Annotated in this window: 50 protein-coding genes and 3 pseudogenes (2 of these 53 running past the window's edge); 27 read left to right on the top strand and 26 right to left on the bottom strand. The window is 33.4% G+C overall.

The genetic code is table 11. The features are described 5' to 3' along the window. The 9 genes from FLAPXU55_RS21935 to FLAPXU55_RS21895 all read left to right on the top strand — a co-directional run. On the top strand, positions 1-2,029 hold the 3' portion of the coding sequence (locus FLAPXU55_RS21935; protein WP_180861355.1) for a triple tyrosine motif-containing protein. 773 nt of this gene lie to the left of the window's left edge; 2,029 of the gene's 2,802 nt are visible here — the last part of the coding sequence; its start codon lies beyond the left edge, outside the window; its stop codon occupies positions 2,027-2,029. Positions 2,030-2,270: 241 nt separating this feature from the next. Next, complete coding sequence (locus tag FLAPXU55_RS21930) at positions 2,271-5,306, top strand: SusC/RagA family TonB-linked outer membrane protein (RefSeq protein WP_180861353.1); 3,036 nt, start codon at positions 2,271-2,273, stop codon at positions 5,304-5,306. 11 nt (positions 5,307-5,317) lie between these two features. After that, on the top strand, positions 5,318-6,817 hold the full coding sequence (locus FLAPXU55_RS21925) for a RagB/SusD family nutrient uptake outer membrane protein (RefSeq protein WP_053473707.1): 1,500 nt from the start codon (positions 5,318-5,320) through the stop codon (positions 6,815-6,817). Between the two features lie 11 nt (positions 6,818-6,828). After that, on the top strand, positions 6,829-8,436 hold the full coding sequence (locus FLAPXU55_RS21920) for a hypothetical protein (RefSeq protein ID WP_235992136.1): 1,608 nt from the start codon (positions 6,829-6,831) through the stop codon (positions 8,434-8,436). A gap of 56 nt (positions 8,437-8,492) precedes the next feature. After that, positions 8,493-10,151 carry a family 16 glycosylhydrolase gene (locus FLAPXU55_RS21915; protein WP_053473772.1) on the top strand — a complete coding sequence of 553 codons (1,659 nt, stop codon included), beginning with the start codon at positions 8,493-8,495 and terminating at the stop codon, positions 10,149-10,151. Positions 10,152-10,222: 71 nt separating this feature from the next. Further along, entirely contained in the window at positions 10,223-10,981 is a 759-nt protein-coding gene (locus FLAPXU55_RS21910; RefSeq protein WP_180861351.1) for a glycoside hydrolase family 16 protein, read from the top strand. A gap of 312 nt (positions 10,982-11,293) precedes the next feature. Continuing rightward, positions 11,294-11,878 (top strand): RNA polymerase sigma factor, encoded by a 585-nt coding sequence (locus tag FLAPXU55_RS21905; protein ID WP_053473705.1) that lies wholly within the window; start codon positions 11,294-11,296, stop codon positions 11,876-11,878. A 50-nt stretch (positions 11,879-11,928) separates the two neighbouring features. After that, positions 11,929-12,072, top strand: coding sequence for a hypothetical protein (locus FLAPXU55_RS21900; RefSeq protein ID WP_165590706.1), 144 nt, complete (start codon positions 11,929-11,931; stop codon positions 12,070-12,072). Positions 12,073-12,692: 620 nt separating this feature from the next. Then, positions 12,693-13,757: a tetratricopeptide repeat protein gene (locus tag FLAPXU55_RS21895; protein WP_053473704.1), complete on the top strand. Its 1,065-nt coding sequence runs from the start codon at positions 12,693-12,695 to the stop codon at positions 13,755-13,757. A 16-nt stretch (positions 13,758-13,773) separates the two neighbouring features. Here the strand turns inward: FLAPXU55_RS21895 and FLAPXU55_RS21890 are convergent, their stop codons facing one another. Next, positions 13,774-14,430: an endonuclease III domain-containing protein gene (locus FLAPXU55_RS21890; RefSeq protein ID WP_053473703.1), complete on the bottom strand. Its 657-nt coding sequence runs from the start codon at positions 14,428-14,430 to the stop codon at positions 13,774-13,776. Positions 14,431-14,529: 99 nt separating this feature from the next. Between FLAPXU55_RS21890 and bcp the strand changes: the two genes are divergently transcribed. After that, positions 14,530-14,982 (top strand): thioredoxin-dependent thiol peroxidase, encoded by a 453-nt coding sequence (bcp, locus tag FLAPXU55_RS21885; RefSeq protein ID WP_180861349.1) that lies wholly within the window; start codon positions 14,530-14,532, stop codon positions 14,980-14,982. Between the two features lie 433 nt (positions 14,983-15,415). Here the strand turns inward: bcp and FLAPXU55_RS21880 are convergent, their stop codons facing one another. After that, a complete protein-coding gene (locus FLAPXU55_RS21880; protein WP_053473701.1) occupies positions 15,416-16,876 on the bottom strand; it encodes a nicotinate-nucleotide adenylyltransferase in 1,461 nt (486 codons plus the stop codon). 90 nt (positions 16,877-16,966) lie between these two features. Here FLAPXU55_RS21880 and FLAPXU55_RS21875 point away from each other — a divergent pair, with 90 nt between their 5' ends. The 3 genes from FLAPXU55_RS21875 to FLAPXU55_RS21865 are packed head-to-tail and all read left to right on the top strand — an operon-like array spanning position 16,967 to position 18,721. Beyond that, complete coding sequence (locus tag FLAPXU55_RS21875) at positions 16,967-17,731, top strand: MBL fold metallo-hydrolase (protein WP_180861347.1); 765 nt, start codon at positions 16,967-16,969, stop codon at positions 17,729-17,731. Positions 17,732-17,743: 12 nt separating this feature from the next. Continuing rightward, positions 17,744-18,247, top strand: coding sequence for a hypothetical protein (locus FLAPXU55_RS21870; RefSeq protein ID WP_053473699.1), 504 nt, complete (start codon positions 17,744-17,746; stop codon positions 18,245-18,247). Between the two features lie 48 nt (positions 18,248-18,295). Beyond that, positions 18,296-18,721, top strand: coding sequence for a hypothetical protein (locus tag FLAPXU55_RS21865; protein WP_235992135.1), 426 nt, complete (start codon positions 18,296-18,298; stop codon positions 18,719-18,721). A 103-nt stretch (positions 18,722-18,824) separates the two neighbouring features. On the opposite strand, the gene FLAPXU55_RS21860 is transcribed toward FLAPXU55_RS21865, so the two are convergent. The 4 genes from FLAPXU55_RS21860 to FLAPXU55_RS21845 all read right to left on the bottom strand — a co-directional run bounded on the left by FLAPXU55_RS21860 (position 18,825) and on the right by FLAPXU55_RS21845 (position 23,278). Continuing rightward, positions 18,825-19,469 carry an alpha/beta hydrolase gene (locus FLAPXU55_RS21860; protein WP_180861345.1) on the bottom strand — a complete coding sequence of 215 codons (645 nt, stop codon included), beginning with the start codon at positions 19,467-19,469 and terminating at the stop codon, positions 18,825-18,827. Positions 19,470-19,589: 120 nt separating this feature from the next. Further along, the gene (locus FLAPXU55_RS21855) at positions 19,590-19,916 is read right to left on the bottom strand and encodes a hypothetical protein (RefSeq protein ID WP_053473771.1); all 327 of its coding nucleotides are present in this window, start codon (positions 19,914-19,916) and stop codon (positions 19,590-19,592) included. Between the two features lie 4 nt (positions 19,917-19,920). Then, entirely contained in the window at positions 19,921-21,171 is a 1,251-nt protein-coding gene (locus FLAPXU55_RS21850) for a dihydroorotase (RefSeq protein ID WP_180861343.1), read from the bottom strand. Positions 21,172-21,349: 178 nt separating this feature from the next. After that, a complete protein-coding gene (locus FLAPXU55_RS21845) occupies positions 21,350-23,278 on the bottom strand; it encodes a vWA domain-containing protein (protein WP_180861341.1) in 1,929 nt (642 codons plus the stop codon). A gap of 268 nt (positions 23,279-23,546) precedes the next feature. Here FLAPXU55_RS21845 and FLAPXU55_RS21840 point away from each other — a divergent pair, with 268 nt between their 5' ends. After that, positions 23,547-24,659: a lactonase family protein gene (locus tag FLAPXU55_RS21840; RefSeq protein ID WP_180861339.1), complete on the top strand. Its 1,113-nt coding sequence runs from the start codon at positions 23,547-23,549 to the stop codon at positions 24,657-24,659. 75 nt (positions 24,660-24,734) lie between these two features. Here FLAPXU55_RS21840 and FLAPXU55_RS21835 read toward each other — a convergent pair whose 3' ends face one another. The 4 genes and pseudogenes from FLAPXU55_RS21835 to FLAPXU55_RS24255 all read right to left on the bottom strand — a co-directional run. After that, a complete protein-coding gene (locus tag FLAPXU55_RS21835; RefSeq protein WP_180861337.1) occupies positions 24,735-26,087 on the bottom strand; it encodes a DEAD/DEAH box helicase in 1,353 nt (450 codons plus the stop codon). A gap of 189 nt (positions 26,088-26,276) precedes the next feature. After that, positions 26,277-27,041, bottom strand: a complete 765-nt coding sequence (locus FLAPXU55_RS21830) for a TIGR02757 family protein (protein WP_180861335.1) — start codon at positions 27,039-27,041, stop codon at positions 26,277-26,279. Between the two features lie 140 nt (positions 27,042-27,181). Further along, positions 27,182-27,631, bottom strand: a pseudogene (locus tag FLAPXU55_RS24260) (ABC transporter ATP-binding protein); the annotation flags it as partial. Positions 27,632-27,835: 204 nt separating this feature from the next. Continuing rightward, a pseudogene (locus tag FLAPXU55_RS24255) lies at positions 27,836-28,060 on the bottom strand (ATP-binding cassette domain-containing protein); the annotation flags it as partial. A gap of 224 nt (positions 28,061-28,284) precedes the next feature. Here FLAPXU55_RS24255 and FLAPXU55_RS21820 point away from each other — a divergent pair. After that, the gene (locus tag FLAPXU55_RS21820; RefSeq protein ID WP_053473692.1) at positions 28,285-28,581 is read left to right on the top strand and encodes a hypothetical protein; all 297 of its coding nucleotides are present in this window, start codon (positions 28,285-28,287) and stop codon (positions 28,579-28,581) included. Between the two features lie 2 nt (positions 28,582-28,583). Here FLAPXU55_RS21820 and FLAPXU55_RS21815 read toward each other — a convergent pair whose 3' ends face one another. The 6 genes from FLAPXU55_RS21815 to FLAPXU55_RS21790 form a co-directional block, all read right to left on the bottom strand. Next, positions 28,584-28,886 carry a DUF6787 family protein gene (locus FLAPXU55_RS21815; RefSeq protein WP_180861331.1) on the bottom strand — a complete coding sequence of 101 codons (303 nt, stop codon included), beginning with the start codon at positions 28,884-28,886 and terminating at the stop codon, positions 28,584-28,586. Between the two features lie 30 nt (positions 28,887-28,916). After that, positions 28,917-29,354 carry a DUF6146 family protein gene (locus FLAPXU55_RS21810; protein ID WP_180861330.1) on the bottom strand — a complete coding sequence of 146 codons (438 nt, stop codon included), beginning with the start codon at positions 29,352-29,354 and terminating at the stop codon, positions 28,917-28,919. Between the two features lie 169 nt (positions 29,355-29,523). After that, on the bottom strand, positions 29,524-30,087 hold the full coding sequence (locus FLAPXU55_RS21805; RefSeq protein ID WP_180861329.1) for a DUF937 domain-containing protein: 564 nt from the start codon (positions 30,085-30,087) through the stop codon (positions 29,524-29,526). A gap of 101 nt (positions 30,088-30,188) precedes the next feature. After that, entirely contained in the window at positions 30,189-31,139 is a 951-nt protein-coding gene (locus FLAPXU55_RS21800; RefSeq protein WP_180861328.1) for a D-2-hydroxyacid dehydrogenase, read from the bottom strand. 98 nt (positions 31,140-31,237) lie between these two features. Then, on the bottom strand, positions 31,238-32,308 hold the full coding sequence (gene serC, locus FLAPXU55_RS21795; protein ID WP_180861327.1) for a 3-phosphoserine/phosphohydroxythreonine transaminase: 1,071 nt from the start codon (positions 32,306-32,308) through the stop codon (positions 31,238-31,240). 92 nt (positions 32,309-32,400) lie between these two features. Further along, complete coding sequence (locus FLAPXU55_RS21790; RefSeq protein ID WP_180861326.1) at positions 32,401-33,474, bottom strand: acyl-CoA reductase; 1,074 nt, start codon at positions 33,472-33,474, stop codon at positions 32,401-32,403. Between the two features lie 158 nt (positions 33,475-33,632). On the opposite strand from FLAPXU55_RS21790, the gene FLAPXU55_RS21785 reads away from it, so the two are divergent. The 3 genes from FLAPXU55_RS21785 (at position 33,633) to FLAPXU55_RS21775 (ending at position 35,708) form a co-directional block, all read left to right on the top strand. Beyond that, entirely contained in the window at positions 33,633-33,983 is a 351-nt protein-coding gene (locus FLAPXU55_RS21785) for a 4Fe-4S dicluster domain-containing protein (protein ID WP_053473686.1), read from the top strand. Then, positions 33,973-34,407 carry a hypothetical protein gene (locus FLAPXU55_RS21780; protein ID WP_180861324.1) on the top strand — a complete coding sequence of 145 codons (435 nt, stop codon included), beginning with the start codon at positions 33,973-33,975 and terminating at the stop codon, positions 34,405-34,407. Before FLAPXU55_RS21785 ends, FLAPXU55_RS21780 begins: the two co-directional genes overlap by 11 nt. Before the next feature lie 143 nt (positions 34,408-34,550). Then, a complete protein-coding gene (locus tag FLAPXU55_RS21775; protein ID WP_180861322.1) occupies positions 34,551-35,708 on the top strand; it encodes a peptidase associated/transthyretin-like domain-containing protein in 1,158 nt (385 codons plus the stop codon). A 129-nt stretch (positions 35,709-35,837) separates the two neighbouring features. Here FLAPXU55_RS21775 and FLAPXU55_RS21770 read toward each other — a convergent pair whose 3' ends face one another. Beyond that, positions 35,838-38,471: a TonB-dependent receptor gene (locus tag FLAPXU55_RS21770; RefSeq protein WP_180861320.1), complete on the bottom strand. Its 2,634-nt coding sequence runs from the start codon at positions 38,469-38,471 to the stop codon at positions 35,838-35,840. Between the two features lie 294 nt (positions 38,472-38,765). Here FLAPXU55_RS21770 and ychF point away from each other — a divergent pair, with 294 nt between their 5' ends. The 9 genes from ychF to FLAPXU55_RS21725 all read left to right on the top strand — a co-directional run bounded on the left by ychF (position 38,766) and on the right by FLAPXU55_RS21725 (position 50,876). Beyond that, positions 38,766-39,860 (top strand): redox-regulated ATPase YchF, encoded by a 1,095-nt coding sequence (ychF, locus tag FLAPXU55_RS21765; RefSeq protein WP_180861318.1) that lies wholly within the window; start codon positions 38,766-38,768, stop codon positions 39,858-39,860. 348 nt (positions 39,861-40,208) lie between these two features. Next, positions 40,209-40,886, top strand: a complete 678-nt coding sequence (locus FLAPXU55_RS21760; protein WP_180861316.1) for a TIGR02117 family protein — start codon at positions 40,209-40,211, stop codon at positions 40,884-40,886. Positions 40,887-41,261: 375 nt separating this feature from the next. Next, positions 41,262-42,221, top strand: coding sequence for a YihY/virulence factor BrkB family protein (locus tag FLAPXU55_RS21755; protein ID WP_180861314.1), 960 nt, complete (start codon positions 41,262-41,264; stop codon positions 42,219-42,221). Continuing rightward, on the top strand, positions 42,218-42,742 hold the full coding sequence (locus tag FLAPXU55_RS21750; RefSeq protein ID WP_180861312.1) for an NADPH-dependent FMN reductase: 525 nt from the start codon (positions 42,218-42,220) through the stop codon (positions 42,740-42,742). Before FLAPXU55_RS21755 ends, FLAPXU55_RS21750 begins: the two co-directional genes overlap by 4 nt. Continuing rightward, complete coding sequence (locus FLAPXU55_RS21745; protein WP_180861310.1) at positions 42,743-43,723, top strand: transglutaminase domain-containing protein; 981 nt, start codon at positions 42,743-42,745, stop codon at positions 43,721-43,723. An 81-nt stretch (positions 43,724-43,804) separates the two neighbouring features. Continuing rightward, positions 43,805-44,980: a nicotinate phosphoribosyltransferase gene (gene pncB / locus FLAPXU55_RS21740; protein WP_180861308.1), complete on the top strand. Its 1,176-nt coding sequence runs from the start codon at positions 43,805-43,807 to the stop codon at positions 44,978-44,980. A gap of 162 nt (positions 44,981-45,142) precedes the next feature. Further along, positions 45,143-47,011, top strand: coding sequence for a DNA topoisomerase IV subunit B (locus FLAPXU55_RS21735; protein ID WP_053473766.1), 1,869 nt, complete (start codon positions 45,143-45,145; stop codon positions 47,009-47,011). 18 nt (positions 47,012-47,029) lie between these two features. Continuing rightward, positions 47,030-48,133: a PDDEXK nuclease domain-containing protein gene (locus tag FLAPXU55_RS21730; RefSeq protein ID WP_180861306.1), complete on the top strand. Its 1,104-nt coding sequence runs from the start codon at positions 47,030-47,032 to the stop codon at positions 48,131-48,133. Positions 48,134-48,155: 22 nt separating this feature from the next. Beyond that, positions 48,156-50,876 (top strand): DNA gyrase/topoisomerase IV subunit A, encoded by a 2,721-nt coding sequence (locus FLAPXU55_RS21725; protein ID WP_180861304.1) that lies wholly within the window; start codon positions 48,156-48,158, stop codon positions 50,874-50,876. A 59-nt stretch (positions 50,877-50,935) separates the two neighbouring features. On the opposite strand, the pseudogene FLAPXU55_RS21720 reads toward FLAPXU55_RS21725, so the two are convergent. The 9 genes and pseudogenes from FLAPXU55_RS21720 to murQ all read right to left on the bottom strand — a co-directional run. After that, positions 50,936-51,592: pseudogene (locus tag FLAPXU55_RS21720) on the bottom strand (AAA family ATPase); the annotation flags it as partial. A gap of 122 nt (positions 51,593-51,714) precedes the next feature. Continuing rightward, complete coding sequence (locus tag FLAPXU55_RS21715) at positions 51,715-52,341, bottom strand: 3'-5' exonuclease (protein ID WP_180861302.1); 627 nt, start codon at positions 52,339-52,341, stop codon at positions 51,715-51,717. 2 nt (positions 52,342-52,343) lie between these two features. Continuing rightward, entirely contained in the window at positions 52,344-54,266 is a 1,923-nt protein-coding gene (locus FLAPXU55_RS21710) for a DUF294 nucleotidyltransferase-like domain-containing protein (RefSeq protein WP_180861301.1), read from the bottom strand. Between the two features lie 183 nt (positions 54,267-54,449). Beyond that, a complete protein-coding gene (locus FLAPXU55_RS21705) occupies positions 54,450-54,821 on the bottom strand; it encodes a hypothetical protein (RefSeq protein WP_053473662.1) in 372 nt (123 codons plus the stop codon). Positions 54,822-54,866: 45 nt separating this feature from the next. Next, the gene (locus FLAPXU55_RS21700; RefSeq protein ID WP_053473661.1) at positions 54,867-55,301 is read right to left on the bottom strand and encodes a hypothetical protein; all 435 of its coding nucleotides are present in this window, start codon (positions 55,299-55,301) and stop codon (positions 54,867-54,869) included. A gap of 53 nt (positions 55,302-55,354) precedes the next feature. After that, positions 55,355-55,930, bottom strand: coding sequence for a DUF1572 family protein (locus tag FLAPXU55_RS21695; RefSeq protein ID WP_053473660.1), 576 nt, complete (start codon positions 55,928-55,930; stop codon positions 55,355-55,357). Positions 55,931-56,032: 102 nt separating this feature from the next. Then, complete coding sequence (locus tag FLAPXU55_RS21690; protein ID WP_073482523.1) at positions 56,033-56,605, bottom strand: pentapeptide repeat-containing protein; 573 nt, start codon at positions 56,603-56,605, stop codon at positions 56,033-56,035. 84 nt (positions 56,606-56,689) lie between these two features. Next, positions 56,690-56,911, bottom strand: coding sequence for a DUF6095 family protein (locus tag FLAPXU55_RS21685; protein WP_053473765.1), 222 nt, complete (start codon positions 56,909-56,911; stop codon positions 56,690-56,692). Between the two features lie 171 nt (positions 56,912-57,082). After that, on the bottom strand, positions 57,083-57,671 hold the 3' portion of the coding sequence (gene murQ, locus FLAPXU55_RS21680) for an N-acetylmuramic acid 6-phosphate etherase (protein ID WP_053473658.1). The gene runs 224 nt beyond the window's last position; 589 of the gene's 813 nt are visible here — the last part of the coding sequence; its start codon lies off the right edge, out of view; the stop codon is at positions 57,083-57,085.

Raw genomic sequence — 57,671 nt, 5'->3', positions numbered from 1 at the left:
AGGAACGGTTTCAAACGGAGTTTTTATTTTATCAAATAACGGAAAATTAAAATATCACCTCACACAGAGTAAAGGTTTAAGCAATAATACGGCTTTGTCACTTTTTGAAGATAAAGACCAAAATTTATGGGTTGGACTGGATAACGGAATTAATTGTATTAATATTCAGTCGCCGGTACACAGTTTTACTGATGACACTGGGGTTTTAGGAACCGTTTATGCATCGGCTGCTTTTAACGGAATGCTTTACATTGGAACAAATCAGGGATTGTTTTGCAAACCAACGCAGAGTAATGCTGAATTTAAATTTATAAACGGAACAAAAGGTCAGGTTTGGTCTTTGTTTACGTATGATAATACACTTTTTTGCGGACACGATTCGGGGACTTTTATAATTGCAAATGACTCGGCGAGAAGTATATTTTCCGGTTCCGGAACCTGGAAGTTTGAGCCTTCTCCAGCAAATAAAAACCAATTAATTCAGGGAAATTATTACGGACTTTCGGTTTTAGAGAAAGTAAATAATCAGTGGATTTTTAAAAACAAAATTCAGGGATTTGATTATTCATCCAGATATTTTGAAATTACAAAGAATCTTGATGTTTATGTTAGCCATGAATACAAAGGGATTTTTAGATTAAAACTTGGTAAATCTCTTTTGCAAACGCATGACTTTTATACTTACAAGTCTCCGCAGAAAGGAATAAATGCGAGTTTAACGACTTTTAATAATTCAATTTATTACGCTTACAAAGGCGGAATTTTTAAATTAAATCCTAAAACAAGACAATTCGAGAAAGATACCGTTTTAAGTTCGATTTTTGAAAAAGATGAATACACATCGGGTAAATTAATTGTAGACCATTCGAATAAAATCTGGTTATTTTCTAAAAACTACATTCATTATTTCTCTGCAAGTAAATTGAGCAGCCAATTAAAGCAGAATATAATACCTATTCCGTCCTCTTTAACGAATTCGATGCTGGGTTATGAAAATATTACACAAATTTCAAAATCAACGTATTTAATAGGCACAACAGACGGTTATTATACTTTAAATATCGAAGATTTAAGTTTTAAAAACTATGATGTTTTTATTACCGATATATTGATAAACAAACAAAACGAAACCTTTAAAAATGTTGGTATTCAAAGTGAAGGCAGTTTTGATTCTGATGAAAATAATATTACACTTAATTATACCGTTCCGGAATACAATAAATACATCAATTCTGAATATCAATATTTATTAGAAGGTTTTCAGGATGATTGGAGCGAGTGGAGTACAAAGGCAACGGTGAATTTTAAAAACCTTTCACCAGGGAAGTATACTTTTAGAGTTAGGGCAAAATATGCCAATACAATTCTGCAAAATACTGCCGTATACACATTTGTAGTTTTAAAACCGTGGTATTTGACCAATTTAGCCTGTTTTGTCTATTTTCTTCTGATTTTGGCTATGGCCTATTTTATCAATAAAGCATACCGAAATTATTATCAAAAGCAAAAAGAAAAGCTTATTGAAGAAAATAACCTTTTATTAGAGATTCAGGAGCTTGAAAACGAACAACAATTAATGAAGCTTCGAAACGAACAGCTTTCGCAGGATGTTGATAATAAAAACCGTGAACTGGCGGTTTCGACGATGAGTTTAAACAGTAAAAATGAATTGCTGGCTTTTATTAAAGAAGATTTAAAGAAAACATCTCAAAATGACAGTTCAAATATCAAATCTGTAATTAGTACGATAAACAAAAACATTACAGAGGAAGATTCGTGGAAAATTTTTAAAGAAGCCTTTGATAGTGCCGATAAAGATTTCCTAAAAAGGATAAAACAAATGCATCCGGCCTTAACACCAAACGACCTTCGTTTATGTGCTTATCTTCGATTGAATCTTTCCTCAAAAGAAATAGCTCCAATGTTTAATATTTCGGTTCGAAGTGTTGAAATAAAAAGGTATCGTTTGCGAAAGAAAATGGATTTGCAGCACGAAATCGGTTTAGTTGAATATATTCTGGCTGTATAGGAATTCAAAAATCGGCTTAAAAAAACTATACATTACCACAACATTATGCTTTTGTTAGGAAATTGCAGTGCAAATGTTAAAGAAATTAACATTCACAAATTATAGCTACAGAGCGGTTTATTTTGTGATATCCTGAATTAAGACTAGATTTTTTTATGATGTATGTTTTTTGTTGAGGTTAATTTTATCGTTTTCATAAAGGGAACAGATAAATTTAGCTTTCAATAAAAACTAACTAATTATGAAATCTAAATTATTACTAATTGTACTATCACTGTGTACATCATTTGCGTTTGCGCAATCTATTGATGTAACCGGAACGGTAGTAGATGGCTCAGGTTTGTCATTGCCTGGCGTTAATGTAAAAGTTAAAAGTTCGTCTCAAAGCACAACCACTGATTTTGACGGATCTTTTAAATTAACCGGAGTTCCAAAAGGATCTGCAGTTATTTTCAGTTATATAGGTTACAAAACGCAAGAAGTTGCAGTTTCTGGAACTAAAATAACTGTAAAATTAATTGAGGATGCAAAATCACTTGATGAAGTAGTTGTCATTGGTTATGGTACTCAAAAGAAGAGAGAGGTTACGGGATCAGTTTCTGTAGTAGACAGTAAAACAATTGATCTTATTCGACCAACGAGAATTGAACAAGCGCTGCAAGGTACCGTTACGGGTGTGAATGTAACAACTCAGTCTGGAGCACCAGGAGCGCCATTGGATATTCGTATTCGTGGTATTGCTACAAACGGACAAAATGCGCCAACTGCTATTATTGACGGATATGTTGGGGATTTTGGTCTGTTAAATCCTAACGATATTGAATCCATAACAGTTTTAAAAGATGCTCAAGCAGCTATTTATGGAACAATTGGCGCAAACGGGATTATTTTAATTACAACCAAAACAGGTAAAAAGAATACTCAAACAAAAGTATCTTTTAACAGCTCAGTTGGATTTCAGGAAACATCAAGAAAACTTCCAACTTTAAATGCTACGGAGTATGCACTTTTATTAAATGAAAGTTATGCTAACGGAGGTAAACCGCTTCCTTATCCAAACGTAAGCGGATTAGGAAAAGGTACTGACTGGCAGGATGAAGTTTTTCAAATGGCTCCAATTGTCAATAATGATTTGAGTATTTCCGGAGGTTCAGATAAAATCACTTATTCTATTAGTGGATCACATTTAGATCAGGAAGGAATCGTAGGAGGAGACAAATCTGGTTTCTTGAAAAATACGGCAAGACTTGCTTTAGGAGCAGATCTTAGCAGTAAAATTAAACTTAAGTCAAACGTTATATATACTTATTTTACCAGAAAAACATTAAATGAAAACGGTCTTGGTTCTGTATTATTTAATGCACTGAATGTTCCTGCAACATTAACTCCTAAAGATGCAAACGGCAATTTTACTCTTGTGCCAAATACAACAGGATTGGGTAATGAAATTATCAACCCGCTTGCACAAATTGCAAATACATACAACGATTATAATTATAAAAAATTAAACGGAAATTTTGGATTAGATTACAAAATTTTTAAAGGATTTACATTGACAGGTTCAATTGGTTTTAATACTTCAAACAGCGAATCAAAAACATTTGCTCCGCTAATAAGTTATGGAGGAAAAGTTTTTGATGTACAAAGAAGCTCTGTAACTCAAGGTGCTGTTAATGACAACGATTACTCTTTTGACCTTTTTGGTACTTATGTTACAAAAATCGCAGATGCTCATAATATAACAGGAACAATTGGTACAACAATTTTCAAAACATGGGGAAATGGTCTTTCTGCCACTGGTTTTGATGTTCCTAATAATTCTTGGGAATTTGCCGATATTTCTTTAACAAAAGGAGTTTCAGCGACTTTAACAAACAGCTCTTATGTTTATGATCAACGCAGATTATCTTATTTTGCAAGGCTGCAGTATGATTATAAAGAGAAATACTTAGTATCTGGTATGATTAGACGTGATGCTTCTACCAAATTTGGACCAGGGAATAAAGTAGGTTATTTTCCATCAGTTACAGGAGGTTGGATTGTTTCTAAAGAAGATTTCTTTGGGACTCCTAAATTCATTAATTTCTTGAAATTAAGAGGAAGCTACGGAACATTAGGAAATGACCAAATTGGAGATTATAGATATTTAGGTACTTTGAGTGGAGAAGCAACTTATGTTTTTGATGGTACTCTTGTAAACGGTGTAGCCACAGGGGCAGTTCCAAATCCGGATGTAAAATGGGAAGAAGCTAGAAAGCTTGATGTTGGTTTGGATATGAGAATATTAAATGACAAAGTTTCTATTGTAGCAGATTATTTTAGTGATACAAGAAAAGATTTATTAATTGGAAATATTCCTGTTTCAGGTATTAATGGTACAGGTGCTCCGGGATCTGGTTCTCCAACTATAAACGCAGGATCAGTAAAAAATTCAGGTTTCGAATTTGCTATTGATTACAAAGAAAATTTCTCAGATTCTTTTTCAATGAATGTAGCTTATAACGTTACGTTTATTAAAAATAAAGTTCTGGAAGTAAATAACGGAACTGGCTTTTTGGAAGCCGGAGGATTTGGTGTTGGACAGCCTGCACCTGCACGAATGGAAATAGGAAAACCAATGGGATATTTCTATGGATATAAAACCGATGGTATTTTTCAAAATCAGGCAGAAGTTGATGCTCACCCATCACAATTAGCTTTAGGAGCAAATGCAGCGCCGGGAGATCTTCGCTTTGTTGATGTAAATGGAGACGGTGTAATTGATACAAAAGATAAAACCAATATTGGTGATCCAATTCCTGCTGCAACAATGGGATTCAATCTTCAATTAAACTATAAAAACGTTGATTTTGCAGTTTACACTTTTGCATCTGTAGGAAATGATATGGTTCGTAACTATGAAAGAACACTTTCTGATGCAAATCGTATAGATTATGTTTTAGACAGATGGACAGGTGAAGGATCTACAAATTCAACACCAAGAGTTACAACAGGTGCAACATCAAACAATGTTTTTTCTAATTATTTTGTAGAAGATGCTTCATACCTTAGAATTCAAAATGTTCAGTTAGGATATTCTCTTAATCCAAGTGTTGCTCAAAAAGTAGGAATCACAAAATTAAGACTTTATGCAGGAGTAAATAATTTATACACATTTACTAAATACCAAGGTTACGATCCGGGAGCTTCAAATGGTGCGCCAATTGGAGGTGGAATTGATTATGGATTTTATCCTACTCCAAGAACCTATTTAATGGGTTTAAACATTAATTTTTAATTTCAATTAAAATGAAAAAATATTTATTTACAACCGTTATATCTCTTACTCTGTTTTCGACCTTGTGTATTTCTTGTTCGGATGAGTTTGTAGACCCTAAACCAGAATATTCTATCGATTCTGAAAACTATTTTAATTCAAAATCAGATTACGATCAGGCTTTGGTTGCTGCTTACGATTTGCTTCAATCTTCATATGCAAATGTTATATTGGGAGAAATTGCTTCAGATAATACATTAGCAGGAGGAGAAAGTCCAACAGATGTTATTGGATGGCAGCAAATTGATGATATGATTCATACGCCGGTAAACAGTAACTTAAGAGATATCTGGAACTGGATGTTTGCAGGAGTTCAAAGAGCTAATTATATTCTTGAATTTCAAGATAAAACCGATTTTCCCGAGAAAACCCAAGTTATTGCCGAAGCGCGTTTTCTTAGAGCATATTACCAGTTTGAATTAGTGAAATGGTTTGGCGGTATACCAATGAAGGGCGATGCGAGATTTAAACTTGGAGATGAAAAAAAGATACCGCGTTCATCAGTTCAGGAAGTGTATGCTTCGATTGAAGCTGATTTAATTTTCGCATCGGCTAATTTAGCACCAAATGCTTCTCAAAAAGGGCGTGCCACTAAAACTGCTGCTCAGGCATTATTAGGAAAAGCTTATTTATATCAAAATAAATTTACGCAGGCAGCAACGGTACTTGAATCTGTAATTACTTCAGGAAAATATTCTTTAGTAACAGATTATAATTCAATATTTGAAATGGACGGAGAAAACGGAGCAGAATCTGTTTTTGAAGTACAATATACAGACATTGAAGGAGCTGGATTTGGATGTTTACAATGTAGTGAAGGTAACGTAGCTGTAGGTTTTAGCGGTGTAAGAAATTTTTCAGGACCACTTTTCTCTTCAGGATTTAGTTTTAATATACCAACTCAGGAAAGCGCTGATGCATTTGAAGTTGGAGACAGACGTAAAGATGTAGCTATTTTAGACATCGCTGCTTTTGCTGCTGCAAATGCTAATTATGATAACGGAAAAGGAGTTAGCTATGGAAAAGGAAATGAAGATACAGGTTTCTTCAACAGAAAATATATTCCAAGAAAAAGAAGCTCAAATGCACAGGGAGATTTGAATTTAACAAATCCAAATAATTACAGATCAATTCGTTATGCAGACGTTCTTTTAATGGCTGCAGAAGCTTACAACAGAGGTGCAATTGATGACGCAAAAGCAAGAACATATTTAAACCTTGTTAGAGCGCGTGCATTTGGAGATAATAACCATAACGTAACGGCTTCTGGAGCTGCTCTTACAGATTTTATCTGGGCAGAAAGAAGAGTAGAACTTTTTGGAGAAGGACATCGTTTCTTTGATTTAGTAAGAACTGGCAAAGCTGTTGGAACAATTCCTGGATTTAAAGCTAATAAGAATGAATTATTTCCACTTCCAATCGAAGAAATTCAATTCGCAAACGGTAACTGGTCGCAAAATCCTGGATATTAAAAAATACTATTATGAAAAAATTACATTATATATTAAGTCTTGTCGTTTTAGCGCTATTCTTTAGCTGTTCAAGCGATGACAGCAATATTGATTTAGAAGGTGTAAGCGCACCCTCAAACATATCTGCTTTGACCACTGTAACTCAGGATAACTCCGGTAAAGTAACTTTTTTACCAAAAGGAGAAGGAGTAACACAATACAAAATAAATTACGGAGACGGATCGCCAGAATCTGATTATTTTCCTTCTGGAGGAACCGTAACACACGTTTATAAAGAAGGAACTTACCAAAGCAAAATTATTGCAATGGGAATTACAGGAAAAAAGACTGAAGTAACACAAGAGGTTTTAGTTTCGTTTAAAGCTCCGGAAAATTTAGTAGTGGTAATAACAAATGATTTATCAGTTTCTAAAAAAGTAACCGTAAAAGCAACAGCAGATTTTGCCTTGTTTTATGATGTTTATTTTGGAGAAGCAGGAAAACCAGATCCAATTTCGGCTAATAACGGAGAATCAGTTTCATATACGTATCAGCAAGCTGGAGTTTACACAATTCGTGTAGTTTCAAAAAGTGCTGCAATTAAAACAACTGAAAAATCTCAGGAATTTGAAGCAAAATTAGTTCTTAATCCAACAACTTCGGCACCAACGCCGCCAAACAGAGCAGCAGGAAATGTAATTTCTATTTACGGTTCTAAATACACTAATGTTGCCGGAACAAACTATTTCCCAGATTGGGGACAAGCAGGACAAGGAAGCAGCTGGACAGAATTTGATTTGAATGGCGACAAAATGTTGAACTATATCAAATTAAGCTACCAGGGAATTGCTTTAGCAGATAATGTTACAGTTGATGTTTCTGGAATGGATTACATTCACATGGATGTTTGGACAGCAGATTTACAAAAAATCGAAACTTCATTAATTAGTAAAACAAATGGAGAAAAACCAGTTGTAAAAGATCTTACTGCAAATCAGTGGACAAGTATTGATATTCCAATTTCGGCATTTACAAGTCAGGGATTAACAGTAGCAGATATTTTCCAATTGAAATTTGTGGGAACCCCTTGGGCTGGAGGAACTGTATTTATAGATAATATTTATTTCTATAAAGACGTCGAAACATTAAGCACAGCAGCACCAACGCCAGCTGTACCGGCAGCAAATGTTATTTCATTATTTAGTGATGCATATTCAAATATTGCCATTCAAACATGGCGTACAGATTGGTCTGCAGCAACATTAGAAGAAACAGCTGTTGCAGGAAATGCAGTTAAAAAATACTCAGATTTAAATTTTGTGGGTATCGAGCCAGTTACAACAATTGATGCAACCGGAATGACACATTTCCACGTAGATGTTTGGTCTTCAGATTTTACAGAATTCAGAATCAAATTAGTTGATTTTGGAGCTAATGGAGTTTACAATGGAGGAGGAGATGATAAAGAACACGAACTTAAATTTACCGCTCCGGCACAAGGACAATGGGTAAGTCTGGATATTCCTTTAAGTGATTTTACAGGATTAACAACCAGAGCTCATATTGCACAGCTTATTTATTCTGGAACACCAACCGGAAGTCATACCATATATATTGATAACGTTTATTTTCATAAATAAAAAATGAACCTTATTAATCGATTAAAATGAATTTACATTTTATAAAAAATAACAAAATGAAAAAATATAATAAATACTTCGTATTACTTTTTGCTCTGCTGTTAGCAATAAGTTGTCAAAAAGATGATTTTGCTTTTGGCGATTTGGCGGCGCCCTCTAATATTCAGGTAACAGCTGAAATTATAGGAAAAACTGCTGATGCTCCAAACGGAGACGGATCAGGAACGGTAAAATTGACTGCAAAAGCAGATAATGCTGTTTCGTTTAAATATGTTTTTAGCGATGGAACATCTGAAACTTCTCCAAGTGGTATTTTTACAAAACGTTTTACAAAAACAGGCGTAAATACCTATACTGTTACAGTAATTGCAAACGGAAGAGGCGGTGTAGCATCAAACACAACACTAGATGTTACAGTATTAAGTAACTTTAGTGATGATGAAGCCGTAGCGTTCTTAACAGGTGGTTCATCTAAAAAATGGTACTGGTCAGCTTCAGAAGCAGGACACTTAGGAGTTGGTCAAAACGATGCCGATGCGACTAAAAACTACTATGCAAACTACTATATGGCAGGACCATTTGAAAAAGCAGCATCGCCGGCAAGCAGCTGTTTATACGAAAACGAATTGACTTTTTCAAAAGACGGAGATCAATTGAAATTTGAATTAAACAACGGCGGAGCAACATTCTTTAACGCAGCTTTTGCAAGCGTAGGAGGAGGAAGTGGACCAGATGATGCTTGTTTAACTTATAATACAAGTGGTGTTAAAACAGTTTCATTAAGCCCATCAGAATCTGTAGTTACCAAAAATCCAAACCATGCAACACAAACAAGAGGAACAATGTTGAACTTCTCTGACGGTGGATTTATGGGGTATTATATTGGTCAGAGTTCTTACGAAATCTTGTCGATCACAGCAAACAGAATGGTAGTAAGAGCCGTAATGGGAGGAAACCCAGCATTAGCATGGTATCATATTTTCACTACTACAAAACCTACTCAAAATCCAACAACAGATTATACAAATCTGGTTTGGTCTGACGAGTTCAATACTGATGGAGCGCCAGATGCAACAAAATGGAATTATGATTTAGGAAGAGGAGATAACGGCTGGGGAAATAATGAAAAACAAAATTATACCAACGCAGCAACAAACGTAAAAGTACAAGGAGGTAATTTAGTTATTACAGCTAAAAAAGAAGCTTCGGGAGGTGCAGATTATTCATCGGCAAGATTAAAATCAGATGCTAAATTTGCTTTTACATATGGAAAAGTTGAGGTTAAAGCTAAACTTCCAAGCGGAGCAGGAACATGGCCTGCAATCTGGATGCTTGGACAAAATTATGCTACAAAACCTTGGCCGGCCTGTGGGGAAATAGACATCATGGAACACGTGGGTAACAATCAAAATGTGATTTTGAGTACGCTTCATTATCCTGGACATTCAGGTGGAAATGGTAATACAGCATCAAAAACATACACCAACGTTTCAACAGAATTCCATGTTTATAAATTAGTATGGAGCCCTGCATCAGTAAAAACTTATGTAGACGATGATTTACTTCATTCAGTTCCAAATGATGGTTCTTTACCTTTTAACAGCGATTTTTTCTTAATATTAAACGTAGCAATGGGAGGTAATCTAGGCGGTAATATTGATGGAGCTTTCACTCAGTCTTCTATGGAGATTGATTACGTGAGAATTTATCAATAGAATATGAGTTAATTAATTAGTAATTCTAGAAGGTCAGCTTCGGCTGGCCTTCTTAATTTTAAAATTATACTATGAATAAAATAATTGTACTATTGTTAATCTGCAGTTTTTCATACGCGCAGGAAACAAAGAGGAAACTGGTCTGGGAAGAAAATTTCAATGCTAAAAAATTAAATGAAAAAGTCTGGAATTTCGAACTTGGGGACGGCTGTCCAAATTTGTGCGGTTACGGAAACAATGAAAGGCAAATCTATACTAAAACCAACCACGAATTTAAAGATGGAAATTTAGTTATTGAAGCCAGAAAAGAAGGAGAAAAATATACCTCGACAAAAATTACAACCAAAGGAAAAAAACAATTTAAATACGGCAGAATCGAAGCAAGGGCAAAACTTCCTGTTGGACACGGTTTGTGGCCTGCTTTCTGGATGTTAGGCGCCAATATTGATGAAGTTAAATGGCCTAAAACAGGAGAAATTGATATTTTAGAATATATAGGAAGAGATCCGCATATGGTTTATACAACCCTTCATACGCAGGACAGCCACGGAAATACGATTAATACCAAAAGAACCGAATTTCCAAATATTGAAGAAGGTTATCATGTATATGCCATTGAATGGGACAAAGATAAAATCGCCTTTTTTGTGGATTCGACTTTAGTTTATACTTTCAATCCTGAAGTTAAAAATGAAGATACATGGCCCTTTGATAAACCATTTTATATTATCGTAAATTTAGCCATTGGAGGTAATTTTGGAGGTCCTGAAGTAGATGATTCTGTACTTCCTCAAAAATATTACGTCGATTACGTACGTGTTTATCAATAAAAAAATATAGAATTAAATTTTACTCAAAAAGCAGGTGTAAATAGCTTAAATATTTAATTGTAAGTTATTTACATTTGTTTTTCAAATCGTTTCAAACCACATTTTTTTAACTTTTTTTATCAAAAATAGCCTCTGCAGCAAAAAACTTAACGTTTTAATGTTAATTATTATTGTTTTTGTTTGCTTTTTAAAATAAATATTTGTTAAATTTGGTCACAATAATTAACATAACTCAAAAAAGATCACGCCTATAAAATAAAATTACTTTTTAGAAAAATTACTCCAAATTATTAAAACTAAAAAAGTAGTATTATGGCTGATCTGCAAATTCCAGACGCTCTATTAGTAAAAAATTATGTTGAAGGCAGTGAAGCTGCTCTTGCAACATTAATAAAAAGGCACGAATCTAAGATATATGGATTTATATATTCTAAGATTGCTGATAGAGACATTTCAAATGATATTTTTCAAGATACTTTTATTAAAGTAATCAAAACCTTAAAAAGTAATTCCTATAACGAAGAAGGTAAATTTCTTCCATGGGTAATGCGTATTTCTCATAATTTAATTGTGGACCACTTTCGCAAAACCAAAAAAATGCCAATGTACAGAGAAACCGAAGAGTTTTCAATCTTCTCTATCATGTCTGACGATTCATTAAATGTTGAAAGCAGAATGATTGTAGATCAGGTTGAGGTTGACTTAAAAAGGTTAATTGAAGAACTTCCTGAAGATCAGAAAGAAGTACTGGTAATGAGAATGTATCAGGATATGAGTTTCAAAGAAATATCAGAATTAACAGACGTAAGTATCAATACAGCATTAGGAAGAATGCGTTATGCGCTTATGAATTTGAGAAAAATAATTGACAAACATCAAATTATTTTAACCAACTAATACTATTTTGAATATTAGCCCGTTATACTATTATAAAACATTTACACAGTATGGCGAAAATTTACTCAAAAAAAGCGTTAGCTTCTAAAGATTTGAAACCTAAAAAAGAAGTAATTTCTTTTTTACTAAGTTATTCACAAGCCTTAACGGTTGTGAAAATTGAAGATAAAAATTTTGAGATTATAGCTAATTAAACAGCCCGCTGCTTTGGTCGGATGTTTATTTCGAAAGAAAAACCAAATGGTCGTTTTGGTTGAAAGCTCACTATTTGTATGCAAATACAGATAGTGAGTTTTTTTTTTGTCTTAAATCCTGAATTTTACTTTATTATAACAAATTCAACTGCGTGTTTTCCAGAACAGATTTTTCCAATCACTTATTAATTCTTCATTTTTACCCTTAAATATGATTTTGATTTAAAATTATGTTTTTGTTAAAATTTAATATTTTCAGTCAAAATATTTCTTTATTCAATAATTAATTTTATTTTAGTTAAAAAATAATTATTATTTCATAAAAACATAAGAATTTTTCGTATTAAAACATTTCAATCACCCTAATTTGTCCAACCAATAACCAAAAACCTATGAAAAAAAACTACTCTGCCTTATTTCATTTTGTTTGTTATACGCCTTAGTTCTTTACTAAGAAGTTTGATTTTTTTGAGAAATTAAATTTAGAGACTTATGGCAATTTTGGTCTCTAAATCTTATTTTTTCATTTAAACGCAGGCTGAAGTGCTCTACTATCAGTTTTGCAGCAAAATTCATTCAAAAAACTAAATCTATTTTAACAACCAAAACCCAACCGAAATATGAAAACGAACCTAAAGATGTTATCAATCCTGTTATTGATAAATGTCGCAGCATTTGCTCAAAATGATCAAATAAAAGAAGCGCAGTCTTTATACGATAAAGGAAAAAGCGAGGAAGCATTGGCCATTTTAAACAAAACAGAATATCTTATTCTTAACGCATCAGATGAAGCCAAATCTGATTATTATTTTTTAAAAGGAAATGTATATAAGGATTTAGCTGGAAAAAATATAGATGCAGCTAATAATTTTACATTGGCCTCACAAGCTTATCAGGATGTGTTTTTGTATGAAAACGAATCAGGAAAGTTTAAATTTACAGTTAAAGCAAATGCAGCTTTAAAAGCTATGAAATCTACGCTTGTTAATGGTGCAATGACGGATTTTAATGCTGGAAAATTTAAAGAAAGTGCTGAGAAAAGTTATAAAGTTTATTTGTTTGATAAAAAAGACACATTGAACTTATTTAACGCTGCAGCATCTTCTATAAATGCTAAAGATTACGAGTCGGCAGTAAAATATTATGAAATCTTAAAGAAGATAAATTTTTCCGGAAAGAGAATGATGTATTATGCTACCAACAAGAAAACAAAAGAAGAAGATTTTTTTGTTTCTACAAAAGCCAGAGAATCGGCTATAGAACAAGGGTTTTATGAAAAACCAAGAAACGAGTTAGTTCCTTCAAAAAAAATAGAGGTTAACAGTAATTTAGCTTACGCTTATTTAGAGAAAAAAGATTATCCTAAAGCCGAAGCAGTTTATAATTATGTTTTGGAACTTAACCCTAATTACCTGGATGCCTATATAAATATGGCGTATTTGAAACTGCAGGTCAAAAAAGATTTAGCCGATGAAATAGCTTCTTTAGGAACTTCACCATCCGAAATGCAAAAATATGACAAACTAAATGCTAAAAAAGATGATATTGCCCGCAGTGCAATCCCGTATCTAAAACAAGCGCTTATTATTGAACCAAAGAATCCAGAAGCTACAAAAACACTTTTGGGAGTATATCGATCGCTTGATATGACAAATGAATACAATGCCTTAAAAAGCAGTATGTAAAATAAAAAAGAAGCTGCTAAACTTTCTTTTTAGCAGCTTCTTCTATAATAGATTTTTTACCAATTGTTCTCGTAATAATATCTTTCTCTAAACTCCAGCCTCTAGCGGGCGAATATTCACGTCCGTACCAAATAATCTGTAAATGCAGATCATTCCATGTATCTCTCGGAAATAATCTTTTAGCATCCTTTTCAGTTTGAGCAACATTTTTTCCATTCGAAAGATTCCATCTGTACATTAGTCTGTGAATATGTGTGTCAACCGGAAAAGCCGGAACTCCAAAAGCCTGAGACATAACAACACTTGCCGTTTTATGCCCAACAGCGGGCAAAGATTCAAGAGCTTCAAAACTCTGCGGAACTTCACCATTATACTTTTCAATTAAAATTTCAGACAAACCATGAATTCCCTTAGATTTCATTGGCGATAAACCACACGGACGAATGATTTCCTTAATTTCTTCCACAGACATCTTCACCATGTCATACGGATTATCTGCTTTTGCAAACAAAAGCGGCGTAATCTGATTCACCCGAACATCTGTACATTGTGCAGAAAGTAAAACAGCGATTAATAAAGTATAAGGGTCTTTGTGATCAAGCGGGACTGGTATAGTAGGGTAGAGTTCTTTTAACGTATTTATAACAAATTGTACTCGAGCTTCTTTATTCATTTCCGTAATTTTAAAGTGTAAAAATAGCGATTTATAACTTATAAGCTATCTTTGTTTTAAAATCTAAAATCAACAATCTGAAATCTAAAATAAAAAGATATGACAACATTAAAAGCCGGAGATAAAGCACCAAATTTTTCAGGAACAGATCAAGAAGGAAAAACACATAAACTGGCAGATTATGCCGGAAAAAAATTAGTAGTTTTCTTTTATCCAAAAGCAAGTACGCCGGGTTGTACAGCCGAAGCTTGTGATTTAAGAGATAATTTTCATCGTTTCCAAGCTAGTAATTACGAACTTCTTGGCGTAAGTGCTGATAGTCAAAAGGCGCAAACCAAATTCAAAGAAAAATACGAATTACCATTTCCATTATTAGCCGATGAAGACAAATCAGTAATAAACGCTTTCGGTGTTTGGGGACCAAAAAAGTTCATGGGAAGAGAATATGACGGAATCCACAGAACCACTTTCGTAATCAACGAAAAAGGAATCATCGAAGAAGTAATCGAAAATGTAAAAACAAAAGAACACGCAACGCAGATTTTGAAATAGTTTTTTGTTTCAGGTTTGAGGTTTCAAGTTTCATGTTGTAATCGTGGCGTGTGATTTTAACGCAAAGCACGCTAAGGTTTTACGCAAAATACGCTAAGGTTTTATATGTAAGTTTTTTATAAAAAAAAGTAAAGTTCGCAAAGCTTAATCGACACAAAGCTTTGCGAACTTTATGCATTGTAAATGCCATCTATATAAAAAACCTTAGCGTGCTTTGCGTTAAAATTAAACGCAAAGTTTACGAAACTTAATCACCACAAAGCTTTGCGAACTTTATGCATTGTAAATGCCATCTATATAAAAAAAAACTTAGTGTACTTTGCGTAAAACCTTAGCGAACTTTGCGTTAAAATTACACTCCAAGATAACCTGAAACTTGAAACAAAGAAAATTTGAAACAATAAAAAAGTCCCAAATTAAGGGACTTTTTATATTAAGCTTTTTGTTCTAGTTCTTTCTGCGGATGATATCCAAAAAGATGATGTTCTTTTATAATTTCGGCAACACCAGACGGAAGCATTGGTTCCCAGCCGGTTTTCCCTTGTCCAATCATTTTTAATACTTCGCGAGAGAACACATTTAGTATGTTTGGGTTGTAATCTTTAATATCAACAACTTTACCGTTGAATTTAAAGAACTTGTATAATTCTTTCATTCTAGGATGAACTTTCAGGTTGTCAGAAGTAATAACTTCGCCATTATCCCCTAACATTGGATATAAGAATACTTTCATATCACGGTAGAATAATTTTCCGAAAGCCTCCAGAATACCACCACTTAAATGGCGATAGTATTTCTCATCAAAAATATCAACAAGATTGTTTACACCCATTGCTAATCCCATGCGGGCTTTGGTATAATTAGAAAAATACTCCACAACTTTGTAATATTCCTGGAAATTCGAAATCATAACAGTTTGACCTAACGAACAAAGTAATTCGGCTCTGTCCATAAAATCACGCTCATCAATCTCACCATCCGAACGTAAATTCGAAAGTGTAATTTCAAAAACCACTAATGTATTGTCCTTATCTACTTTATTTTCTCCAAGAAACATTTTTAATGATTTCTCATACATATCAAGATTCACGTTTGTAACCGGACGGAAACTTCCTCTAAAAGCAAGAAGATTTTTTTTGTATAAAACAGCCGCCGGTAAAACATTTTTTCCTTCCGGATTAAACATTACGGCATCCGTCATTCCGTTTTTAACCAGCTGTAAACTCATTAAACGATTGTCAACATCAGCAAAACGAGGTCCCGAAAAATTGATCGTATCGATCTCTAATTGATCTTTATCTAAGTGATCGTATAAATAGCGCAGTAAACGTTTTGGGTCATTATATTTATAGAAAGCACCGTAAATTAAATTTACACCTAAAATCCCGAGTGTTTCTTGTTGTAATCTGGCATCAGTTTCTTTAAAACGAATATGAAGAATAATTTCGTTATATGCCTCGTCTGGTTCAATCTGGTATCTAATTCCAACCCAGCCGTGTCCTTTAAACTGTTTGGCAAAATCTATTGTTGCTACTGTATTAGCGTAGCTGAAGAAAAGTTTATTTGGGTGTTTTTCTCTGCTCAAACGTTCTTCGATCAATTCTCCTTCAAACGTAAGCATTTTTTTAAGTCTGTTTTCGGTAACGTATCTTCCGTCACTTTCAATCCCGTAAACAGCATCACTAAAATCTTTGTCATAAGCCGACATCGCTTTTGCAATCGTTCCAGAAGAACCTCCGGATCTGAAAAAATGTCTAACTGTTTCTTGTCCAGCGCCAATTTCAGCAAATGTTCCGTAAATATTCTCGTTTAAATTAATGCGTAAAGCTTTGTCTTTTATAGAAGGAATCTGTTCGATGACCTTGTCACCTTTGAGTTTTATTTCTGTACCCATTTTATTTTAAATAGATTTGTTACAAAGTTAGTAAATTAGGGTTCTAATGAAAGAGAAATAATCCTATTTTTGTAAAAAAATTAAGTTCAATTGAAGGTCTATTTTTTAGGTACTGGTACTTCTCAAGGTATTCCGATTATCGGAATCGATCATCCCGTTTGTAAAAGCACTGATGCTAAGGATAAAAGGCTCCGCGTATCCATCTGGATTACGTGGGACGAGCACTCATTTGTAATCGATTGCGGCCCTGATTTCAGACAGCAAATGCTTTCTTGCGGATGTCGTAAACTCGACGCCATTTTATTTACACATGAACACGCAGATCATACTGCCGGTTTAGATGATATTCGTCCGTATAATTTCAGACAAGGCGAAATTCCTATTTATGCACATAAACGCGTGCTTGATAATTTAAGACGCCGTTTTGATTATGTTTTTGAAACCGTAAATAAATATCCGGGCGCTCCAAGCGTAAAAACTATTGAAGTCAAAAACAACGAACCTTTTGCAGCTGGAGATAAAATTGCAATTCCAATAAACGCCATGCACGGTGATTTACAAGTTTTTGGATATAGAATTGATGATTTTGCTTACCTAACCGATGTCAAAACAATCGAACAAACTGAAGTTGATAAACTTAAAGGTTTAAAAGTTTTGGTTGTAAATGCTTTGCGTGTTGAACCTCACGATACTCATTTTAACTTACAGGAAGCGCTTGATTTTATCAATTTGGTAAAACCTGAAAAAGCTTATTTAACACACATTAGCCACGTTTTAGGTTTTCACGAAGAAGTACAGAAACAACTTCCTGAAAACGTTTATCTGGCCTATGATAATTTAGAAATTACAATTTAATTATACCACAAAATGAAAAAATCCTTAATGCTTTACCTTTTTATCCTTGCGATATTAATGAATGTTTTTACTTATATGTTTTATAGCCGAGAAGTACAATTTGGTGAAGAAAGATATGAGAAAACAACTAAAAAGCTAAGAGACAGTATCAATTTAGTGTCAGCTAAATTAGCCGATGCAGATTATTTTTCTTTAGAACACAATGAAAATGCACAAAATTATTTTGATAACAGTGCTTCTGGCGGAAAAGTAATTTTATTTGAAAAACTAATCCCGGTTGTAACCGAAAAACTTTTAGATTTTAATGCAAATCCAAAAGGAAACCCATACACAGGACAAGATCAAATTGGTCCAAATAAATTTATCATCAATAAAGTAAAAATTTTAAACCACCGCTGGATCATTGCAGATTACAGTAATGGAGAATTATGGGGAGAAGTCTTGTTAAAATACTTTGTTGATAACAATGATAATATTACCTTTGAAGTAAATCAAACTTGGTTATATCAAAAATAGGATTTTATAATCCTATTTTTTTTGACCCAACATTAAAATACAGGATTTATGAAAAAGATGTTTTTGTTTACGATTATCGCAGTTGCGACATTTTCTTGTGCAAAAAAAGTTTCTCAGGAAAATACAACCGTTAAAGAACCGCAGGAAAAGAAACTAGTGGGAGGAGACTCTGATGCACACGGATGTAAAGGTTCTGCAGGATACACTTGGTCAACGCTTAAAAAAGAATGTATCCGAATTTTTGAAGGAACAAAACTATCACATACAGAAGAAACAGGTAAAACGTATACAACCGCTGCCTACGTAATTTTTGATGGAAACAAAGCCGAACTTTTTCTCGACACTCAAAAAGAATCCATTATTTTAGAAAGAAAATCTGAAGGTGATTCATGGAATAAAGACGACTATCAATTGATTCCCTGGAAAGGATATGTTTTAAAAAAAGCTGGGAAGATTATTTATACAGGAGAATAAAGTTTACAGTTTTCAGTCGCAGTTTACAGCTTAGAACTTTGTCAAAGTTTTCAGATTGCAATTGACAGACGAAGACTGAAAACTGCGACTGAACACTGTAAACTTACAAAGCCAGCCAATTCTTAAAATCAAAGAAATTCTGTGGAGCTACACCATGACCAACAGGATATTCTTTATAAGTAACCGGAATATTTAATTTTTCTAAAATTGCAGGAGTTTTTCTCGCCCATTCAATTGGAATAACCTGATCTACAGTTCCGTGTGAAGCGAATATTTTTAGGTTTTTAAAGTCATTTTTCTCAAAACCTTCTTTAATAATTTCTTCATTAAAATAACCACTCATTGCCACAACTCTCTGAATTTTTTCAGGATACGAAAGCGCAGCAGAATAACTCAAAATAGATCCCTGACTAAATCCAATTAAAGTTACGTTATTGGCATCTATTGGATAATTAGCAACTAATTCATCAATAAAAGAAGCAATTACGTCTCTCGAAGTTTTAGCTTGTTCGTTATCAGAAAATTTATTTTGATCTGCATCAAAATTGATGGCGTACCAAGCATAAGCGCCATATTGCAAATTATAAGGCGCTCTGGCCGAAATAATGTAATAATTATCAGGAAGTTCAGAAGCAAAAGAAAACAAATCAGCTTCGTTGCTGCCATATCCGTGTAATAAAAGCAATAACGGATTTTTATCTAAAATTACTTTTGGTTCTTGTATTTTATATTCTAAAGATAGATTCATTTTTTTAATTGTGAATTGTTAGTTCTAGGTTTCAGTCTCAGTCTCAGTTTTCAACTTTGTCAAAGTTTCAAACTTTGACAAAGTTCTTGGAATTTGGGATTCAAAAATTTGGAATTTAAATTACCCTATAGATTTAAACCATTTTTGAAATACATTTCCAACTAAAGGAATCGGTTTCATTTGGCCTTGAATAGCAGTGAAAATTCCATATGTCCAAAGAATTGAAATGCAAATCCACATTGGAAAAGTAATGAAAAAACTGTCGAAATTACTGATTATAGCCCCAAAAGAAATAAATGTCAGCGATAAACCTAAAGCCTGACGAATATGAAAAGACGCAAAACTATTTTTATTTTCAGAATTCATAGACATTGCTATCAAAACGCCAATAATTAAAATGTAACTGGTAATGGCAATTGATTTTCCTTCTTCGATTGTATTGTTCATTGTATTATTTTGTAACAAGTTGATTTTGATTTAAAATTCCGTACACAGAACCTTTAAGTTCAGTTCCTAAAAAAGCAGAATTTTTAGATTTTGAAAGAATATTTTCTTTCGTAAAAGTTGATTTTCCTTCCGGAGTAAAGAAAGTAAAGTTTGCTTTTGCGCCTTCTTCGATTGTGTTGTTTTCAAGACCAAAAACAGTTCTTCCTGAAGTAAGTTTTGCAACCACAGTTTCTAACGGTAAAACAGTTAATAAAGCTCCAAAAGCACTTTCTAATCCAATTGTTCCATGTTTCGCTGTATCAAATTCCATTTTCTTGAATTCAATATCAATCGGATTATGGTCTGATGTAATGGTATCGATAGTTCCATCCGCAATTCCGTTTAGTAAAGCCTGTCTGTCAACTTCAGTTCGTAATGGCGGAGTCACTTTAAAACGCGTGTCAAAATCGTCTAGTTTCTCATCGGTTAAAACCAAATGATGTACAGAAACACTTGTCGTTACGTTTAACCCTTTTGCTTTAGCTTCTCTAATTAATTGAACCGATTTTGCTGTAGAAATCGTCGGAATATGAAGTTTTCCGCCTGTATATTCCAGTAAAAATAAGTTTCTTGAAATTTGAAGTTCTTCGGCTAGATTTGGAATTCCTTTCAAACCTAATCTTGTCGAAACGATTCCTTCATTGGCAACGCCGTTTCCTTTTAGGTTTGGATCTTGCGAATAAGTAATTACCAAACCATCAAAATCCTGTACATATTGCAATGCAATTTTAAGCAAATTAGCATTATCGATACTTCTGTTATAATCTCCAAAAGCAATTGCTCCGGCTTTTTTCATGTCATAAAGTTCTGCCATATCTTTTCCTTCGCTGGCTTTTGTTAAAGCGCCAATTGGAAAAATTTCTGTAGCAAAACCATTTGCTTTATTTTTTACAAAATTAACCTGAGATTGATTGTCTATAATCGGGAAGGAGTTCGGCTGTAAAGCAATTGCTGTAAAGCCGCTTTTTGCTGCAACATTTAATCCGTTTGCAATAGTTTCTCTGTCTTCATAGCCAGGTTCTCCAAGAGAAACGCTGCTGTCAAACCATCCCTGAGAAACATGAAGATCGTCGAATCTTACTACTTCTGCATCATCATTTGGAAGAGAAACTCCTATTTTTTCAATTAAACCATCTGCAATTAAAAGATCAACGGTCTGGTTATGAAACGGACTTTTTGAGTCGATAATTTTGGCGCTTTTGATGATTATTTTCATATGTAGATATATTTATTTTAATTGAAGGCTTAATTTTTTTAAACACATAGAAACATAGATTTTTTCTTTTTTATCTGAGGTAAAATAAATGACACATTATTTGCACATAGCTATGTGAATTTTAATTAGTGAAACACCTTTTTAGAGTTTTAAAAACTATGTTTCTATGTGTTTATTTTTATTTTACAAATTTAATAATCGCCATTTCTAATGCTAAAAACAACAGTGCAAAGATAACAAACCATTTCCAAATTTGGCTGTCAGTTCGCTCAGTTTGTAAGGTGTTAAAAATGGTCGAAATCGTATCGGCGGTTTTAAAATCAGAAACAACATTTGTGTTTACCTGACTCAAATCGCTTTCGGTTCTTTTGTAATTGAAACTCAAATTTTCAACCCATTCTTTTTTGTCAAAAATGCTGTAATTTCCAGCTGTTTCCGGGAAATCATTAAACGTTAGTTTGACTTTATTATTCAAAATCTGCTGAATTGGAATAAATGAATCTTCTGTTCCTTTTACTTCCAGAATAGCATCTTTTGTCAATAAAACATCAACAAAATAAGGTTGATTATTTCCAATAGTTAAAGCATTTACACCCGTTTTTTGATTGTTCTGCGCCATTTTATAAAACAACGGAACAATTAAAGGCGATTGCTGAAAATTTGAATTTGTAGCATTTATTGGTGCCGAAAATACCGTGATTCCAGCCGTTGGATTTTGAATTGCCGTTACAAACGTACTTTGATCTTCATAAGATAAAACCGCCGGATATGGACTTGAAATATCAAATGCACTGCTTGTTTTTGGATATTGGAAATTCGTTATTTTATTCTCGAAAACTCCTGAAAATAAAGGATGATCAAAATTAATTTTGGTAATGAGTTTACTTTCTGTTTTAAGCGTATTAAACTGAACTTTTCCAAAATTTCCTAAAAAGGAGTTTAAATTTGAAATCGAACTTTTTTCAGAAGGAATCACAACTAAATTTCCGCCTTTAGAAACAAATGCTTTTAATGTGGTTTGTAATGCCTGTGGAATTTCAACTAATTCGTTTAGGATTATCGTATTTTGTTTTTCTAAACTATTATAATCCAAGGAACTGATAGAGTAATTATTATAATTAAATTCAGCAGAAGTATAAATCCTCGATAAGAAATTACTCTTTTCAGGTTCACCAATACTAATTACGTTTGTTTTTCTGTTTTTAGAAATACTGAAAAACAATTTATTATCATAAGTTAAACCATTGTCTTCAATAGAAACATAGCCATGAAAAGCTTCTTTTGGAATCGTGAAGTTGATTTTCTTTTTCTTCGCATCAAAATTGATAATTGTTTTGGCAATCAGTTTATTTTGATTGTATAAAGCGGTCGAAATAGGTTTAAAATCTTCTCCGTAGCCTGATAAGTTGACACTTATTTCGTAGAAATTCTCTAAAGTCTGATTGATGTAAACGCTGTCAATTGAAACGTTATTTTTTTGTTCCGCTTCTGGAATTATGAAATAGGGTTTTTCTTCAGAATCAATGTTTTTAATATCATTTTCAGTTAAACCTACAGCATCAGAAATAATGACAATATCTTTTTTATGTGCCGATTTATGTGCTTTTACTTTTGCCATAATTGACGAAAGTTCAAATGGCGTTGCACTGTATTTTAGATTCTGTAAAGCAGTTTTTGATGATTTTATATCGGTGTTCCAATAATTTTCTGTGTTTGTCAACAATGAAAATTGAGCCGTTTCGGGCGTGTTTTCCAGCAATTCCTGAACGGCACGTTTTAGCAATTCTCCTTTTTTGCCTTTTGCCTGCATACTAAACGAATTGTCTAAAATAATATACATTTCGTTTGAAGCATTTTTGCTGTCTTTTGCTTCAAAAAAAGGTTGAGCAAATGCAATGATAGCGCACGTAAGCAACAAAAGACGAGTGGCAAGCAATAATCTTTTTTTGATTTTTGAGCTTTTACGAGTCTGAACTGCCAGTTCTTTTAGGAAACGAACATTGGTAAAATAAGAAGTTTTAAATCTTCGTAATTGAAATAAGTGAACCAAAATTGGAACAATCAATAAAAAAAGAAAGTATAGAATTTCGGGATGTTTAAAGTGCATTCTGGCTTCGATTTACTTCGCTACTTTTATTTTTCACGAAGATGCTGGTCAAAAATACAAATTTTTAATTAAACCAGATAGGCAATATTTAGTTAAACCATATAAGTTATATAAGAGATTATAAGCAGGAGGTAATACGCTTTTATTAAATGAACTTATATAACTTATATGGTGAAAAACCTTTTTGAAAAATGTAACTTTTCTGGTTTTATTTGTAATGATCTAAAAGATATTATTGCGTATTTTAGCGTATTCAAAAAAACAAACTATGAAAAAAATATCTCTAATATTATTTTCAGCTTTCGCATTAACCACTGCAAAAGCTCAAAATAAATTTAACCTTTTGGTTGGAACTTATACGAATACATGCCAGAGTAACGGAATTTATGTTTATGAATTTGATGCAAATACGGGCGAGTTTAAACTTAAAAGCTCTTCAGAAAATGTAGTGAGTCCGAGTTATTTATCGGTTTCGGCAGATAATAAATTTATTTATGCGGTAAACGAAAACGGAACGCAAAGTACGGTAAGTGCATTTGGATATGATTCTGCATCTGGAAAAATTAATTTTTTGAATAAAAATGATGCGTTGGGAGCAGATCCTTGCCACTTGATAAATGATGATAAAAATGTAATTGTTGCCAATTATTCAGGCGGAAATATAGTAGTTTATAAAAAGAATACAGATGGAAGTATTTCTGAAGTACAGCAATTGATTCAGCACGAAGGAAAAGGACCAAACGCGGCGCGTCAGGAAAAAGCGCATGTGCATATGGTGGTTTTTTCTCCAGATAAAAAGTTTGTGCTTTCTAATGATTTAGGTTTAGATAAAGTGTTTATTTACAAATATAATCCTGCGTCTAAAAACGAAATCCTGACTTTAAAAGGAAGTGTTGACGTTAAACCAGGAAGCGGTCCAAGACATTTAACTTTTAGTAAAGACGGAAAATTTGTTTATTTAGTTCAGGAATTAGATGGTACGCTGACAACTTTTAGCTACGATAAAGCCGGAAGTTTAAAAGTAATTGCCGAAACCAGCATTTTACCAAAAGGTTTTAAAGGCGGAACTGGCGCAGCAGCCATAAAAATCTCACCTGACGGAAACTTTTTATATGTTTCTGATCGTGTAGATGCTAATGCAATTTCAGTATATAAAATCCTTAAAAACGGAAGTATTGAATTAGTAGAACAGCAAAGCACTTTAGGAAAAGGCCCAAGAGATTTTTCTATTGACCCAACAGGAAATTACCTTTTGGTAGGTCATCAATATACTAATGACATTGTTATTTTTAAAAGAGATATCGCAACAGGAAAAATTACAGATACAGGAAAACGAATTCAATTGTGTTCGCCTGTAGGGCTGGTTTTTACGAAAATATAAACTTAGAAAATTTCAATAAAAAAATTCCAAATTCCAACTTATAAAATTGGTATTTGGAATTTTTTTATTGGAATTTTATTTATTGTTGTCTTTCCTCTTCTTATCTCTCGTTTTCAACATATTTCGATTGACAGAACCGTGGGTTTTCTTTTTTGTTTTTGAAGGACCTCCTAAATTGACTTTTTTATTCTTTTTAGATTTTTCATGAAAAGCTCCGTCTCCTTCGAGTTTTACTTTTTTCATTAAAAACTTAATAGGCTGTTTGTCTTTTTCAGGCTCGATTAATTTTGTTGAAACTTCCACTTCTTCAGGAAAATCAGTGATATCAAGTTCCTGGTTCATTAAAACTTCGACTTCAATTTTAAATTCCTCTTCTCTTGGAGTTACAAAACTAATCGCCGTTCCCGTTGCGTCTGCACGTCCTGTACGACCAATTCTGTGCATGTATAATTCTGGTTCTTCCGGAAGTTCGAAGTTGATTACGTGTGAGATATTAGAAATATCCAAACCTCTCGCCATAATATCAGTTGTGATTAAACCGCGAAGATTTCCTTCCTGAAATTCTGCCATTGTACTCAAACGATAATTTTGAGATTTATTCGAGTGAATTACACCAAACTGACCTTCAAAATCTTCTTCAATGCGTGTGTGCAGCATATCCGAAATCTTTTTATTGTTTACGAAAACCAAAACACGATCCATGCTTTCGTCGTTTTGCAATAAATGTTTCAGCAGATTTACTTTTGTATTGAAGTTTGGAACATTGTATATAACCTGAGTGATTTTTTCAAGGGGTGTTCCCGATGCTGCAAGGGTAACTTCTTCCGGAAAATCAAAATAATCATTTAATATATCATCAACTTCATCTGTCATGGTTGCAGAGAACAATATATTTTGACGTTTGGTTTTCATCATCGCTAAAAGTGAAGTCAGCTGTGGTCTGAAACCAAGATTCAGCATTTCGTCAAATTCGTCAATTACTAATTTTTGAGTTTCATCAAAACGAACAACAGCGTCAAGCGCTAAATCCATTGTACGACCCGGAGTTCCAACTAAAATATCGACACCTTCGTAAACGGCTTTTTTTTGTGTATTGATGTTTACTCCTCCATAAATACCAAGTGTTTTAACCGACATATATGCGGTTAATTTCTCCACTTCTTCAACAACCTGAACAACTAATTCACGAGTTGGAACAAGTACAACAATTTTTGGTGTATTGGTATTGGTAAACTTATAAAGCTTTAAAAGAGGCAGTAAATAGGCAAATGTTTTACCGGTTCCGGTTTGCGCAATTCCCATCATATCACGTCCAGACATGATTACAGAGAAAGATTTTTCCTGAATAGGAGTAGGCGTAACAAAGCCTAATTCGTCAACAGCTTTTTGTAATGATTTTGGGAGATTGAATTTTTCGAAAGTGCTCATTTGCATTAAATTTTGTGCAAATGTACGTTAAAATGATGGTTTTTTGTTGATTTTGTAATTTTAGATAACGTTTTGTTGCTTTGTTTGTCACTCTGAGCGAAGTCGAAGAGCGTTCCAATTGGAATGAGGGCTTCGACTTCGCTCAGCCTGACAGCACGAAACCTTAAATAAAATGTATAACTTTAAAGCTTAAAAACCTTCAAAAACGCCTAAACCAAACAAAGCAAAATCGTATTTTACAGGATCTGCAGCGTCCATTTTACGAAGTTGTGTATCTAATTCCAGTAAAGCTTTTGCATCATTTTGCTTTCGCGAAAGAATTCCTAGTTTGCGGGCAACATTTCCGGAATGTACATCAAGTGGACAAGATAATGCAGAAGCTGAAATTGTTTTCCAGATTCCTAAATCGACGCCTTTTGTGTCTTGACGAACCATCCAGCGTAAATACATGTTGATGCGTTTTGCAGCAGAATTATTCAGCGGATCTGAAATATGTTTTTGAGTTCGTGCTAAATGATCGATTTCGAAAAATATCTTTTTGAACTCGCTTATGCTTTTCTGCAGACTGTCTTTTTCCTGATTTTTGGCAAAAACAGCTTCTAGTCCGTTGTGGTTTTTGTAAATGTGTTGTAAACCTTTAATGAATCCGCCGAAATCTTTTCCGTTGAAAGTTCGGTGAACGAAGTTTTCTAAATCAGCTAAATTATCTTCAGAGTGTGACATAACGAAATCGTAAGGCGTATTGCCCATTAATTCCATCATTTTGTGTGAATTTTTGATAATCATTTTTCGATTTCCCCAAGCGATTGATGCGCTTAAGAATCCTGCAATTTCGATATCTTCTTTTTGGGAAAATAAATGTGGAATCTGTACAGGATCACTTTCGATAAAATCCTGATTGTTATATTGAATGACTTTCTCGTCGAGAAATTCTTTGAGTTCTTTTTGATTCATTTGAAATGAAATGTTCTTGTTTATTTGAGTGTCCTAGCCCTGATGGGAGCGGCATCTCCCGATTTAGAAAAACAAGGCTTTTTAGCCGTAGTTTTTGTTTATCGGGAATATAGTGGACAGCAGGAAATAGCTCCTAAATATTAATTACTAATCTGACCGTCGACCATAACTAATTTTCTGTCGGCCATATTGGCTAATTCTTCGTTGTGGGTTACAATTACAAAAGTCTGTCCGAATTCGTCACGAAGCTGGAAAAACAATTGATGTAAGTTTTCGGCAGAATGCGTGTCAAGATTTCCAGATGGTTCATCGGCAAAAATAACGTCGGGTTTGTTGATTAAAGCTCTTGCAACGGCAACACGCTGCTGTTCTCCGCCCGAAAGCTCGTTTGGTTTGTGATGAATTCTGTGTGATAAACCTAAATATTCTAAGATTTTTTTAGCTTCTTTTTCGGTTTGCGCTTTCGATTTATTCGCCATAAAAGCGGGAATACAAACGTTTTCTAAAGCTGTGAATTCTGGTAATAATTGGTGAAACTGGAAAATAAATCCTAGATTTAAATTTCTAAATTCAGATAGTATTTTGTCTTGCTTGCTTTTCTTTTTAAAATACCTGTTGTAGTAAATGAACATTAAAAGTATTGGTAAACACAAGACACTAATTGTTGCTGATCGTAATGTTTCATCTAATATTTTAGTCCTAAAAAACAATAAAAAAACTGCTAGTAATATAATATAAATTGAGCCTGACCAGGTTACTATTTTAAATGTTTTTTCTTCTTTTGAATTATCATTTTCAATATCCTGCAGTTTCAAAATATTTTCACCATTAATAGTTAAAGATGATTCTGAGTTTCTTTCGGGTGTGTCTAAAGTTCCCAGAATTTGAAGTAAAGTTGTTTTTCCGGCACCAGAAGCTCCAACAATCGAAACAATTTCGCCTTTCTTAATATGTAAATCAACTCCTTTTAAAACTTCAAGTTTGTCGTAGAATTTATGTATGTTTTTTGCGTGTATCATTTAGTGAAACTGTTTTTACAAAGAAACGAAGATTATGGTTAGAATCAAATTCCAATATCTTAAATTCCAAATTCCAAAAAATCTAAAATCTGCATTCTAAAATCTAAAATTTAAAAATCGGCTCGTTTCTTGATATGGAAATTTTGAAATTAAATTTAATATTCAAATAAAATGAATTTGATGAATTATTTTTAATTTCGGAACAAACTCAAATCAAACTTAAAATGCAAGACCTAAAAGTTGTAGATGACAATAGAATGTCAAAATTAATTATTGGTTTAATTTTGGACGGAATTGGTATGATTTCTTTTTCGATTCCGCTTCTTGGCGAATTTTCAGATGTAATTTGGGCGCCAATCGCGGCTATAATTATGACCAGAATGTATAAAGGCAGGGTTGGAAAAGTTGCCAGTGTTTTAACTTTTATTGAAGAAGTAATTCCGTTTACGGATATCATTCCTTCTTTTACACTGACCTGGATTTATACTTATTTCTTTTCGAGCGAGAGAGTAAGAGAATAAATTTAGTTTTTGAATAAAAATCCTAATCCCATGTTTTTGAGCATTTTCTTTTCGAAGTTCCAAAAGAATTTAAACTGCCCAAACACGGTTCCTATTGCGACTAACAGAACCTGATAAATTGGGAAAATTATAAGGAGTCGAATTAAGGTAAACCAACCTCCAAAATCTTCTTTGGTGATTCCCAGCCAAACGCAAAATGGTTTAGACAGCCAAGCAGAAGCCGATCCTGTGATGGCAAAAACGATAAGTATTATAATGGCTTGTAAATTTGAGGTGATTCCCCAGCGTTCTTTTAATTTATTCATTGCTATTTGTAATGATTACAAATATAGTAATTATCTTGAAGGAACATACCCCCAAAGTTTTTGTTTGTAAGTATTTTGAAAATAAATCATGTAATTGTAAATTAGATAGTTTACTTCATATCCGTAATGAATGTCAGGACGGTAATTAATCGACATTTCATATAAGTCAGGGCTATAACGCTGCGGCTGTAAAACTCTGCTGTTCCATTCGGTTACGTACAAGTTATTTTTGTTTTCAAGATAGGCTAATGAATGGTAATTTCTAGGATAAGCTCTTGACGCCAGCCAGGTGCTAAAACCATTATCGATAATGATTACTTCATATTCCAGAGAATCGTTTGCAATTCTAACGGTATCACTTATTTTTTTGTTTGAAGCAGTAGTGTCTGCACTTGCAATATTCTTTGAAGTTGTAGAACAAGCAATTATTGTTAGTGCTATAATTAATATGGAAATACACTTTTTCATAACCCTAAAGTTACGAATTTTTTTTAAGGTTCACAGAGGCAAAGGTTCAAAGTAACAAAGGTTTAACTTCTTACTTATAAAAGTAAAAACTGATTACAAATTTGTAATCAGTTTTTAGAATTTTTCTTAAGGCCTTTGGACCTTTGTTACTTTGAACCTTTGTACCTTACTATTTGCTTCCAAACAATTTCCCAATAAACCCGGCGATACCACCTTTGCTCTTGGTAACTACAAGTACATCGGCAACGTCAAGTTTTCCGTCGTTGTTTTGGTCAAGGCCAAATTGAGTTCCGTATTTTGAAATGGTATCCATAATTCCAGATGCTTGTCCGCTGTTTCCTGAAATCGAATTGATGATGTCAGAAATCTGAAAACTGCTGTCATTTGGATCTTTTGCTTTATTTACTAATGAACCTAAAATCTGCGGAATTAAGTTTGAAGCTACACCAGAAGAATCTGCACTGCTTAAACCAAATTTTTCTCCCAAACTTCCAGACAATTGCTGCGAGATTTGCTGTACGACAGGATTTGAATTATCGATAGGAGAGTTTCCATTAAATAAACCGGCTAATTGTTCGCCTCCGCCTTCTGAAGCAATCTTTTTTAAGCCTTCAAAAATAGAATTGCTTGTTTCGTTTATTACGGCTTCGTTATGCTCATTTGGGACAGCATTGTTGTTTACAACAGCATCGCCTCCGTATTGTTGTATTAATTGGGTTAATTGTTCAAACATAATATTTAGAGTTTAAATTACACGCCAAAATTAATAAAAAAGAAAGGGATTTACTACAAATAAGCAGTAAATCCCTTTAAAGATAGTTTATTTTTTAATTACTAGCTTAACAAAGTAATAATTTGTGAAGCTAATTCTGTACCAATTCTGTCTTGTGCTTCTCCAGTTGCAGCTCCAATGTGCGGCGTCAATGAAATTTTAGGGTGCATTAAGATTGTCATTTCTGGTTTTGGTTCGCTTTCAAAAACGTCTAAACCTGCAAAAGCAACTTTTCCTGAGTCTAAAGCTTTTACTAAAGCTACTTCATCAATAACACCTCCACGAGCACAGTTTACGATTCCAACTCCGTCTTTCAAAAGTTCAAATTCTTTTTGACCAATGATGTAACCATCTTGAGCAGGAACGTGTAATGTAATGAAATCTGACTCTTTAAATAAAGATTCTAAAGATTGAGAAACAATTGTAGTTGTAATAGACTGTCCGTCGAAAAACTCCACTTTTACATCTACCTGAGGAATAAAACTATCTGCAGCGATAACTTTCATTCCTAAACCAAGAGCCATTTTTGCAGTAGCTTGTCCTATACGACCAATACCAACAATTCCTAAAGTTTTTCCTCTTAATTCAACTCCGTTTGCGTATGCTTTTTTCAAACCGTCAAAGTTTGAATCTCCTTCAAGAGGCATATTTCTATTTGAATCATGCAAGAAACGAACACCAGAAAATAAGTGTCCAAATACCAATTCAGCAACAGATTCTGAAGATGAAGCCGGAGTATTAATTACATGAATTCCTTTGCTTTTAGCATAATCAACATCGATATTATCCATACCAACACCACCGCGACCGATAATTTTGATACCAGGACAAGCGTCGATAATATCTTTACGAACTTTAGTGGCACTGCGCACTAAAATTACGTCTACATTATTTTCATTGATAAAGTTAGCTACTTGTTCCTGAGCTACTTTTGTAGTTATAACTTCAAATCCGCCTTTTTCTAAGGCTAGAATTCCACTTTTAGAAATTCCGTCATTTGCTAATACTTTCATTGTGTGATATTTTGTTTATTTGGTTCATCGTTTAATTGTATTCGATGAACCAAGTATATTGGGTTTTTCTTTTTGGTATTGTAAATTGAGACTGAGAACTAAACTTTAGACTCTAAAGCTTTCATTACATCAACTAATACCTGAACACTTTCGATAGGCATAGCGTTGTAAATAGAAGCTCTGTAGCCACCTACAGAACGGTGTCCTGGCAATCCAGAAATATTTGCAGCTTTCCATAAAGCATCAAAAGTTTCTGTATGATCCGGGTTGTTTAATAAGAAAGTAACATTCATTTTAGAACGATCTTCTACCGCAGCAGCACCTTTAAATAATGGGTTTCTGTCGATTTCAGCATAAAGTAAATCTGCTTTTGCGTTGTTTAATTTTTCAACAGCAGCGATTCCGCCTTTTTCTTTAATCCATTGTAAAGTCAATAATGAAACATATACAGAAAAAACAGGCGGCGTATTGTACATACTTTCTGCTTTGATATGTTTTGCATAATCTAACATACTAGGAATTGTTCTTCCGTTTTTACCTAAAATTTCTTCTTTAACTACAACAAGAGTAGTTCCTGCAGGGCCCATATTTTTTTGAGCTCCGGCATAAATTAAATCAAACTTAGAGTAGTCTAATTGACGAGAAAAAATATCTGAACTCATATCGCAAACAACTGGAATGTTTGTCGACGGGAATTCCTGCATTTGAGTTCCAAAGATGGTATTGTTACTTGTACAGTGAAAATAATCAGCATCGGCTGGTATTTCGTAACCTTTTGGAATATGTGTATAATTATCATCTTTTGAAGAAGCTACAACAATAGTTTCTCCAAAAAGTTTTGCTTCTTTAATAGCCGCAGTTGCCCACGTTCCTGAATCTAAATAAGCTGCTTTTCCGTTTTCTTTCAATAAGTTATAAGGAGCCATCAAGAATGCAGTACTTGCACCACCTTGTAAAAACAAAGCCTGATATCCTTTTCCTTCAAGTCCTAATAATTCTAAAGCCAGCGAACGAGCTTCATCCATAACAGCAACAAAATCTTTGCTTCGGTGCGAGATTTCAAGAATTGATAATCCTGAATCATTAAAATTTAAAATTGCTTTTGATGCCTTCTCAAAAACTTCCTGAGGTAAAATACTTGGTCCTGCGCTGTAGTTGTGTTTTTTCATGGTTGTTGTTAATAGTCGAAATTTTAAAAACGCAAATTTCGGCAATAGGAGCTGAAAAAGCGATAAATAATTCGAAATAATTAAACATTTTTTTACTTTGTTGTTAACAAAAACGTTATAGTATCAACGTTATCTGCATAATCCCACAATTGAGGATTTTGGGTTTGACCAAATGCAACACTATTTTCTGTTAAATCGCTGCTTACAATGCATTGAATTTGCTCTGCATCGGTTTCCAGACGCGATTTTAAATCTTCGAGATTTTCATAATATTCATAGAAAACGCTCGAAATAGGCGAGGCATAGCTCGAATCTTCTTTTAAAGTCAAAAATCCGTTATCTAATAATTTGAAATTACTCATTAAGAAAACAGCTTTGTTATAATCGTAATTATTAGCGTATTTTTCATAATGAATAACGTCCTGATATTTAAAAATAGCCTGAAAAAAAGCATCAAATGAATAGCCTTTCGGAACAAAAAGTTTAGATACATTTCGGCATCCTAAACCAAAATATCTAAAAATATCCTCGCCAAGAGCTTCTAATTGCTCGTGTGTTTCTTTTCCGTTTAAAACAGCAGCCGAATTTCTGTTTTTTCGAATAATGGAAGGTTTATCTTTAAAATAATATTCAAAATAACGAGCCGTGTTATTACTTCCAGTGGCAATTACAGTATCAAAATTTTCCAGTTTTCCATCCACGAAAGTGATTTTATCTTTTAAGCTTTCATCAACAGCAATTAAATACTTAGCTAAAAATGGCAGTAAATGCTGATCGTTTGAGGATGTTTTTACTAATGCTTTGTTTCCGGTAATTAAAGCAGAAAGAAAATCATGAAAACCAACAAGTGGAATATTTCCTGCTAAGATTAAAGCAACTGTTTTTTCTTTTTTGTCATTTTGAGCAAAGTCGGAAGAATATTTAGAAATCCATTTACTGATATTTTCTTCTGTTAAAGCATCTGCCCATGATTTTATTGCAAAATATACTTGTTCAGGCGTGTACCAGCCATTATGAGATTGTGATAAATGGATTAGTTTTTCGAAATCATCAAAAAAGATATCGTTATATAAAACGTCAGATTTTTGTACAGAATGTTCTTCTGAAAACTGACTTAGAAATTTTCCTAATTCAACAAAAACACTTTTTTTTGTTTCTAATGTCATAATGTTTGTTTATGAATTGTTTTGATTGTAATTTTGCACAAAAATAAGCATAATTAAGTCGAAAGTCAAAAGTCTTAAAGTCAAAAGGGAGAAATGTCTTTGATGTACTTTATTTTACTTTAAGACTTTAGACTTTTAACTTTAAGAAAAATAAAAAGATGGCAATTATTATAACTGACGAATGCATAAACTGTGGGGCTTGCGAACCAGAATGCCCAAATACAGCAATATATGAAGGAGCAGATGATTGGAGATATAAAGACGGAACAAGTTTAAAAGGAACTGTTATTTTACCTGACGGAACTGAGGTTGATGCTGATGATGCACAAACTCCAATTTCTGATGAGATTTATTATATCGTTCCCGGAAAATGTACAGAATGTAAAGGTTTTCATGACGAACCTCAATGTGCTGCTGTTTGTCCAGTTGACTGTTGTGTGCCAGATGATAATCATGTAGAAGATGAAGAAACCTTGTTGAACAGACAAGCGTTTTTACATGGCGAGTAAACTCCGTCAGTATATAATAAATAATTCAATAACGTTCTCTTTATTTATAGTTTATAGCGGATTTATATTTCTTAAAGTAGAAAATCTTGATAACTACAATTTTTACGAAGGTAAAATAATTGGTATTCGCAATATAACATCTTCACATACGGCCGGAAGAGGAGGGCCAGTATTAATTAATAGAAATATTCCTGAAGTAGAATACTATAAAGATAATGACACAATTAGATATGACCAGGGAGAATTGAGACTGGTGACTAATTTTGAGCTAAATGAAAAAGTAACGATTTTAGAAAATAAAGAAGACGAATACGAAAACAAGATTTACAGCCTTTTTTATTATTGGATTGATTTTAATGAATTAATACTTTGCTTACTAGCTTTTTTGTTTATTTACGGATACATAAAAAACTTTATCAAATAATAAAATCCCGAGCTCAAACTCGGGATTTTTTTTGCTTTATTCGGAATGTTAAAAAGTTATTGCGTTGGTTTATAATATTTTATATTTTAGCGCTTATTTTTTTAATAAAAATTTAATACTTTAGGTGAAAATTTAATAAGCATATGAGGAAAATCATACTTTTATTTTTTGTTTTATTTAGTTTGACAGTTTTTTCTCAGGAAGAACAATATTCTATTGTAGTAAAAGATATAGAAACACAGCTTCCTATTGAAAATGCCACAGTTGTTATTCTAAAAACAAAACAAATATTATCCAGCAATAAAGAAGGTAAAGTAACTTTTATGCTTACCGGCGGTTCTAACGTACAGGTTTCAGAAACCAATTATGAAACTCTGACGGTACGCTGGACATCTTTAAACGGAGATCAAAAATTTATTGTTTATCTAAAAAGTAATAACAACAAACTAGATGAAATTGTTCTTTCTAAGCAATCTCCGCAAAAAGTACTTCAAAAACTTGTAGATAATTCATCAAAAAAACTGGCATCATCTTACAGATTAAAAGTCTACGTAAGGGAGTTTTTTATGCTGGATAACAAATATTCTTATTTTAATGACGGATTGGTTAATTTTCAATTTTCAGGAAGTCCTTCGACAACACTTTTGGTAGAACAAAACAGATCTTATGGCTTGCTGGAAACAGATGTAAGTGCAGATTTAAGAGGTTATGATTTGAATAATATAATGAAGAATTATAATGATTTTAAATACTTTGATCCGCTTTTAGATCCAAAAGCGAAAAAAGAATATGATTTTATTATACGAGGGCATGCTAAAAATAAGGATTATTATGTAATGTATATTACGCCTCTGGATAAAGCGAAAGAAGCTATTGATAATTTTGAGATTATTTATGATCCTGAAAAGAAACTGATTATTGAGTTTAAAATCGATATTACACCGCAGAATCTTGATAAACTTGAAGAAAAGGCCGATGTGAATTCTAAAAATATTACAAGATCATTTATTAATGTTGATTATAGGGTAGACGGGGAGAATTATTATTTATTAAGCTCAAATGAAGAAATAGCTTATAATCTTATTTTGAAAGATCAGGTAAAGAAAATTCAGGTTCGCAATAGTTTTATTACGACAAATTTCAACAGACAAAATTTTACGTATAAAGAAAGTGATGTGTTTAAAGAGAAATCACTTTTTAATAAAAGAAATAAAATATTGACCAATTACTGGGATATTTCAGGATTTGTTGCAACTGATGAAGAAAAAGCGATTATTGCTTCTTTGGATTATAAATTGTGAGAGAGTAAAGAGTAAAGAGTAAGCTGTTATTAGTTTATTTTTATTAGTATAAAAAAATCCTGAACTATTGTTCAGGATTTTTTGTTTTTAGTATTGTCAGGCTGAGCGAAGTCGAAGCCCTTTTTTCTTTTAGAAATTAAACCCAAGTCTTGCATAGTAATAAGCTCCGCTGAAACCCATTTGTACAGCATCCCAATATCCACCAGCTTCAGTATTTCCTTGTTCGTCTTGTTTTGTTGGATAAACATTAAACAAGTTGTTGCTTCCAAGGGTTAATTTTAAACTTTTTGTAAATTGATAACCTACAGTTAAATCGGTAACTAATCTTGGGTTGTAAACATCATCTTCATCAGCATAATCAACCAAAACCACTTTGCTGAAACGAGTAAAAGCTAAACCTACATCAAACTTACTTTTTGAATAATTTAAGTTTAAACCAAACTTATTGTCTGGTGCAGAAGCTAATAAGAATGCTTTCTCGCGTTTTCCGAAGAAAGTAGCTTCATCTAAATCGCCATTTTTCACTTTGTCAATTTTCATATCGTTGATGTTTCCAACTAATGTTGCTCCAAAAGTTCCAAAATCATACGTTTTTTTCCATGATAAAACTAAATCCAGACCGTGTGTACTTGTATCAACTCCGTTAGCAAAAAACTGCGCTTCAGAAACTCCAAGATTTAAAGCACTTGCGTCAAAATATCCGGTAAGCACAATACGATCTTTTACTTTAATATAATAACCATCAACCGTTGCAGTAAAATCTCCAAAAGAAGCTGTGAAACCTAAAGAAGCATTTACAGCTTTTTCTTCATTTAATTTACCAATACCAAAAGCTCTTGTAATTTCGCTGTCATTTGGTGCCAGTAAAACCTCCGTTGCTCCGCTTGCATTAAAGTTTGTAAAACGTAAGTTATAATAAATTTGAGCTAAAGAAGGCGCACGGAAACCTGTACTCACAGAACCTCTTAAGTTAAAGTGATCACCAAGTTTTAATCTAGAGGCTAATTTTCCGTTTACAGTACTTCCAAAATCGCTGTAATTTTCAAAACGGACCGCTGCGTTTACCATAAAAGCTTTAGTTACGTCTAACTCTCCATCAGCATACAGAGAGAAGTTGGTGCGGCTTTCGTTAACTTCATTTGCAGGGCTGTAACCGGGAAAACCTTGAGAACTTCCCGGTCTAGGATTCCCTGAAATAGGATCAATTGGGGCGCTTTGAGTTGTTGGATCTGTAATTGGCACTCCATTAGTATCATAAGTTGTATAAGAACCTTCTTCTCCAGCAAAAATTTCAAATTTCTCTACTCTAAATTCAGTTCCAAAAGCGATGTTGAAACCGCTAAGAACACTATCGTAGTTTTTAGAAATATCAAAATTGGTTGTGTTTTGAAGCAAACTATGTCCTCCCGCGTCAAACTCGTGTGGAGATTTTTCTTCAAGAGAAGCATTTATAGTTCCTTTAATGTCATACTGGAATTTATTTTTTCCGAAAGTATTACTCAAATCAAATTTCCATCCCCCGCCAGATTCAGTCTTAATTCCTGCCGCGATTGAATTATCATTAATTTTTGATGTAATTCTAGGCGTATAACCACCCGGATAAACAGACTCTACAACTCTTTCTCCATCATTTCTGGTAAAAGCATACGCATCTGTATCTCTAAAATTACTTCCTCCAAAAGCATAAAACTCCGTTTTGTCAGCAATTGGAACAGCAAAATTGGCAAACAAATTTACCCCTTGCATTTCGGCATCACCAAAACCTTTTCTAAAATCATAAGCAGGTCTTAAAGTTTTATTTTTATTTATAAACTCTCCTGTAAAGTTTGCATATCCGCCTTTAGTTCCTAATGCAACACCATAATTAGCAGCAACTCTAACAGAACCTCCGTCAAAATCCTGATCTTTTCCGTATGAATTTCCGTTTCCGTCTTTATCTAATCGGTATCCTTTTGTGTTTGGAGTTCCCGGAAGGAAATCACCTTTTGCATGCGTATTAAAAACACCATAAGTTACAGATCCTGTAAGTTCGTTTACATTATCATTTGTAATAATATTGATAACTCCGGCAATGGCATCAGAACCGTATTGGGCAGAAGCACCGTCACGCAAAATTTCAATTCTTTTAATAGAAGCAGCCGGAATTGCATTTAAGTCAGTTCCTGTATTTCCACGTCCTCTTGTTCCAAATAAATTGATTAAAGACGATTGGTGTCTTCTTTTTCCGTTAATTAAAACCAAAGTCTGGTCTGGTCCCATACCTCTTAAAGAAGCCGGATCGACGTGGTCAGCACCATCAGATCCAGATTGTTTATTGGCATTAAAAGATGGAGCAACGTATTGCAGTAACTGATTGATTTCAATTTTTCCACTTTGGGTTGTAACGTCTTTTACATTAATAACGTCAATAGGAACGGCAGAATTTACAACAGTTCTTTTAGTACTTCTGGAACCTGTTACGACTACATCGCTCAAAACCTGTCCGCCGCTTTCGTCTAAAGTTACATCTACTTTATCTCCCGAAGCTGATTTTTCGACAGTTCCAAAGCCTACATAGCTAAAAACAAGAGTAGCGCCTTCTTTAACTTTGATTTTATAACCACCTTCAAAATCAGTAGAAACACCATTCGAAGTTCCTTTTTCGACAATATTAACACCAGGAAGTGGTGTTCCGGTTTTATCCTTAACGACGCCCGAGACTTCTTTTTGAGCAAAAAGAAATGCTGAATTCAGCAGTAATAAAAATAATGCAATCTTTTTCATGGTTGTTGGTTTTTTGTTTGGTTTTTTGTTGATTACTTTTATAAAAGTAATATTTTTTAACAAAAACTTAATAATAAGTTTAAAAATTTTTAAGAATAACCTTAAAATTATATTAATGCACATTTTTACTTCGCTCACGAGGTATTAAATCTTATATTTGCAAAATTTTAAAGCCAAAAAATATCATTTTGGCAGAAACAGAAAAACACACGTAAATCATAATCCATTAAAATAGAGAGTTAATGGTGGGACTTTGATAAGCTCAAAGTTCAATAAAATAAATAGAAACAACAGATGAAAGCAGGAATTGTAGGATTACCAAATGTTGGAAAATCAACATTATTTAATTGTTTATCTAATGCAAAAGCGCAGAGTGCGAACTTTCCGTTTTGTACAATCGAACCTAATATTGGTGTTGTAAACGTTCCGGATCCGAGAATCAACAAATTAGAGGAATTAGTAAAACCAGAGCGTGTACAAATGGCAACTGTAGATATCGTAGATATTGCAGGTTTGGTAAAAGGAGCAAGTAAAGGTGAAGGTCTTGGAAACCAGTTTTTAGGAAACATTAGAGAATGTAATGCTATCATTCACGTTTTACGTTGTTTTGATAATGATAATATTGTTCACGTAGACGGAAACGTAAATCCAATTCGTGATAAAGAAACGATCGATATCGAATTGCAGCTGAAAGATTTAGAAACAGTTGAAAAACGTTTAGAAAAAGTAAATCGTGCTGCAAAAACAGGAAATAAAGAAGCGCAAACTGAAAAGGCACTTTTAGACAGAATTAGAGAAGCATTATTACAAGCTAAATCTGCGCGTACAATTACTCCTCAAGGTAATGACGAAGAAGTTCTAATGGAATCTTTTCAATTAATTACTGCAAAACCAGTTTTATATGTTTGTAATGTTGACGAAAGTTCTGCTGTAAACGGAAATAAATATGTTGACCAGGTTCGTGAATTAGTAAAAGATGAAGATGCAGAAGTTATCATTCTTTCAGTAGGAGCGGAAGCTGATATTACAGAATTAGAAAGCTACGAAGAGCGTCAGGTTTTCCTTGAAGATATGGGATTAACAGAGCCGGGAGCGTCAGTTTTAATTCGTGCTGCTTACAAATTATTAAAACAACAAACTTATTTTACAGCAGGTGTAAAAGAAGTTCGTGCTTGGACAATCAATATTGGAGCAACTGCACCTCAAGCAGCAGGAGTTATCCACACCGATTTTGAAAAAGGTTTCATCCGTGCCGAAGTTATTTCATACGAAGATTACGTTCAATACGGTTCTGAAGCAAAAGCAAAAGAAGCTGGAAAATTCAAAGTTGAAGGAAAAGAATATGTTGTGAAAGATGGTGATGTAATGCATTTCCGTTTTAACGTTTAATTTTTTTTTTAAGAAGATAGAATAAAAATTATAGAGAATAGACTAAAACTGCTGGAGGAATTCAGCAGTTTTTTTATGTTATTATTTGAGGTCTCAACTGTCAGGCTGAGCGAAGTCGAAGCCCACGCAAGAAGCTCCACAAAGTATTGCCAATCTTTGCGGGCTTCGACTTCGCTCAGCCTGACAAAAAGGAGAATAAAAAAATCCGTGTAAATCCGCGCTTTCGCGAAAGCGAATCCGTAAAATCCGCGTGCCATTTCGTAAGCAAATTTACAGTTTGAAAATTTTTGGCTCAAAAATTGGTTACAGAAAAATTACCAATTACTAATCTAAAATAAACTAATCAAAATGCTAAAAAAAACTTTCAAAATTTTAAAATGGACATTTATCGGAATCTTTAGTTTTCTTGTCCTTTATGTATTATCTGTTTATCTGATTTCTAAAATTACCGTTAATTCAGATGTCGCTCAGGTCGAAGAGCAAAATGCCGTTCCTATTTACATTCTTTCAAACGGAGTTCATACGGATATTGTCGTTCCCATAAAAAATGAAATCAAAGATTGGCGAAACGAGATTCAGTTTAACCAAACACAATCAAAAGATTCATTAATGAACTTTATTGCTTTTGGCTGGGGCGACAAAGGTTTTTATTTAGATACGCCGGAGTGGTCAGATTTAAAAGCAAGTACAGCCTGCAAAGCTGCATTCGGAATCAGTTCATCGGCAATGCATACTACATTTTTTAAACAATTGAGAGAAGGTGAGGATTGCAAACGCATTTTGATTTCAAAAGAAAACTATCAAAGTCTGGTTAATTATATTTCGGATAGTTTCAGCGATCCAATTCATCCGGAATGGATTGAAGGCCACAGCTACGGAAAGAAAGATGCTTTTTATGAAGCCAAAGGAAGTTACAGTCTTTTTTATACTTGTAATACCTGGGCAAATAATGCTTTAAAAGCGGCAAATCAAAAAGCAAGTTTGTGGACAGTTTATGATAAAGGGATTTTTTGTCATTATAAATAATGTATAGTCCCTATGGGACAATTGCTGTACGTCTGTTTTTTGGTTACCGATATTAAATCTCTACGAGATTATTCTGTTAGTAATAAATAGGTGTTTATACATTACAGGAAATTCCGTTAAAAATACATCTGTTTTTTGGTTAGAATATTAAATCTAACGAGATTATCCGCTTAGTAATAAACAGGTATTTATGTAGGACAGGAAATTCCGCTAGGAATTAAATATCGGTAGCCAATGTTTTTAGACGGCCGCAAAATATTCCGCTAGGAATATATGATCGGTAGATGGAAAAAATGTAAAATTCCATTAAAAATCAAGAACCCAAAATTTTTCATTATTGCGTAAATTTGAGAGAATATCTAAAAAAATCAGCAAATGAAAATCAAAAATATATTCTCCAAGACATGGTTTCTACTAAAAAATACCTTTTTAGAATTTAACGATGATAATGCCATTAAACTAAGTGCGGCACTTGCATATTACACCATATTTGCTTTGCCGCCTTTATTGATTATTATCATTACAATCTGTGGTTTCTTTTTTGGAGAGGAAGCTGTAACGGGAGAATTGTACGGACAAATTAATGGTTTGGTAGGTAACGGCGCTGCAAGTCAAATTCAGGAAGCTATTAAAAATGTACAATTATCTGGCGATAATGTTTTTGCAACCGTATTTGGAATCATAATGCTATTAATTGGAGCGTCAGGAGTTTTTGCCGAAATACAAAGTTCTATTAATTTTATTTGGGGATTACGTGCAAAACCAGATAAAGGAATTAAGAAATTTATTCAAAACCGCTTAATGTCATTCTCAATGATTGCCTCAGTTGGTTTTTTAATGCTGGTCAGTCTTTTTATAAGTACAACTTTAGACTTACTTAGTTCACGTTTAAAAGTTTATTTTCCAGAGAGTACAGTTTATTTATTTTATATAGTTAATATAGTTATTGTACTGGCAAGTATTACTACTCTTTTTGCTATTATTTTTAGAACATTGCCAGATGGAAAAATCAAGTGGAAAGATGCTTTTATAGGGTCAGGAGTTACAGCTATACTTTTTATGATTGGTAAATTTGCCATCGGTTTTTATTTAGGAAGTTCAACAGTAGCCTCTGTTTACGGTGCTGCAGGATCTGTGATAATTATTTTAGTTTGGGTTTATTATTCGGCAATTATTCTGTATTTTGGAGCAGAATTTACCAAAGTATATGCAAAATCTTACGGAGGTAAAATTTATCCAAATGAGTACTCGGTAGAAATAGCAAAAGAAATTTACGAAATCGACGAGACAAAAAAAGAACCAATAGAAGAAAAATTACAAAAAGAAAAACCATGAAAATTATCGCCTTTGGAGGAAGTAACAGTCAGCATTCGATCAATAAAAAATTAGCCACTTACGCAGCAGGTTTATTCGAAAATGCCGATGTCGAAGTTTTAGATTTAAACGATTACGCAATGCCATTATTTAGTGTTGATCTTGAAAAAGAAGTAGGACAGCACGAACTTGCAAAAGCATTTCTTGCAAAACTTGCCAGCGCAGATATTTTAGTCGTTTCTCTTGCCGAGAATAACAATAATTATTCATCAGCATTCAAAAATTTATTCGATTGGAGTTCCAGGATTACGAAAGAAGTTTTTCAGCAAAAACCAATGTTATTACTGGCAACTTCGCCAGGATCAAGAGGAGGCGCTTCCGTTTTAGAAATTGCGCGAAATGCTTTGCCAAGATATGGAGCTGAAATTAAAGGAACTTTTTCATTACCAGCATTTGGCTCGAATTTTGATTTACAAGAAAATAAAATTTCTAACGTTGAGTTAGATAAAGAACTCAAAGATATTATCAAATTAAATTTTTAAATGCCACAAAAAAAGATTGCTATTATATTCCTTTTGTTGAATAGTATTTTTTTGAATTATACTTTCGCACAAAAAATTAATGAAGTAGATAAAATCGTTGCAAAATATCCAAAAAGTTTTGCAACCACAGAAAAATTAGCGGAAAGAATTGAAGAAGACTTCAATTCTGATTATGACAAGGCACGAGCAATTTACAGCTGGATTGCCTTCAATATAAGATATGATTACAATGCTTTTTTGAATCCGCCAAGAACGCAGGGATTTAGTTATTCTACTGAAGCCGAAAAACAACGCAAAATTAAAGAACTGAATGACAGATTATGGCAAAAAGCCTTTAGTTCTAAGAAAGCTGTCTGCGAAGGGTTTACGGCTTTATACCAGCATTTAGCAGAATTAACAGGATTGAAATCTGAAATTATCAGAGGAGATTCTAAAATTTCATTAAGGGATATCGGTCGAAAAAATACTTCTTCAAATCACGCATGGAATATTGTTTTAATTGACAGGAAATGGCGTTTGATCGATGTGACTTGGGGGCAGGGTTATTTTGATAATAGCAAAGGAAGAATGGTAAATGACTTTTCACCTGTTTACTTTGATACAGATCCGGATTATTTTTTCGCTAAACATTTTCCTGATTCCGGTTCTTATTTGGGAGATAGATTAGATAAAGATGCTTTTCTTAACGGACCTTTAATTTATAATAAAACAATCGAGAACGATTTTAAAATTAAATCTCCAACTACCGGAATTATCGAAGCTAAATATGGAGATAAAATTGATGTTGAAATTAAAAATGTAAAAAAATCAGATCAGGTTCTTTATTTAAATAAAAGGAATCAGCCCGTTTTGATTAAAAACGCAAAAGAAAAAAGAGGCGGTTTAGAATTTCAAATTCCCTATGACAATAATATTGGTGAATACGTTACAGTTTTTGTAAACACAAATAGTATTGTTTCTTTTAAAGTTATTCCAAAATAAAGTCAACATTGTTTATTGGCAGATTTTCTTCTTTTGTTGAATTGCCGTATCTTAGCAATTCAGGAATTGAATTAATGCGATATGGAGACAACTTTTTTGAAATCGATCTTAGACAATGATTTCTATAAATTTACAATGCAGCATGCTGTAATAAGACTTTTTCCAAAGGCAAAGGTTCGATACGGATTTATTAATAGAGGAAAACATAAATTTCCGGCTGGTTTTGCAGATTTACTTCGTCGTTCTGTAGATGCATTGGCAGATCTTCGTTTAACTAAAGAAGAAAAAAATTACCTGTCACATTACTGCCCTTATCTTGATCCCACTTATTTAGACTTTCTGCAAGGATATAGTTTCGATCCGTCGGAAGTACAGATTAGTCAGGAAGGATCAGAAATTAAAGTTACAGTTGAAGGATTTTGGTACCGAACCATTTTGTGGGAAGTTCCATTAATGGCTTTAATTTCAGAGCTTTTTTATAAGTCAAATCATTTAATCCGCTTAAATGATGAAGCCATTAAAAATCTCACGAAAGATAAAATCGATAATTACAATAAACTAGGTGTATCTATTTTAGAGTTTGGCACAAGACGCCGACATTCTTATGATGTTCATAATTTGGTAAATGAAACATTGAGAGTTAATGGCGGGCAAAGTTTTATAGGAACCAGCAATGTACATTTTGCCATGGTCAATAACCGAAGACCTTTAGGTACGCACGCACATGAATGGTTTATGTTTCATGCGGCGCAATACGGCTTTAAAATGGCCAATTCCATAAGTCTGGAACATTGGACACAAGTTTATGGCGGCGATCTCGGAATTGCCTTAACAGATACTTACACTACAGAAATATTTTTCAATCAATTTGATAAAAAATACTCCAAGCTTTTTGACGGGGTTCGACATGACAGCGGAGATCCAATTGAATTTGCCAAAAAAGTAATTACGCATTATACCAAAATGGGAATTGACCCAAAATCGAAAGCCATTGTTTTTTCTGATTCTTTAAATTTTGATAAAGTAAAAACGATAGTCGACTTTTGTCAGGACAAAATAAAAATGTCGTTCGGAATTGGAACAAATTTCACCAATGATGTTGGGCTTCCAGCCATGAATATGGTCATTAAATTAACAGAAACTAAACCCGATAATACACATTGGCAAGGTGTCGTTAAACTTTCTGACGAAAAAAATAAAAATACGGGAACTCCCGAAATGATTGATTTGGCGAAGGAAGTACTTGGAATCAAATAGTATTTTTTTGTTTGATCACTGTTTTTTTATATTTTTAACGGTCGTATTTTTTTAAAATCAATTTAAATAGATTTAAAAGCTGTTATTATTCGTAACAAAAAAGAAATACGCTTTCATTTTTTGCCGATAAATGGTACATTAGCCAAAAATCCAATTCACCTTATGCTAGAGCAAAATCAATATACCGAAGATAATATCCGATCACTCGATTGGAAAGAACATATCCGTATGCGTCCGGGAATGTATATCGGAAAATTGGGAGACGGTTCTTCTCCAGATGATGGTATTTATATTCTTTTAAAAGAGGTTTTAGATAACTGTATCGATGAGTTCGTTATGGGCTCCGGAAAAACTATTGAAGTAACGATAAAAGATAAAACGGTTTCTGTTCGTGATTACGGACGTGGAATTCCGTTAGGAAAAGTGGTCGATGTAGTTTCAAAAATGAATACTGGTGGAAAATACGATTCTAAAGCTTTCCAGAAATCAGTAGGTTTGAACGGTGTCGGAACAAAAGCAGTAAATGCGCTTTCGAACTATTTCCGCGTTGAATCTGTTCGTGATGATAAACAAAAAGGAGCAGAGTTTTCTGCCGGGAATTTAGTTCTTGAAGAAGACATAATTGAAACCACAAAGCGAAAAGGAACCAAAGTAACTTTTACGCCAGACGAAACGATTTTCAAAAACTATAAATTCCGTTTAGAATACGTTATTAAAATGGTTAAAAACTATTGTTACCTAAACAATGGTTTGACAATTATTTTCAATGGAGAAAAATATTATTCAGAAAACGGACTTCGTGATTTATTAGAAGAAACAATCAGCGAAGAAGATTTAGAATATCCAATTATTCACTTAAAAGATCATGATATTGAGGTTGCGTTAACACACAGTAAAACGCAGTATAGTGAAGAATATCACTCTTTTGTCAACGGTCAGAATACAACGCAGGGAGGAACGCACTTAGCGGCGTATCGTGAAGCTGTTGTAAAAACGATTCGTGAGTTTTACAATAAGAATTTTGAAGCATCAGATGTTCGAAAATCGATTGTAAGTGCGATTAGTATTAAAGTTATGGAACCGGTTTTTGAGTCTCAGACCAAAACAAAATTAGGTTCTACAGATATGGGTTCTGATGATGGAACGCCTGCAGTTTCTGTTCGTACTTTCGTAAACGATTTTATCAAAACCAAATTAGATAATTACCTTCATAAAAACCCGCCAACTGCAGAAGCTTTGTTACGCAAAATTCTTCAGGCAGAACGTGAAAGAAAAGAATTATCAGGAATTAGAAAACTGGCGACAGATCGTGCTAAAAAAGCCAATCTTCATAATAAAAAATTAAGAGACTGCCGTGCGCATCTTCCAGATACTAAAAACCCAAGAAACTTAGAAAGTACGCTTTTTATTACCGAGGGAGATTCGGCTTCCGGATCGATCACAAAGTCACGTGACGTAAATACTCAAGCCGTTTTTAGTTTACGTGGTAAGCCTTTGAATTCATACGGAATGACTAAAAAAATTGTGTATGAAAATGAAGAATTCAACTTATTGCAAGCAGCACTTGATATCGAAGACGGTTTAGAAAAATTACGCTATAACAATATCGTAATCGCAACCGATGCCGATGTTGACGGAATGCACATTCGCTTACTTTTAATTACTTTCTTTTTGCAATTTTTCCCAGAATTAATCAAAGAAGGGCATTTATATATCTTGCAAACGCCGCTTTTCAGGGTTCGAAACAAAAAAGAAACGATTTATTGTTATTCTGAAGAAGAAAGAAAAGACGCGATCGAAAAACTAAAACCAAAACCAGAAATCACCCGATTTAAAGGTTTGGGAGAGATTTCTCCAGACGAGTTTAAAAACTTTATTGGAGATACAATCCGCCTTGATCCGGTTATGATGGATAAACATACTTCGATTGAGCAGTTATTGTCTTTTTATATGGGGAAAAATACTCCGGACAGACAGGAGTTTATTATCAAGAATTTGAAGGTGGAGATTGATGAATTGGAGGAAGTTTAATAAATTTTAAAATAATAAGTGTCAAACGATCTTCAAAATAAAGTTATTTTCCAGCAAGTTGCCGAGTTATTGCAAAATGCTCGACAACAGGTTTTGCGTACTGTAAATTCAACAATGACAATTACTTATTTTGAAATTGGAAGAATTATTGTTGAAGAAGAACAAAACGGAAAAGATAGAGCTGAGTATGGTAAAAAACTTCTAAGAGATCTTTCGAAACAATTAACTAAAGAATTTGGGAGAGGCTTTTCTATTGATAATTTAGAAAATATGAGGAAGCTCTTTTTGACTTTCTCAAAATCCGAGACACTGTCTCGGATTTTGCAAATTCAAAAACCCCAGTCACTGACTGAGGAATTCAAATCTCAAAAAACGCAGTCAGTGTCTGCGGAATTTAATAAATTAGATTATCAGACTTTGTCTTCATTTTTTAAATTGACTTTTAGCCATTATATTTTTTTAATGCGAATTGAAGATGAAAAAGAAAGACGGTTTTACAAAATTGAATCTGAAAAACATAATTGGAGTGTTCGGGAATTAAAACGTCAATATGACACGGCACTTTATACACGATTAGCTTTAAGCAGAGATAAAGAAGGAATTTTAAAACTTTCAGAGAAAGGTCAGATTATAGAGAAACCAAAAGACATCATTAAAGATCCTTATATTCTTGAATTTTTAGGATTACCAGAATTGCATCAATATTCAGAATCTCAATTAGAAGAAGAAATCATTAATAAACTAGAGCAATTTTTATTAGAATTGGGTCATGGTTTTACTTTTGTTGCAAGGCAGGAAAGAATTACTTTTGATGATAAACATTTTAGAATTGATTTAGTTTTTTATAATAGAATATTGCGGTGTTTTGTTCTTATAGATTTAAAAATTGGCGAATTAAAACATCAGGATTTAGGTCAGATGCAAATGTATGTGAACTATTATGATAGAGAAATGCGATTGGAAGATGAAAACAAAACAATTGGAATTGTACTTTGCCAAACTAAAAGTGAAGCTGTAGTAAAATATACTTTACCAGAAAACAATGAGCAAATATTTGCCAGTAAATATAAAACCGTTTTACCAAGTGTTGAAGCTTTAAAAAAACTGCTCGAGAACAAATAAAATTATAATTAGAGATAATTAAATGAAAGACGAAGAAGACGATAACATAATTCCAAACGACGACGAAAATAATCAAGATGAAAACCTGACTGATGACAATCAGGATGGAGATGACGATGAGATTATCAATGTAGATGCTAAACATTTTGAAGGACAGCATTTTTACGAAAATCAGGAAGAAGAAGGAGAAGACGTTATTACCAAAGTAACCGGAATGTACAAAGACTGGTTTTTGGATTACGCTTCATACGTAATTCTGGAACGTGCTGTTCCTGCTATCGAGGACGGATTTAAACCTGTTCAGCGTCGTATCATGCACTCTTTAAAAGAGCTGGATGACGGTCGTTATAATAAAGTTGCCAATGTTGTAGGTCACACGATGCAGTATCACCCACACGGAGATGCAAGTATTGGTGACGCAATGGTACAAATTGGTCAAAAAGATTTGTTAATTGACTGTCAGGGAAACTGGGGAAATATCTTAACGGGCGATGGAGCTGCAGCTTCGCGTTATATTGAGGCACGTTTATCTAAATTTGCTTTGGAGGTTTTGTATTCTCCAAAAATTACAGATTGGGGAGTTTCATATGATGGACGTCGTGCTGAACCAAATAATCTTCCTGTAAAATTCCCATTGCTTTTGGCACAAGGAGCAGAAGGTATTGCAGTAGGACTTTCTACAAAAGTACTACCTCATAACTTCAATGAATTAATTGATGCTTCGATTAAAATTTTAAAAGGAAAAGCCTTTACGCTTTATCCTGATTTTATGACGGCAGGTATTGCTGATGTGTCCAATTATAATGACGGACTTCGCGGCGGACGTGTGCGTGTGCGTGCTAAAATTTCGCAATTAGACAAAAATACATTGGTAATTACACAGATTCCGTTTTCTACCAATACATCGACTTTAATTGATAGTATTTTGAAAGCTAATGATAAAGGTAAAATCAAAATAAAGAAAATTGAAGACAATACCGCTGCTGATGTTGAGATTTTAATTCATCTTTTCCCGGGCGTTTCGCCAGATAAAACAATTGATGCTTTGTTTGCTTTTACAGCCTGCGAAACCTCTGTTGCGCCTTTAGGATGCGTTATTGAAGACAACAAACCATTGTTTATTGGAGTTTCTGAAATGTTGAAAATTTCAACACACAGAACAGTTGATTTACTTCGTCAGGAATTAGAGATTCAGTTAGAAGAATTAAAAAATAAATGGCATTTTTCTACTTTGGAGAAAATCTTCATTCGTGAAGAAATGTACATTGATTTCAAATTGTATTCTGACAGAGAATCACTTTATAAATATTTATACGACCGATTTGAGCCTTTCAAAAAATCATTCGTCAGAGAAATTAACGACGATGATTTACAACGTCTGACTCAAATACCAATGATTCGTATCACTCGTTTTGACTCTGATAAAGCGGATGATTTTATCGCGAAGTTAGAAGACGAAATGAAAGAAGTAGAGCATAATCTGGAGCATTTAACAGATTTTGCAATTGCCTACTTTACTAAATTAAAAGAGAAATACGGAAAAGGTCGCGAACGTCAGACAGAACTTCGTGTTTTTGATAATGTTGAGGCTACAAAAGTAGTTTTACGTAATACAAAATTGTACGTAAACCGTGAAGAAGGTTTTGTTGGAACCAGCTTAAAGAAAGACGAATACGTTGGTGATTGTTCTGATATTGATGATGTTATTGTGTTTTTACGAGACGGAACATTGATGATAACAAAAGTAGATGCCAAAACCTTTATAGGAAAAGATATCATACATGTTGCCGTTTTTGATAAGAGTGATAAACGTACTATTTATAATATGATGTACCGTGATGGTAAATCAGGACCATCGTATATAAAACGTTTCAACGTTAGCGGAGTAACGCGTGATAAAGCTTATGATTTAACAAACGGAACAAACGGATCTCAGGTTGTTTATTTTTCACATAATCCAAACGGAGAAGCTGAGGTTGTAACGATATTATTGCGTCAGGTAGGAACAATCAAAAAACTAAAATTCGATATTGATTTTGCTAAACTGGCGATTAAAGGCCGTGCATCAAAAGGAAATTTGGTTACGAAATATCCAATCAAGAAAATCGAATTAAAAGAAAAAGGAATCTCGACTTTACTGCCAAGAAAAGTTTGGTTTGATGATACTGTAAAGCGTTTAAATGTTGATGCAAGAGGTGAATTGTTAGGTGAATTTAAGCCAAGCGATAAAATTTTAGTTATAAGCCAGACAGGTAAACTAAAAGTCATTATTCCGGAATTGTCAACTCATTTTGAGGAAGATATGATTATTTTGGAAAAATGGAAACCTAAAAAACCAATTTCTGCTATTTATTATGATGGAGAAAAAGAGCGTTATTTCTTAAAACGTTTCCTTGTTGAAAATGAAGGTAAAGAAGAAAGCTTTATTACAGACCATCCAAATTCGCAATTAGAAATTGTCTCAACAGATTATCGTCCGGTGGCACAATTGGTTTTTGCGAAAGTAAAAGGAGTTCAAAAAGAAGATTTACATATTGATGTTGAAGACTTTATAGCTGTAAAAGGTTTTAAAGCTTTAGGAAATCAATTAACTACAGATAAACTAAAACAGGTTAATTTATTAGACCCGCTTCCTTACGAAGAGCCAGTCGAAGAAATCCCTGAAAAACCAGAAGTATCAGAAGATGATCCTGTAGAAACAGAATTAGATGACGATGGTCAGATTGGTTTGGTTTTAGACTAAAAAATGAAAACGCTAAGAATTTGATTTCTTAGCGTTTTTTTATGCTTGTAAATCTAATTTTAAAGAGGATAAAGATCTTCTTTTTTAATCCATTTTACTTCATTATTTTCAATGCTAACAGAAATAGTATCACCATCTTTGACTTCTCCGGAAATTATCTTTTTAGCCAAAGGTCTTCTTAAATGACTTCTAATAATGCTTTTTATTGGTCTTGCTCCATATTTAGCATTATATCCGCTTTCGGCAAGATAAAGTTTAGCTTCAATAGGAATTTCAACTTGAATATTGATGTTTTTCAATAAATCCATAAACTCTTTTTTGAGATGAATTTCAAATATCTTTAATGCATTTTCTTTACTGATAGGCGCAAAAGGTACAATCTCTGTTAATCTTCCTAAAAATTCAGGTCTGAAATAATTCCCCATAATTTCCATTAAGGAAGTTGACGTTGGAATTTCACGATTATTAAATGTGCTCACAATATGATCTGCACCAATATTTGAAGTAAAAAGAATAATAGCATTCGAGAAATCACCTTCTTTTCCCAAACGATCATGTAGTTTTCCTTCGTCCATAATCTGCAGGAAAACATCAAAAACAGAAGGATGTGCTTTTTCAATTTCATCAAATAAAACAATAGAATATGGTTTCTGTCTTATTTTGTTAACCAATAATCCGCCTTCTTCATAACCTACATAGCCTGGAGGTGCACCATGAGTGGGATTATTTATGCGACAGTTTTATGAAAAATCTTAAAAACAGATCTTCAAATGTATTTCCCTATCGTTTATTTATGGACAAATAAATAATAAAGGTTTGAATATATTTCAAACCTTTATTATTTAAAAAGAGAATTCAAATTAACCTCTTTTTTCTCTCTCAATTTCTTTACAATTTTTAAAAATGCAATAGCAGTAATATAAGCATCGCCCAAAGCCGTATGACGGTCTTTTTTAGAAATATCAAACTTATCTGCAAGATCATCAAGAGTGTAATGATCTTTTCGTTCAAACAAATGCGATTTAATTAAAGTTCTTTTGTATAAATAAGCTGTGTCTAAAGTTTTGTTAGTAAGTTGAGGTAAGTTGTTTCTTTCCAGTGCTTTATTAATCATTGTAACATCAAAAATGGTATGATGCGCAACGATAATTGAATCTCCAAGAAAAGATAAAAATTGTTCTAAAGCTTCTAATTCAGACGGACGTTTAATGAGTAAGTCTTTTAAAATACCATGAATCTGAGCTGTAGATTTATCATAATGATCCTGTTGAAGATAAATTTCAAAACTATTTTGAACAGAGATTACTCCGTTTTGAAGAACCAGAGCGCCAATACATAAAATACGATCATTTTCATAATCGAATCCAGTCGTTTCAGTATCCAGAACAACAAATCGGGTTTCTTCGATTGTGATATTTTCATCGAAGAGGTTTTCTTCCTTTTTCCAAAAATTAAATAAACCCATCACTATACCAAATTTGAAATATTAAAACGTACCGAAATCAATTCTTGAAGTTCTTTAATCGTTTTAAAAGTACGTTTTAGTTTAATCTTTTCCATTTTTGATAGAGATTCCAAAGCAATAAACTGCCCTGAATCATGATGTAAAAGTCCTTGCTTTGTTCTAAATTTTAATAAAGCTTTAAACGAATAAGAACACGATAAATACAATTCTCTATTATTTGGTTCTAGTTCCGCTAACTTTTCAAAACGTTCTGCAGTATTGCTTATTGATTTAACCGAATGAGATAAAATTAAAACACGCGCAGCATCAGTTAAAGGCATTAAAGCCCTTCTTTTAATATCAAAATTGTCTTTGTTTGCACCGTCTTGTTCAACTAAAAATTGTCTAAAAAAACCAGTAGGAGAGGGACTTTGCAAAGCACCACTTACCAAATGCATATAAAAAATAGGATTTGCTTTTACGTTTTCAAAAATGGAATCTGACAGTTGACTTACTATTTCAGCGTCGCCATAAGTTCTACTGTAATCAAAGAAAATAAAAGAAAGCAAAACTTCATTTTTCCCAGGATTCGTAATCCAATGATGCACCTGACTTTTCCATTCATCCAGACTCATACACCATTTTGGATTTGAAGCCATCATTTCGGCAGGACAATAATCATAGCCAATATCAAAAAGTCCTTTATTGACAAGTGCAGCAAATTTTAAAAAATAAATTCGTGTTTCATCCCTAAAAACTTCATTTACATTTTCATAAACAATCGCATTATCCTGATCGGTGTGCAGCATTTGTTCGCCTCGGCCCTGACTTCCCAGCGCCAGCCATGCAAATTTAACCGGTGGGGGACTGCTCATTTTTTCTAAGCAAATTTCGATAACACGTGTAGTGCAGGCTTCATTTAGTTCTGTTATGATTTTAGCAATCAAAGTCATTGGAATGTTTTGATCTAAATATCCCTGAAGCAATTGCATAATTCGGTTTCTGATCGGTTTTATTTCCTTTGTTTTTTTAGCTCTTTTCAAAGCCTTAATCAAGACTGCCGGATTATTTCCAAGCGCAACCATTACGTCGTGTTTGGATAAAATCCCAACTGCTTTGGTATTAACAGTTCCATCTTTGGTAAGGCATAAATGGCTGATACTGCTTTTCATCATTGCCATTTGCGCCTCAGTAACGGTCATTTTTTTAGGATACGTAATAACAGGTTTCGTCATTATGGTTTCGGCAGTTGTAGTTATAGGGAAATCTCCGGTAACAATTTTATTTCGAAGATCTTTATCAGTCAAAATACCAATAGGGAGCATTTCATCTACAATTAATATAGCGCCCACTTTTTTCTTATTCATGATCCTGGCGACTTCCTTAACGGTTGTTGACGGACTGCAGGTCACAATTTTTTTGGAATATTTAATTGGTGCTAAATCAAATGAATCATTGCTCGAATGGCGGTTTTCATTTAGTAAATCATCATCACCGTATAATTTATCTTTATGAATATCTGAATATGGATTTCGGGTATTCGAAGCATAACTTTCAATAAGGAAATTACCAACATTTCTATTTTCTAATGCATAAGGTTTAAAAACAGCGATTGGAATAGCATATAAAATGCTTTCTTCATGTGCCACAGCTTCCATAATATAATTTTCCTGTGCCAAAAGCGGACGCAATCCAAAAATATCGCCTTCGTCACACATATCCAGAACTGTATTTTTTGTACTTTTCTTTAACGCAACTGCACCTTTGTGGACCACATAAAATGAGTCATGTGTTTGATCGTTTTCGGCAAAAATAACGGCGTCTTTATCTTTATAGACAATAGAAATCTGTTCCGAAAGTTTTTCCAGATCTTTCGGATGTAGAAAATTAAAAGGCGGATAATTTTTTAGAAAGTCAGCAACTCTCTGCGAAATGGTATTTTTCATTTGGTTAGATTAGAGTTCTAAAATACTATTTAAAATAGAAATGTAAAAGAAACACCTTTAGTTTTTGAGTTACAAAGAGACAAAGATGCAGAGGGACAAAGTTTTTTGCATAATAGAATAAAAACTTTGCGTCTTAGTGCCTTAGCGGCATAAAAAAAAGCCCCAAATGGGACTTTAATTTTATTATTCAACTTTGAAAACCTTTCCACGTTGTTTTTCTTCAGAACCTACCATTCCAAATTCAAACGTATAAGAATCTTTTGCAGTCGTTAAAATCTTCATACTGATTGCCTTTTCCTCGGCCATATTTTTTGGATGTTTCTTTTGTAAAACATATTCGCAGTCGCTCACCCAGCGTATTGTAGCGGTATCTGTTTTTCCGTCAAAAGTTTCAATTTCGATGCTGTCTTTACGCTCAAAAAAAGTAGTTTTTTTAACACCGTTTACTTCAAACTCAAATTTGAATTTTCCGGTTTTAAAATCTTTACAATTGTGTTCAGCGTTATAACATGATACGAAAGCCAGTATCGGAAATAAGAATAGTATTTTTTTCATTTTAAATAAGTTACTTTTATAAAAACTGATTTATATAAATCATATTTAAGATTTAATTTTAGATTTTTTTACTTCAGTTTTAGATTTGTTTTTTGATGTTTTGGGCCAAATATGGAATTTTCCTTGGCTCATTCCTTTTAGTTGTTTAAAAAGTTTTGGTTTAGATTCTTCAAAGGCACTTATATCAACCAATTGTTCCCAAATTCCCCGAATGCCTTTTTTGCTAATTTCTCCTTTGTATTCTTCAAGAGTATCTGTTGGATATGTTTTAATCATACTAATTTTAGAATGTTCAGTATCATAAAAACCATTCCATCTATAAGAGTTTATAATATCAACTTCGAAACCTGAAACTATAGAATTGTCAAAGTGCAATTGTATCAATATTTTATGATGTTTTCTGGAATTATTATAACAATAAAATCCTTCCCATTCTCCACTTGGTAAAAAACGATGTGTTTCGTCGTTTTTATTTTTCATATTCTTGTCTAAAATGAGTATAATGATAATTTTAAGTAAATAAACAGAATTAATTATTGTAACTTTTTTAATTCATCATCAGTAAAGTTCTTGATTTCTTTTTCTTTGGCAAATTTTTCGGCATTATAATTTCCTGATTTATTCTTCGGAATTGATAAGCTTTCCCAAGAACTCTTTTTTAATTGTTTGGCATAAAAAACAATCTGCCCAACATGATAAGGATAATGTGCCAGTTGTCGATTTATGGCCTCAATAACGGTGTGACCTTCGTTTCTAATATAAATAATGTCTGAAAGCTGTTCTGGTTTTAAACTATTCAAAGCATTTTCTAAACAATCCCAGCCTTTGCTCCAAATTTCCAGAACTTCTTCTTTAGACTGTAAATCATTTTCAAATTCAGAGTCACGATTTCTCCATTCTTTTTCACCATCAGACGTTAAAAAATCTGTCCAGCGAGAAAGCATATTACCAGAAATATGTTTTATAATTGTTGCGATACTGTTGGTGTCTTCATTAACAGAAACAAAAAGCTGTTCGGGCTCTAATTGCTCAATTGCTTTTTCGCCAAGCATTTTATAATATAAAAATTGCTTTTTAACACTTTCTATGTAAGATTCATCAGTTTTCATAAGCTGGAATTATTTGGTTTTTTGCCACGAATTTCACGAATTAAAACTTAAGCATTTTCTATGAAAAATTCGAGGAAATTCGTGAAATTAGTGGCGAAAAAATTATACAATTTTAATATCATATTTATCTAAAAGACCGACAATTCCCTGAGTCGAAAATTGTGCTTTTCGCATCGCGTTAAACTCAGGATCGATTTTATAATTGTAGGCTGTTCTAAAATCGACCGCAGCTAATTGTGTTTCATTAAAAATGGCACCATCTAAATTACAATCATCAAAAACAGAGCTTGTTAGATTTGTTCCAACAAAAGTTACTTCACGAAGAGAAGAATTTATAAACTTAGTTTTCGGCATTTTTTTGTTTGAAAATATAGCATAATCCAGCGTACATTCTTCAAAATGAACCTGAAATAAAAAATCATCACATTCGTGGAAAGCGATTCCAAGAAGTTTACAGTTTTTGAAAGTTACATTTTTCAAACTCGTTCCCGCCAAACTTGTCATGGAGAGATTGCAATCAATAAATTCGCAGTCTAAAAAACTATTAGAATTAAAATTGCTGTTCGAAAAATCACAGTTTTTAAAAACACAATCCTCAAACTCCCGATTGTTTATTTTTTTATCGATATAAATAACTTTCTCGAATGTTTTTTGAATGTGGATTATTTCTTCCATTGCGTTTTAGATAAGAATTTGAATTGTAGAGATGATCAAACCCGACAGGTTTTTAAAACCTGTCGGGTTTATTTAGACGATTTTTTAGTCATTAAACAAAGCTTTCATAATGATTCTCAGTCCTAAAAAAATCAAAAGCATAGAACTCAAACAAGCTACAATTCCAATTCCGAGAACTAAATAATGCCAATTAGTATGCTGATTCATAAATGCATTATAAATCAATGATGGTCCAAGAAACATCAAAGGCAGAGCGCCTGTTAAATACTTAATTCCTTTTCCTAATAATTGTTTGTTTGTACTCATTTGTTTTGTTTCAAGTCTTTTTTTTGTTTTAGGTTTCAGGTTCATCGCAATCTTGTCATTTCGAGGAACGAGAAATCGCACAAGAAACTCCGTAATCTATATCTCCAATCTTTGTCGATTTACGAGTGCGATTTCTCGTTCCTCGAAATGACAAACTGGAGCAGAAAACCTTTACTTATTATAATTATCAACAGCATTCCTCACGCTGCCATACTTTTTCAATAATTCAGAAGCCTCTTCATACGAAACCGGAATTTCACCCATAATCATTTTTACGCCTCGATCAACCAGCTTAATGTTACTCAACTGCATATCGACCATTTTGTTTCCCTTTACTTTTCCAAGCTGAATCATCGCTGCGGTCGAAATCATGTTTAAAACCAATTTCTGAGCAGTTCCGGCTTTCATTCTCGAACTTCCGGTAACAAATTCTGGCCCAACTACAACTTCAACGGGGAATTTTGCTGTAAGCGCTAACGGACTTCCCGCATTATTGGTAATACAGCCCGTTAAAATATTATTTTGATTACAAGTTTCTAAACCGCCAATTACATACGGAGTAGTTCCAGAAGCTGCAATTCCTATTACGACATCATTTGTACCAATATTATGAGCTTGTAAATCAATCCAGGCTTGTGTTGCGTTGTCTTCGGCATTTTCTACGGCACGGCGAATTGCAGTGTCGCCGCCGGCAATAATTCCGTTAACTAAATCAAACGGAACTCCAAAAGTAGGAGGACATTCTGAAGCATCAACAACG

Origin of the sequence: Flavobacterium panici, from assembly GCF_903819335.1 — a bacterium.
GTDB lineage: Bacteria > Bacteroidota > Bacteroidia > Flavobacteriales > Flavobacteriaceae > Flavobacterium > Flavobacterium panici.
The sequence above is the reverse complement of the archived record's forward strand: the minus strand, read 5'-3'. Positions and strand labels throughout refer to the sequence as shown.

Coding starts and splice junctions, on each gene's coding strand:
- FLAPXU55_RS21805 (WP_180861329.1), bottom strand. CDS start 30,087: ATGTTTGAACAATTAACCCAATTAATACAACAATACGGAGGCGATGCT.
- bcp (WP_180861349.1), top strand. CDS start 14,530: ATGACAACATTAAAAGCCGGAGATAAAGCACCAAATTTTTCAGGAACA.
- FLAPXU55_RS21870 (WP_053473699.1), top strand. CDS start 17,744: ATGAAAAAATCCTTAATGCTTTACCTTTTTATCCTTGCGATATTAATG.
- FLAPXU55_RS21745 (WP_180861310.1), top strand. CDS start 42,743: ATGCCACAAAAAAAGATTGCTATTATATTCCTTTTGTTGAATAGTATT.
- FLAPXU55_RS21785 (WP_053473686.1), top strand. CDS start 33,633: ATGGCAATTATTATAACTGACGAATGCATAAACTGTGGGGCTTGCGAA.
- ychF (WP_180861318.1), top strand. CDS start 38,766: ATGAAAGCAGGAATTGTAGGATTACCAAATGTTGGAAAATCAACATTA.
- FLAPXU55_RS21915 (WP_053473772.1), top strand. CDS start 8,493: ATGAAAAAATATAATAAATACTTCGTATTACTTTTTGCTCTGCTGTTA.
- FLAPXU55_RS21810 (WP_180861330.1), bottom strand. CDS start 29,354: ATGAAAAAGTGTATTTCCATATTAATTATAGCACTAACAATAATTGCT.
- FLAPXU55_RS21735 (WP_053473766.1), top strand. CDS start 45,143: ATGCTAGAGCAAAATCAATATACCGAAGATAATATCCGATCACTCGAT.
- FLAPXU55_RS21835 (WP_180861337.1), bottom strand. CDS start 26,087: ATGAGCACTTTCGAAAAATTCAATCTCCCAAAATCATTACAAAAAGCT.
- FLAPXU55_RS21830 (WP_180861335.1), bottom strand. CDS start 27,041: ATGAATCAAAAAGAACTCAAAGAATTTCTCGACGAGAAAGTCATTCAA.
- FLAPXU55_RS21750 (WP_180861312.1), top strand. CDS start 42,218: ATGAAAATTATCGCCTTTGGAGGAAGTAACAGTCAGCATTCGATCAAT.
- FLAPXU55_RS21725 (WP_180861304.1), top strand. CDS start 48,156: ATGAAAGACGAAGAAGACGATAACATAATTCCAAACGACGACGAAAAT.
- FLAPXU55_RS21755 (WP_180861314.1), top strand. CDS start 41,262: ATGAAAATCAAAAATATATTCTCCAAGACATGGTTTCTACTAAAAAAT.
- FLAPXU55_RS21705 (WP_053473662.1), bottom strand. CDS start 54,821: ATGAAAAAAATACTATTCTTATTTCCGATACTGGCTTTCGTATCATGT.
- FLAPXU55_RS21695 (WP_053473660.1), bottom strand. CDS start 55,930: ATGAAAACTGATGAATCTTACATAGAAAGTGTTAAAAAGCAATTTTTA.
- FLAPXU55_RS21780 (WP_180861324.1), top strand. CDS start 33,973: ATGGCGAGTAAACTCCGTCAGTATATAATAAATAATTCAATAACGTTC.
- FLAPXU55_RS21710 (WP_180861301.1), bottom strand. CDS start 54,266: ATGAAAAATACCATTTCGCAGAGAGTTGCTGACTTTCTAAAAAATTAT.
- FLAPXU55_RS21910 (WP_180861351.1), top strand. CDS start 10,223: ATGAATAAAATAATTGTACTATTGTTAATCTGCAGTTTTTCATACGCG.
- FLAPXU55_RS21890 (WP_053473703.1), bottom strand. CDS start 14,430: ATGAATAAAGAAGCTCGAGTACAATTTGTTATAAATACGTTAAAAGAA.
- FLAPXU55_RS21845 (WP_180861341.1), bottom strand. CDS start 23,278: ATGCACTTTAAACATCCCGAAATTCTATACTTTCTTTTTTTATTGATT.
- FLAPXU55_RS21690 (WP_073482523.1), bottom strand. CDS start 56,605: ATGGAAGAAATAATCCACATTCAAAAAACATTCGAGAAAGTTATTTAT.
- FLAPXU55_RS21880 (WP_053473701.1), bottom strand. CDS start 16,876: ATGGGTACAGAAATAAAACTCAAAGGTGACAAGGTCATCGAACAGATT.
- FLAPXU55_RS21905 (WP_053473705.1), top strand. CDS start 11,294: ATGGCTGATCTGCAAATTCCAGACGCTCTATTAGTAAAAAATTATGTT.
- FLAPXU55_RS21850 (WP_180861343.1), bottom strand. CDS start 21,171: ATGAAAATAATCATCAAAAGCGCCAAAATTATCGACTCAAAAAGTCCG.
- FLAPXU55_RS21715 (WP_180861302.1), bottom strand. CDS start 52,341: ATGGGTTTATTTAATTTTTGGAAAAAGGAAGAAAACCTCTTCGATGAA.
- FLAPXU55_RS21930 (WP_180861353.1), top strand. CDS start 2,271: ATGAAATCTAAATTATTACTAATTGTACTATCACTGTGTACATCATTT.
- FLAPXU55_RS21865 (WP_235992135.1), top strand. CDS start 18,296: ATGAAAAAGATGTTTTTGTTTACGATTATCGCAGTTGCGACATTTTCT.
- FLAPXU55_RS21800 (WP_180861328.1), bottom strand. CDS start 31,139: ATGAAAGTATTAGCAAATGACGGAATTTCTAAAAGTGGAATTCTAGCC.
- FLAPXU55_RS21860 (WP_180861345.1), bottom strand. CDS start 19,469: ATGAATCTATCTTTAGAATATAAAATACAAGAACCAAAAGTAATTTTA.
- FLAPXU55_RS21895 (WP_053473704.1), top strand. CDS start 12,693: ATGAAAACGAACCTAAAGATGTTATCAATCCTGTTATTGATAAATGTC.
- FLAPXU55_RS21775 (WP_180861322.1), top strand. CDS start 34,551: ATGAGGAAAATCATACTTTTATTTTTTGTTTTATTTAGTTTGACAGTT.
- FLAPXU55_RS21820 (WP_053473692.1), top strand. CDS start 28,285: ATGCAAGACCTAAAAGTTGTAGATGACAATAGAATGTCAAAATTAATT.
- FLAPXU55_RS21790 (WP_180861326.1), bottom strand. CDS start 33,474: ATGACATTAGAAACAAAAAAAAGTGTTTTTGTTGAATTAGGAAAATTT.
- FLAPXU55_RS21840 (WP_180861339.1), top strand. CDS start 23,547: ATGAAAAAAATATCTCTAATATTATTTTCAGCTTTCGCATTAACCACT.
- FLAPXU55_RS21700 (WP_053473661.1), bottom strand. CDS start 55,301: ATGAAAAATAAAAACGACGAAACACATCGTTTTTTACCAAGTGGAGAA.
- FLAPXU55_RS21920 (WP_235992136.1), top strand. CDS start 6,829: ATGAAAAAATTACATTATATATTAAGTCTTGTCGTTTTAGCGCTATTC.
- FLAPXU55_RS21900 (WP_165590706.1), top strand. CDS start 11,929: ATGGCGAAAATTTACTCAAAAAAAGCGTTAGCTTCTAAAGATTTGAAA.
- FLAPXU55_RS21685 (WP_053473765.1), bottom strand. CDS start 56,911: ATGAGTACAAACAAACAATTATTAGGAAAAGGAATTAAGTATTTAACA.
- serC (WP_180861327.1), bottom strand. CDS start 32,308: ATGAAAAAACACAACTACAGCGCAGGACCAAGTATTTTACCTCAGGAA.
- FLAPXU55_RS21855 (WP_053473771.1), bottom strand. CDS start 19,916: ATGAACAATACAATCGAAGAAGGAAAATCAATTGCCATTACCAGTTAC.
- FLAPXU55_RS21760 (WP_180861316.1), top strand. CDS start 40,209: ATGCTAAAAAAAACTTTCAAAATTTTAAAATGGACATTTATCGGAATC.
- FLAPXU55_RS21770 (WP_180861320.1), bottom strand. CDS start 38,471: ATGAAAAAGATTGCATTATTTTTATTACTGCTGAATTCAGCATTTCTT.
- pncB (WP_180861308.1), top strand. CDS start 43,805: ATGGAGACAACTTTTTTGAAATCGATCTTAGACAATGATTTCTATAAA.
- FLAPXU55_RS21815 (WP_180861331.1), bottom strand. CDS start 28,886: ATGAATAAATTAAAAGAACGCTGGGGAATCACCTCAAATTTACAAGCC.
- FLAPXU55_RS21925 (WP_053473707.1), top strand. CDS start 5,318: ATGAAAAAATATTTATTTACAACCGTTATATCTCTTACTCTGTTTTCG.